The organism is Martelella mediterranea DSM 17316 (genome assembly GCF_002043005.1).
Lineage (GTDB): Bacteria > Pseudomonadota > Alphaproteobacteria > Rhizobiales > Rhizobiaceae > Martelella > Martelella mediterranea.
Window position 1 is genome coordinate 3,399,324 of record NZ_CP020330.1, and the last position, 57,671, is coordinate 3,456,994.

General features: G+C 63.2%; 49 protein-coding genes (2 of these 49 cut by a window edge). 14 read left to right on the forward strand and 35 right to left on the reverse strand.

Features of this window, described 5'->3' with window-relative positions:
* The 6 genes from Mame_RS15840 to Mame_RS15865 all read right to left on the reverse strand — a co-directional run.
* Positions 1-298: the 5' portion of a tripartite tricarboxylate transporter TctB family protein gene (locus Mame_RS15840; RefSeq protein WP_018064149.1), read on the reverse strand. Its footprint begins 203 nt before the window's first position; only the first 298 of its 501 coding nucleotides appear in the window; it begins with the start codon at positions 296-298; its stop codon lies beyond the left edge, outside the window.
* A 317-nt stretch (positions 299-615) separates the two neighbouring features.
* Positions 616-1,626 (reverse strand): tripartite tricarboxylate transporter substrate binding protein, encoded by a 1,011-nt coding sequence (locus Mame_RS15845; RefSeq protein ID WP_018064150.1) that lies wholly within the window; start codon positions 1,624-1,626, stop codon positions 616-618.
* Between the two features lie 160 nt (positions 1,627-1,786).
* On the reverse strand, positions 1,787-2,614 hold the full coding sequence (locus Mame_RS15850) for a sugar phosphate isomerase/epimerase family protein (protein ID WP_018064151.1): 828 nt from the start codon (positions 2,612-2,614) through the stop codon (positions 1,787-1,789).
* Between the two features lie 4 nt (positions 2,615-2,618).
* Positions 2,619-3,776 (reverse strand): dihydrodipicolinate synthase family protein, encoded by a 1,158-nt coding sequence (locus tag Mame_RS15855; RefSeq protein ID WP_018064152.1) that lies wholly within the window; start codon positions 3,774-3,776, stop codon positions 2,619-2,621.
* A gap of 2 nt (positions 3,777-3,778) precedes the next feature.
* Positions 3,779-4,933, reverse strand: coding sequence for a Gfo/Idh/MocA family protein (locus Mame_RS15860; RefSeq protein WP_018064153.1), 1,155 nt, complete (start codon positions 4,931-4,933; stop codon positions 3,779-3,781).
* 218 nt (positions 4,934-5,151) lie between these two features.
* Positions 5,152-6,318 carry a nucleotide sugar dehydrogenase gene (locus tag Mame_RS15865; RefSeq protein ID WP_018064155.1) on the reverse strand — a complete coding sequence of 389 codons (1,167 nt, stop codon included), beginning with the start codon at positions 6,316-6,318 and terminating at the stop codon, positions 5,152-5,154.
* Between the two features lie 285 nt (positions 6,319-6,603).
* On the opposite strand from Mame_RS15865, the gene lexA reads away from it, so the two are divergent.
* On the forward strand, positions 6,604-7,311 hold the full coding sequence (lexA, locus tag Mame_RS15870) for a transcriptional repressor LexA (RefSeq protein WP_026173363.1): 708 nt from the start codon (positions 6,604-6,606) through the stop codon (positions 7,309-7,311).
* Here the strand turns inward: lexA and Mame_RS15875 are convergent.
* On the reverse strand, positions 7,265-9,865 hold the full coding sequence (locus tag Mame_RS15875) for a ComEC/Rec2 family competence protein (RefSeq protein ID WP_079920857.1): 2,601 nt from the start codon (positions 9,863-9,865) through the stop codon (positions 7,265-7,267). The genes lexA and Mame_RS15875 overlap by 47 nt on opposite strands.
* 241 nt (positions 9,866-10,106) lie before the next feature.
* Between Mame_RS15875 and gltA the strand changes: the two genes are divergently transcribed.
* Positions 10,107-11,393 carry a citrate synthase gene (gene gltA / locus Mame_RS15880; protein WP_018064158.1) on the forward strand — a complete coding sequence of 429 codons (1,287 nt, stop codon included), beginning with the start codon at positions 10,107-10,109 and terminating at the stop codon, positions 11,391-11,393.
* 82 nt (positions 11,394-11,475) lie between these two features.
* Here gltA and lpxB read toward each other — a convergent pair whose 3' ends face one another.
* The 14 genes from lpxB to Mame_RS15950 form a co-directional block, all read right to left on the reverse strand.
* Complete coding sequence (gene lpxB / locus Mame_RS15885; RefSeq protein ID WP_026173364.1) at positions 11,476-12,630, reverse strand: lipid-A-disaccharide synthase; 1,155 nt, start codon at positions 12,628-12,630, stop codon at positions 11,476-11,478.
* Positions 12,631-12,647: 17 nt separating this feature from the next.
* Complete coding sequence (locus Mame_RS15890) at positions 12,648-13,517, reverse strand: LpxI family protein (RefSeq protein WP_018064160.1); 870 nt, start codon at positions 13,515-13,517, stop codon at positions 12,648-12,650.
* On the reverse strand, positions 13,514-14,344 hold the full coding sequence (gene lpxA, locus Mame_RS15895; protein WP_018064161.1) for an acyl-ACP--UDP-N-acetylglucosamine O-acyltransferase: 831 nt from the start codon (positions 14,342-14,344) through the stop codon (positions 13,514-13,516). The genes Mame_RS15890 and lpxA overlap by 4 nt, the downstream gene beginning before the upstream one ends.
* Positions 14,341-14,775, reverse strand: coding sequence for a 3-hydroxyacyl-ACP dehydratase FabZ (gene fabZ / locus Mame_RS15900; protein ID WP_018064162.1), 435 nt, complete (start codon positions 14,773-14,775; stop codon positions 14,341-14,343). The genes lpxA and fabZ overlap by 4 nt, the downstream gene beginning before the upstream one ends.
* A 25-nt stretch (positions 14,776-14,800) precedes the next feature.
* Positions 14,801-15,853: a UDP-3-O-(3-hydroxymyristoyl)glucosamine N-acyltransferase gene (lpxD, locus tag Mame_RS15905; protein WP_018064163.1), complete on the reverse strand. Its 1,053-nt coding sequence runs from the start codon at positions 15,851-15,853 to the stop codon at positions 14,801-14,803.
* Between the two features lie 45 nt (positions 15,854-15,898).
* Positions 15,899-18,238 carry an outer membrane protein assembly factor BamA gene (gene bamA, locus Mame_RS15910; RefSeq protein WP_033409834.1) on the reverse strand — a complete coding sequence of 780 codons (2,340 nt, stop codon included), beginning with the start codon at positions 18,236-18,238 and terminating at the stop codon, positions 15,899-15,901.
* A gap of 328 nt (positions 18,239-18,566) precedes the next feature.
* The gene (rseP, locus tag Mame_RS15915) at positions 18,567-19,661 is read right to left on the reverse strand and encodes an RIP metalloprotease RseP (RefSeq protein WP_026173366.1); all 1,095 of its coding nucleotides are present in this window, start codon (positions 19,659-19,661) and stop codon (positions 18,567-18,569) included.
* Between the two features lie 32 nt (positions 19,662-19,693).
* Positions 19,694-20,575 carry a phosphatidate cytidylyltransferase gene (locus Mame_RS15920; RefSeq protein WP_018064166.1) on the reverse strand — a complete coding sequence of 294 codons (882 nt, stop codon included), beginning with the start codon at positions 20,573-20,575 and terminating at the stop codon, positions 19,694-19,696.
* On the reverse strand, positions 20,575-21,321 hold the full coding sequence (locus Mame_RS15925; protein ID WP_018064167.1) for an isoprenyl transferase: 747 nt from the start codon (positions 21,319-21,321) through the stop codon (positions 20,575-20,577). The genes Mame_RS15920 and Mame_RS15925 overlap by 1 nt, the downstream gene beginning before the upstream one ends.
* A gap of 39 nt (positions 21,322-21,360) precedes the next feature.
* Complete coding sequence (gene frr / locus Mame_RS15930) at positions 21,361-21,921, reverse strand: ribosome recycling factor (protein ID WP_018064168.1); 561 nt, start codon at positions 21,919-21,921, stop codon at positions 21,361-21,363.
* 45 nt (positions 21,922-21,966) lie between these two features.
* Positions 21,967-22,632, reverse strand: coding sequence for a UMP kinase (pyrH, locus tag Mame_RS15935; RefSeq protein WP_051085095.1), 666 nt, complete (start codon positions 22,630-22,632; stop codon positions 21,967-21,969).
* A gap of 173 nt (positions 22,633-22,805) precedes the next feature.
* Positions 22,806-23,732 (reverse strand): translation elongation factor Ts, encoded by a 927-nt coding sequence (gene tsf / locus Mame_RS15940; protein ID WP_026173367.1) that lies wholly within the window; start codon positions 23,730-23,732, stop codon positions 22,806-22,808.
* Positions 23,733-23,983: 251 nt separating this feature from the next.
* Positions 23,984-24,793, reverse strand: a complete 810-nt coding sequence (rpsB, locus tag Mame_RS15945) for a 30S ribosomal protein S2 (RefSeq protein WP_051085092.1) — start codon at positions 24,791-24,793, stop codon at positions 23,984-23,986.
* Positions 24,794-25,005: 212 nt separating this feature from the next.
* Positions 25,006-25,818, reverse strand: coding sequence for an EipB family protein (locus Mame_RS15950; protein WP_157624531.1), 813 nt, complete (start codon positions 25,816-25,818; stop codon positions 25,006-25,008).
* Between the two features lie 85 nt (positions 25,819-25,903).
* Here Mame_RS15950 and Mame_RS15955 point away from each other — a divergent pair, with 85 nt between their 5' ends.
* From Mame_RS15955 to Mame_RS15975, 5 genes are all read left to right on the forward strand, one after another.
* Positions 25,904-26,371, forward strand: a complete 468-nt coding sequence (locus tag Mame_RS15955; protein ID WP_018064173.1) for a RidA family protein — start codon at positions 25,904-25,906, stop codon at positions 26,369-26,371.
* A complete protein-coding gene (locus Mame_RS15960) occupies positions 26,371-27,090 on the forward strand; it encodes a glycerophosphodiester phosphodiesterase (protein WP_018064174.1) in 720 nt (239 codons plus the stop codon). The genes Mame_RS15955 and Mame_RS15960 overlap by 1 nt, the downstream gene beginning before the upstream one ends.
* Before the next feature lie 61 nt (positions 27,091-27,151).
* Entirely contained in the window at positions 27,152-28,351 is a 1,200-nt protein-coding gene (locus tag Mame_RS15965) for a GNAT family N-acetyltransferase (protein WP_018064175.1), read from the forward strand.
* A gap of 3 nt (positions 28,352-28,354) precedes the next feature.
* The gene (locus Mame_RS15970; protein WP_018064176.1) at positions 28,355-28,786 is read left to right on the forward strand and encodes an HIT family protein; all 432 of its coding nucleotides are present in this window, start codon (positions 28,355-28,357) and stop codon (positions 28,784-28,786) included.
* Positions 28,783-29,295 (forward strand): MgtC/SapB family protein, encoded by a 513-nt coding sequence (locus Mame_RS15975; protein ID WP_018064177.1) that lies wholly within the window; start codon positions 28,783-28,785, stop codon positions 29,293-29,295. Before Mame_RS15970 ends, Mame_RS15975 begins: the two co-directional genes overlap by 4 nt.
* A gap of 2 nt (positions 29,296-29,297) precedes the next feature.
* Here Mame_RS15975 and Mame_RS15980 read toward each other — a convergent pair whose 3' ends face one another.
* Together Mame_RS15980 and Mame_RS15985 are read right to left on the reverse strand one after the other, a co-directional pair.
* Complete coding sequence (locus Mame_RS15980; RefSeq protein ID WP_018064178.1) at positions 29,298-32,726, reverse strand: ATP-binding protein; 3,429 nt, start codon at positions 32,724-32,726, stop codon at positions 29,298-29,300.
* 3 nt (positions 32,727-32,729) lie between these two features.
* The gene (locus Mame_RS15985; RefSeq protein ID WP_018064179.1) at positions 32,730-33,962 is read right to left on the reverse strand and encodes a metallophosphoesterase family protein; all 1,233 of its coding nucleotides are present in this window, start codon (positions 33,960-33,962) and stop codon (positions 32,730-32,732) included.
* 128 nt (positions 33,963-34,090) lie between these two features.
* Here Mame_RS15985 and Mame_RS15990 point away from each other — a divergent pair, with 128 nt between their 5' ends.
* On the forward strand, positions 34,091-35,077 hold the full coding sequence (locus Mame_RS15990) for an aldo/keto reductase (RefSeq protein ID WP_018064180.1): 987 nt from the start codon (positions 34,091-34,093) through the stop codon (positions 35,075-35,077).
* Between the two features lie 78 nt (positions 35,078-35,155).
* Here the strand turns inward: Mame_RS15990 and Mame_RS15995 are convergent, their stop codons facing one another.
* From Mame_RS15995 to Mame_RS16005, 3 genes are all read right to left on the reverse strand, one after another.
* Positions 35,156-37,351, reverse strand: coding sequence for an esterase-like activity of phytase family protein (locus Mame_RS15995; protein ID WP_018064181.1), 2,196 nt, complete (start codon positions 37,349-37,351; stop codon positions 35,156-35,158).
* Positions 37,352-37,445: 94 nt separating this feature from the next.
* Entirely contained in the window at positions 37,446-38,327 is an 882-nt protein-coding gene (locus tag Mame_RS16000; protein WP_018064182.1) for a DMT family transporter, read from the reverse strand.
* Between the two features lie 90 nt (positions 38,328-38,417).
* A complete protein-coding gene (locus Mame_RS16005; protein ID WP_018064183.1) occupies positions 38,418-39,317 on the reverse strand; it encodes a LysR family transcriptional regulator in 900 nt (299 codons plus the stop codon).
* A gap of 129 nt (positions 39,318-39,446) precedes the next feature.
* On the opposite strand from Mame_RS16005, the gene Mame_RS16010 reads away from it, so the two are divergent.
* On the forward strand, positions 39,447-40,379 hold the full coding sequence (locus tag Mame_RS16010; protein ID WP_018064184.1) for a ring-cleaving dioxygenase: 933 nt from the start codon (positions 39,447-39,449) through the stop codon (positions 40,377-40,379).
* A 106-nt stretch (positions 40,380-40,485) separates the two neighbouring features.
* Positions 40,486-41,091 (forward strand): alpha/beta hydrolase, encoded by a 606-nt coding sequence (locus tag Mame_RS16015; RefSeq protein WP_018064185.1) that lies wholly within the window; start codon positions 40,486-40,488, stop codon positions 41,089-41,091.
* A gap of 47 nt (positions 41,092-41,138) precedes the next feature.
* On the opposite strand, the gene Mame_RS16020 is transcribed toward Mame_RS16015, so the two are convergent.
* Genes Mame_RS16020 through murQ form a run of 7 tightly spaced genes read right to left on the reverse strand, consistent with a single transcriptional unit; the run spans position 41,139 to position 49,323 of the window.
* Positions 41,139-42,266 carry an anhydro-N-acetylmuramic acid kinase gene (locus Mame_RS16020; RefSeq protein ID WP_018064186.1) on the reverse strand — a complete coding sequence of 376 codons (1,128 nt, stop codon included), beginning with the start codon at positions 42,264-42,266 and terminating at the stop codon, positions 41,139-41,141.
* Positions 42,266-43,270: a serine hydrolase domain-containing protein gene (locus Mame_RS16025; protein WP_018064187.1), complete on the reverse strand. Its 1,005-nt coding sequence runs from the start codon at positions 43,268-43,270 to the stop codon at positions 42,266-42,268. Before Mame_RS16025 ends, Mame_RS16020 begins: the two co-directional genes overlap by 1 nt.
* Positions 43,267-45,006, reverse strand: a complete 1,740-nt coding sequence (locus Mame_RS16030) for an ABC transporter ATP-binding protein (RefSeq protein WP_018064188.1) — start codon at positions 45,004-45,006, stop codon at positions 43,267-43,269. Before Mame_RS16030 ends, Mame_RS16025 begins: the two co-directional genes overlap by 4 nt.
* Positions 45,003-45,842, reverse strand: a complete 840-nt coding sequence (locus Mame_RS16035; RefSeq protein ID WP_018064189.1) for an ABC transporter permease — start codon at positions 45,840-45,842, stop codon at positions 45,003-45,005. Before Mame_RS16035 ends, Mame_RS16030 begins: the two co-directional genes overlap by 4 nt.
* Positions 45,842-46,801: an ABC transporter permease gene (locus Mame_RS16040; RefSeq protein WP_018064190.1), complete on the reverse strand. Its 960-nt coding sequence runs from the start codon at positions 46,799-46,801 to the stop codon at positions 45,842-45,844. The genes Mame_RS16035 and Mame_RS16040 overlap by 1 nt, the downstream gene beginning before the upstream one ends.
* 24 nt (positions 46,802-46,825) lie before the next feature.
* Complete coding sequence (locus Mame_RS16045; RefSeq protein ID WP_018064191.1) at positions 46,826-48,337, reverse strand: ABC transporter substrate-binding protein; 1,512 nt, start codon at positions 48,335-48,337, stop codon at positions 46,826-46,828.
* 53 nt (positions 48,338-48,390) lie between these two features.
* Entirely contained in the window at positions 48,391-49,323 is a 933-nt protein-coding gene (gene murQ / locus Mame_RS16050) for an N-acetylmuramic acid 6-phosphate etherase (RefSeq protein WP_018064192.1), read from the reverse strand.
* Between the two features lie 230 nt (positions 49,324-49,553).
* Here murQ and Mame_RS16055 point away from each other — a divergent pair, with 230 nt between their 5' ends.
* Entirely contained in the window at positions 49,554-50,408 is an 855-nt protein-coding gene (locus Mame_RS16055) for a MurR/RpiR family transcriptional regulator (RefSeq protein ID WP_018064193.1), read from the forward strand.
* Positions 50,409-50,414: 6 nt separating this feature from the next.
* On the opposite strand, the gene Mame_RS16060 is transcribed toward Mame_RS16055, so the two are convergent.
* Positions 50,415-51,269 carry an AraC family transcriptional regulator gene (locus Mame_RS16060; protein WP_018064194.1) on the reverse strand — a complete coding sequence of 285 codons (855 nt, stop codon included), beginning with the start codon at positions 51,267-51,269 and terminating at the stop codon, positions 50,415-50,417.
* 123 nt (positions 51,270-51,392) lie between these two features.
* Here Mame_RS16060 and Mame_RS16065 point away from each other — a divergent pair, with 123 nt between their 5' ends.
* The 3 genes from Mame_RS16065 to alaS all read left to right on the forward strand — a co-directional run bounded on the left by Mame_RS16065 (position 51,393) and on the right by alaS (position 57,115).
* Positions 51,393-53,042, forward strand: a complete 1,650-nt coding sequence (locus Mame_RS16065; RefSeq protein WP_018064195.1) for a SulP family inorganic anion transporter — start codon at positions 51,393-51,395, stop codon at positions 53,040-53,042.
* A gap of 198 nt (positions 53,043-53,240) precedes the next feature.
* Positions 53,241-54,326 (forward strand): recombinase RecA, encoded by a 1,086-nt coding sequence (gene recA / locus Mame_RS16070; protein WP_018064196.1) that lies wholly within the window; start codon positions 53,241-53,243, stop codon positions 54,324-54,326.
* 134 nt (positions 54,327-54,460) lie between these two features.
* On the forward strand, positions 54,461-57,115 hold the full coding sequence (alaS, locus tag Mame_RS16075; RefSeq protein ID WP_018064197.1) for an alanine--tRNA ligase: 2,655 nt from the start codon (positions 54,461-54,463) through the stop codon (positions 57,113-57,115).
* 83 nt (positions 57,116-57,198) lie between these two features.
* On the opposite strand, the gene dusA is transcribed toward alaS, so the two are convergent.
* Positions 57,199-57,671: the 3' portion of a tRNA dihydrouridine(20/20a) synthase DusA gene (gene dusA / locus Mame_RS16080; RefSeq protein ID WP_018064198.1), read on the reverse strand. 478 nt of this gene lie beyond the right edge of the window; only the last 473 of its 951 coding nucleotides appear in the window; the start codon falls outside the window, past its right edge; the stop codon is at positions 57,199-57,201.

Genomic DNA, 57,671 nt, shown 5'->3' on the forward strand with positions numbered 1-57,671 from the left:
CGTAAATCGCGCAAAGGGCAATGAGCCCGGAAAGCCGCACCAGTTCCTCGCGGGTCACCATGCCGCTCGCCCGGCGTTCGTCGTCGCCATCCCGGCTGCGCAGGAGGCCGATGAGCTGAAGACCGGCCACGATGGTCATGGCGATGCCAAGCACGATCGGCAACAGGCCCGGGAAGCTTGCCGGCGGAATGTGCCGGACTTCCAGCCGGTCCATGGTGTAGCCACCAATAAGCTGGGCGATCCCGACGGCGAGCAGGATGGTCGAGACGGCAATGTCGACGGAGCGGATTTTCAGCATGAAGCCTCCGAGGAAACGGGATGAGGCGGCGGCACCGCCGCCCCGGTTTGTTTTGACGTTTCGCGAGGCCGGATTGCTCCCTCCGCACAGCCCCCCAATCTTCTCGCCCCGGAGGGGAGAGATGTCGCGAAAGCGACAGTGAGGGGGGAACTTATCCTTACGGACGCCCTCACGAACGGAAATGCTGCATCACCCTCGCTGCCCCTTTCGGGGCATCTCTCCCGCAAGCGGGAGAGAATATTGGGAGCGAGACCGAAGGCCATCTGCGATTGCTCTCCCCCTCAAGGGGAAGATCGGGTATTGCTCCTAAGCCACCCTTATTCCGGGCAGGTCAGGCCGACTTCGGACGGGTCCTTGACCGCCTCGCCGCGGGCCTTCAAGGCACAGGCCTCGTTGGTCGCAACCGGAATGGCGCGGGCGCGGGCCTCGTCGCCATAGCTCGGCGCAAAGCTCGCGCCGCGCTCATTGGCATATTTCTTCAACGCCTCGGAGTTCATTACCTTGTCGGCCCAGACCTGGTCGACCGTGTCATAGACCTCCTGCGGCGCGCCCTTCGGGATGAAGACGCCGAAATAGTCCGGGGCGACATCGATATCGAGCCATTCGGTGACCGGCGGAACCGGGTCGATGCCTTCGATTTCGAGCGGCGTGTCGGAGAGCACGGCGAGCGGGCGCAGGCGGCCGGCCTTGATCATTTCGGTCTGCTCCACGGCAAGCTGGGTCGTCATGTCGACCTCGCCGGAAGCCGCGGCGATAACGGCCGGATTGCCGCCGTCATAGGCGACCATGCGGGCAGACAAGTTGCCGCCCATCGCATCCTGTAGCGTGGCAAAGGCCGTACCGCCGGACGAGGTGACGCCGGCGGTCCCGACGGTCACATCGCCGGTTTTCATCGCCTCCATCAGTTCGGCGAAATCCTTGTAGGGCGCATCGGCGTTCACCGAGATCAGCGGCGCATTGGCGACGTGGAGGTAGATCCGGTAATCGTCGATGTTGGACTCTTCGAGCAGGCCGGAAACGGCATAGGTGGCGTTGTTGGCGATCGCGTTCGCGGTCCAGGTATAACCGTCACGCGGGGCGTCCATCGCCGCCTTGGTGCCGATCGATCCGGATGCGCCCGGCTGGTTGACCACAACGACTTCCGTGCCGAGCGCTTCGGCAAGGATCGGAGCAACGACGCGGGTGACTTGGTCGGTCGAACCGCCCGCCGACCACGGCACGATGATGTTGATCGGCCGGTCGGGCTGCCAGGTTTGGGCGGTGGCCGCGCCGGCGGCGAACATGGCGATTGCGGCTGCGGAAACAGCCAGTTTCGAAAGCATGGACATGATAGTCTCCTCCCTTGACTACTGGATAGTAGGTTACGGGCACCTGACCTCATGTCAAGTGACCGGGCTCCGCAGTTTCCGGCCGATCCGCCAGGGAAGCGCTCCTCTCGCTCTTCCCTGGCCTACCGGCCGCCTGCCTGCGCAAGCAGGTAATTCAAACTCAGCAGCAGCCGGCTGCGCGTTCGATGATGACCTGCATCACCGCGTCCGGATCGCGCTTCCACCAGTTCTCCGCTGAAAAAATCTCAACCTCGTTCAATCCGGAAAAGCCCTCGGCCTCCACGGCTGCGCGAAGGTCCGGGATATCGATGACGCCATCGCCCATCATGCCGCGGTCGTTCAGCATGTCGGTGGTCGGCACCAGCCAGTCGCAAAGGTGAAACGCCATCAGCCGCGCCTTCCCCGCGCGGGCGATCTGGGCTTTCACCTCGGGGTCCCACCAGATGTGGTAGACGTCGGCGGCAACGCCGATGCCGTCACCGAGCCGGTCACAGATGTCGAGCGCCTGCGCCATGGTGTTCACCGCTGCCCGGTCGGCCGCATACATCGGATGCAGCGGCTCGATGGCGATCTTCACCCCGACAGTGCGGGCATAGTCGAGCGTTTTGGCCAGCCCTTCCTCGATCATGGCGCGGGCGCCGTCGAGATCGCGGCTTCCCTTGGGCAGACCTCCGACCACCATGACGAGGCATTCGGCGCCGATGGTGGCGGCCTCGTCCACGGCAAGGCGATTGTCCTCCAGAACGGCGTCCGTCAGCGCGCCTTCGGCCGTATACCATCCGCCGCGGCAAAGGCCGGAAACGGCAAGCCCGGCATCGCGGATCTGGCGGGCGGCCTTCTCCGCACCGAGCGCCTGCAGCTGATCGCGCCATGGCGACAGGCCGCCGAACCCGTGGCGGGCGCAGCCTTCGATCGCCTGATCGAGCTTCCATTGCGCCCGCGTGGTCGCTGTGTTCAGCGAAAGCCTTTCGGGGGTGATCACCGCCATGCCGTCAGACCCCGATGCCGTGGGTGGCCATCACCCGCGCGGTGCGGGCTGCGGCCATCTCGGTATCCGCGATCAACCCCGCCGCATCGGCAAGGCGCACGATCTCGGCCAGGTGCTGCGCCGAGCGGGCGCTCTGCTGGCCGCCGAGCATGGTGAAATGGTCCTGATGGCCCATCAGATAGGCGAGGAAGACGACGCCGGTCTTGTAGTAGCGCGTCGGCGCCTTGAAGATGTGGCGCGACAGCGGCACGGTCGGCTCCATCACCGCGCCCCAGCGCTGCATGTCACCTTTCGCCAACGCCGCAAGCCCGGTCGCGGCAACCGGCGCGATCGGATCGAAGATGCCAAGCAAAGCATGGCTATAGCCGTGATCGTCGCCGGCGATCAGCTCCGGATAGTTGAAGTCGTCGCCGGTATACATTTTCACACCATCCGGCAGGCGGCGGCGCATGGCGATTTCCTTTTCGGCCGAAAGCAGCGAAATCTTGATGCCGTCGACCTTGTCGGCATTGTCCTCGATGATCTTGAGGCAGGTATCCATCGCCGCCATGTGGTCGGCGCTCGCCCAGTAGCCTTGAAGCGCCGGGTCGAACATCTCGCCGAGCCAGTGCAGCACGGCCGGCTGCTTCAGGCCGGAAAGGATGCGGCCATAGACGCGGGCGTAATCGTCAGCGCTGTTCGCGACCTTGCAGAGCGCGCGCGACGCCATCAGGATCACCTGACCGCCGGTGGCCTCCACCGCCTCGCACTGCATTTCGTAAGCCGCGATCACGTCGTCGATGGTCTTGGCATCCGCCGGATCAAGGTGGTCGGTGCCCGCGCCGCAAGCAATCGAATGACCGCCGGCTTTCGCTTCCTTCACGGAACGCTGGATCAGCTCCAGAGAGGTCGGCCAGTCCATGCCCATGCCGCGCTGGGCGGTGTCCATGGCTTCCGCCACGCCAAAGCCGAGCGACCAGAGATGGCGGCGAAATGCCATCGTCTTGTCCCAGTCGACATTGCAGTCCGACCACGGATTGTTGTCGGCGAGCGGATCGACCACGACATGGGCGGCGGCGAACACCTTGCGGTTCCACGGGCCCCTGTCCGGCGTCACGCCGGCGCCGGAAAAGGAGAAGGTCTCGATGCCGCCGGAAGCGGTCGGAAGCTTGATAGCGCTCATGATCAGATTCCCAGATCTTCGAGGTCGACCCAACGGCGTTCGCGGGCGCTTTTATATCCGGCCTCCGCAAGCTGCACGCCCTTGGCGCCCTCGGTCAGCGTATAGGCCCAGGGACCGTCTTCCAGGACATGGCGCAGGAACTGCTCCCACTGCACCTTGAAGCCGTTGTCGAAGACGGTGTTGTCCGGCACGTCCTGCCAGTCCTCGAAGAAGTTCATCTTCTGCGGTTCGTCGGGGTTCCACACCGGCTTCGGCGTATTGGCGCGGTGCTGACTGTAGCACTTGTGCAACCCGGCAACGGCGGAGCCGTGGGTGCCGTCGATCTGGAAGGTTACGAGATCGTCGCGGCGAACGCGGGTGCACCAGCTTGAATTGATATGCGCGACGATATCGCCTTCCAGCATGAAGGTCGCATAGGCAGCGTCATCGGCGGTTGCCTTGTATTCCCTGCCCTGTTCATCAATGCGGGCCGGGATATGGGTCGCGGTGGTGCAGGAGACCGACTTGACCGGGGCGACGACATTATCCAGCACGTAGCGCCAATGGCAGAGCATGTCGGAAACCATGCCGCCGCCATCCTCGGCGCGGTAGTTCCAGCTCGGACGCTGCGCCGGCTGGTCCTCGCCGGTAAACACCCAGTAGCCGAATTCGCCCTTCACCGACAGGATCTTGCCGAAGAAGCCATTGTCGCGCAGGCGCTTCAGCTTGACGAGGCCCGGCAGATCGAGCTTGTCGTGAACGATGCCGTTCTTGACGCCCTTTTCCTTGGCATAGCGCGCGATCTCGACGGCCTCTTCCAGACCCTCGGAGACCGGCTTTTCGGAATAGACATGCTTGCCGGCATCGATCGCCTTTTTCAGCAACGTCGGGCGCAGCTTGGTGGAGGCGGCATCGAAGAAGATGACATTGTAAGGGTCGGCAAGCGCCGCATCGAGATCGGTGGTGACGCGCTCAACGCCGTGGCGCTTCGCCAGTTCCTCGATCTTGGCGGCATTGCGGCCGACGATGATCGGGTCCGGCATCACAAGCGAGCCGTCACTCAAACGCAGACCGCCCTGATCACGGATCGCGAGCACCGAGCGGATAAGATGCTGGTTCATTCCCATGCGGCCGGTGACGCCGTGCATGATGATCCCGATACGATTGGTATCAGCCATAGAATTCCTCCCTGAACTTGCTCATTACCTACCAGTTAGTAATAAACGCGTCAACACGGCAGACTGACAAAAATTGATAGCGCGGAAGCGGTAGACATGTGGATGCTCTTGCGAGCGAAACCGGACAGGAAAACGCCGGCGGCGATGTTACGTCGGCGCCGGAGAGCCGCAGATTGATGGTCGCCGGTTCGGGTTTCTCGTGACGCGGTTGCGGCCGATCAGTCGGCGCCGAAAAGGTCGCGGGTGAAGACCTTTTCGGCGACATCGCGGATTTCATCGGTCATTCTGTTCGCAACGATCAGGTCGGCATTGTTCTTGAAAGCGTCCAGATCCCTGCTCACAGGCGAATTGAAGAAGGAAGCGTCCTTCAGCGCCGGTTCGTAGACGGTGACCGGTATGCCCTTGGCCTTGATCCGCTTCATGATGCCCTGAACGGAGGATTGGCGGAAATTGTCGGAACCCGCCTTCATCACCAGCCGGTAGATGCCGACCGACTTCGGCTTCAGCGCGATGATGCGTTCGGCGATGAAGTCCTTGCGGGTGGTATTGGCGTCGACGATGGCGCGAATCAGGTTCTGCGGCACCTCCGAATAATTGGCCAGAAGCTGCCTTGTGTCCTTGGGAAGGCAGTAGCCGCCATAGCCGAAGGATGGGTTGTTGTAATGGTCGCCGATGCGCGGATCGAGGCCGATGCCCTCGATGATCTGCCGCGAATCCATGCCGTGGGTGACGGCATAGCTGTCGAGTTCGTTGAAATAGGCGACGCGCATGGCGAGATAGGTGTTGGCGAACAGCTTGATCGCCTCGGCCTCCGACTCCCCGGTGTAGAGCACCGGAACATCCTTCTTCAGCGCGCCCTCGACCAGAAGGCCGACAAAGGTCTCCGCCCGGGCGGAACGCTCGCCGATGACGATGCGCGAAGGATTGAGGTTGTCGAAAAGCGCCCGCCCCTCGCGCAGGAATTCCGGGGAGAAGATGATGCGGTCGCTTTGAAAGGCAAGCCGCGTGCGGTCGGTAAAGCCCACCGGCACGGTGGATTTGATGATGATCGTCGCGGCGCTGCCCGAGGCCAGCACATCACTTATAACCCTGGTCACCGACGAGGTGTCGAAGTGATTGGTCTCGGGATCGTAATTGGTCGGCGTGGCGACGATCACGAAATCGGCATCGCGATAGGCGGCCGCCGCTTCGGTCGTCGCCTTCAGCCGCAGCGGCTTTTCCGCCAGATAGCGTTCGATCTCACTGTCAACGATCGGACTCCTGCCGGCATTCAGCCCATCCACCCGCCCCGGATCGATATCGATCGCCACCACCTCGTGGTTCTGCGCCAGCAGGACCGCGTTCGAAAGCCCGACATAGCCGATACCGGCAACCGCGATTTTCATGTTTCACTCCAGATCGATCCAGTGGCCCGGTCACGCTCGCCGGTTTATCGCCCACGACACATGAATTGGCAAGCCGCCCGGCACGCGCTCAGGCTGCCAACTGGACGGCTTTCGGCATGGAATGGCTTTTGAGACGAGACTGGCCTGCCGGTTTGTCGATTCGGCGCCCGACCCGCATCGGCGGTGCGAAACCCCTTGATTGCCGGGCCTGGGGGCGGACTTGCGGAACACAGTGAGAACATGTATATTCGTTCTGGATTTGTTTCGAAGGGCCAGGGGCAGGAAATGCTGACACGCAAACAACAGGAATTGCTGTATTTCATTCACGAACGGATGAAAGAGACCGGTATTCCGCCATCCTTCGACGAAATGAAGGAAGCGCTGGACCTCGCGTCGAAATCCGGCATTCACCGGTTGATCACCGCGCTGGAGGAACGCGGCTTCATCCGCCGGCTCCCCAACCGCGCGCGGGCGCTTGAAATCCTGCGCATGCCGGACAGCGTCATCGGCCAGCAGCCGCGCCGGGGCTTTTCGCCAAGCGTGATCGAGGGCTCGCTCGGCAAGAAACAGGAAGAGCCAAAGGCGCCGGCCAGCGCCAATGACGGCGGCTCGACCGGTATTCCGGTCATGGGTCGGATTGCCGCCGGCGTGCCGATTTCGGCGATCCAGGAAAACACCCATCAGATCATCGTGCCGGCGGAAATGCTGGGCGCGGGCGAACATTACGCGCTGGAGGTGCAAGGCGATTCGATGATCGAGGCCGGGATTTTCGACGGCGACACCGTGATCATCCGCAATATCTCCACCGCCTCGCCCGGCGATATCGTCGTGGCGCTCGTCAATGACGAGGAGGCGACGCTGAAGCGGTTCCGCCGCAAGGGCGCGTCGATCGCGCTGGAAGCGGCCAACCCCGCTTACGAGACCCGCATTTTCGCCGCCAACCAGGTCAAGGTGCAGGGCAAGCTGGTCGGCCTGATCCGCCGTTACCACTGAAGGTCAGGGTCTCAGGAACCGCGATGACCGGCAGGTATTCGCCGGAGCGCCAGTCATAGAGCCGGTGCCTGTTCCACGGGCGCGTGAGCGCTCTGACCGACGTGCTGATTGAGAGTGTCATGGGGCCGCAGGGCGATTGTGATGGCGTGGACGGCGGAGCTGCGGCGTCCGCTTTGCCTACTCTCAGCGGATTGGCATTGCTTGCTTGCTGAACGATTGCCTCACCCCTGTCCGGCTCCGCAACCGAGCGCCGTATGTCGCCATCGTCCCTAGTTCGACTGGCAGTCGGCGGCAGCGTGAATTGGAAGGCGCCGTGCTGGCGGCGCATCGCCGGCGTGACGAGGTATGCGCCGGAGCGGCAGATCTGGAAACCGGGGCGGTAGCGGCTAACGACGATATCGGCATTGTCGCAGGCAAGGCCGGCAAAGGCCGGCCGGTCGACCGTCATGAGCCTGAGTTCCATGAAGAGCCCGTAGCACCATGCATCCTTCTTGCAGTGGAAGATGCCGGGCGTTCGACCTGCTTCGGTGATCGTATCGCGGAGCGCCCGCGCGGCGCTCGCCATATCCGCTGCTTCCAGCCGCGCGAAGCGATCCTCCTCATCCAGCACCAGCGCGCTTTCTTCCACAGGCGGCAGCGTCTCTGCGAGCGCAAGCGCCGTTTCCCATTGCTCGAACACGAAGGATGGTGGCCGCTTCGTTGTGAGCGCCGCGACATCGCCGGTGACGAATGCGACGAGGTTGCCATCATCCGCCACCAGGATTTGCGACGGCGAAGGCTCGCGCGGCCATGAAATCAGTGCAACGGAAACCGCCATTGGGATCACGCCGAGAAGCCGCAGCCGCGTGCGCAACAGCACGAGCGGCAGGAAGCCGGCCAGGAACAACAGCAGAAATCCCTCCGGAGCGCGACCAGTGGTAAACGCGCCGCCGAGGCCGTCGACCCATGTCGCCGCCCGCATCACCCAATCAAGCCCCCAGCCCATGACGAACAGAAACGGCGCGTGAAGGTTGAGCGGCATGGCGATGAGCGACAACAAGCCCGCCGGCATGACGATGAAGGTGACGACCGGCATGGCGAGCAGATTGCCGAGGAGCCCGTAGCCGGCAATACGCGAAAAGTGATGGATAGCGAAGGGCGTCGTCGACAATCCGCCGATCAGCGCGGTGAGGACGATGCCGGAGGCCGCGATCCAGAGCCAGCGGAGCGGTCCCCGGCTTTGGCGAAAGCCTTCAGCGGGCCGGCGCTGCCATGCGCCATAGCCCGCGATCAGCGCGAGCGTGGCGGCAAAGGACATCTGCATGCCCGGCCCCACCACTTCGGCGGGCGTCACGATCAGGATCACGAGCGCGGCAAGCGCCACATTGCGCAGGCTGATCGCCGGCCGGTCGAAGATCGCCGCCGCCAGCATGACGGCCAGCATGATGAAGGCCCGTTCGGCGGACACCTGCATGCCCGAGATCAGCAGATAGAACAGCGCCGCCGCGATCGCCGCCGCCGCTGCGATCTTCTTCGTCGAAACCGCCTCGGCGGCGCGCGGCGACAGCGCCAGCAACAGCCTGAGGCTGGAGAAGAAAATGCCGGCGGCCAGCGCCATATGCAGGCCGGAAATGGCAATGATGTGGGCAAGGCCGGCGTTGCGCAGCGCATCGAGCATGTCGTCGCTCAGCGCCCGGCGCTCGCCGGTGATGATCGCATTGGCAAAGGCGCCGGTGTCGCCCGCAAGCACCGCACGAGTGCGCCCGGCAATGCCGTCGCGTATCCGCTCGATCGCAAAACCCGCCCGCGCATTGAGGCCCGGCGCGGGCGCGACGCCGATATCCGCCGGCGGCCCATAGAAGAAACCCACCGCGCCAATGCCGTCGAAATAGGACAGGAACCCGAAATCAACCAGGCCGGGCATGACCGGCGCGGAAGGCGGCAGCAACCGGCCAAGCCCCTGAATGGCGTGCCCGATGCCAACAGGCGGCAAATTGCCGCGGGCGACAAGCGTGACGCGTTCGGGCGGGCGATGGATCACGGGGTCGTCCGTCGCCGTCACCTGCACCAAGTAGCGCCAGCCGGTTTCCGTCGGCTCGCGGCTCTCAACGACGCCGGTGATATGGGTGGTCACGGCCGAATCGAGCATCACAGTTGCGCGCCGCGCCGTCTCCAGCTCCGCAAGCAGCGCGCCGCAGAGGAACAGCGCGATGCAGGCGCTGGCAACGGGCAGCAAGCCTCTGCCGTTGCGCAGCAAGACGGCCGCGAACACCGCCAGACCGCCATAGATTCCAAGGCCCAGCGAAGACGGGCTCTCGGCGAGCGAAAACCACCAGCCTATTCCCGCTGCCAGCGCCACCGGCACCATGAGGAACGGACGACCGAATGCCTGCTCCTCGCGCCACAGTGCGGCTATATCGAACCGCCCGGCCCGGCCCGCGTCACGCTGATAAAAATCGGCCTCGCGCTCGCCTTTCGGTTGGCGCTTTCTGAAGGCCGCCCGAAACCGGGCGGGCACCGCGCGTCGGCTCTCCGCACCGTCTATCTCGCTCGTGCCTGCCCCGCTCCCGCGCATCCGCAATCACCGCCCCACAACTTTTACATGTTGTGGCCAATGCTAATCGATTGCAATGCAAGCGCTGGCGGCAGAAGCAAAATTTTCCTTTTCTAAACCCCGTAAAACTTGCTAAACGCAGATATTACTCATCACCCGCCGCGCGGCTTCGTCGGCTTGGCAACACCCTGCCAATCCTATAGCTAATGAAAATCCCGATTGGCTTCGACAGCGTATTCGCGCCGGAAATTTGGAGGATAGGATGACGGAAACTGGAAAACTAAAACTCGACGGTCAGGAATTCGAACTGTCGGTGGAAGAAGGCACGTTCGGCCCCAAGGTCATCGACATCGCGTCGCTCTACAAGCAGTCGGGCATGTTCACCTACGACCCGGGTTTCACCTCGACGGCCTCGTGCAAATCCAAGATCACCTATATCGACGGCGACAACGGCATTCTGCTGCACCGCGGCTATCCGATCGACCAGCTCGCCGAAAACGCCGACTTCCTGGAGGTTTGCTATCTGCTGCTGTTCGGCGAACTGCCGACGGCCACGCAGAAGAAGGATTTCGATTTCCGCGTGACCCATCACACGATGATTCACGATCAACTCACGAGGCTCTTTACCGGTTTCCGCCGTGATGCCCATCCCATGGCCATCATCTGCGGCGCCGTTGGAGCCATGTCTGCCTTCTACCACGACTCGATCGACATCTCCGATCCCTACAAGCGCGAGATCGCCAGCATCCGCATGATCGCCAAGATCCCGACGATCGCGGCCATGGCCTACAAATACCACGTCGGCGAGCCCTTCGTGTATCCGCGCAACGACCTCGGCTATGCCGCCAACTTCCTGCACATGTGCTTCGCCACGCCGTGCGAGGAATACAAGGTCAATCCGATTCTTTCGCGCGCGCTCGACCGCATCTTCATCCTTCATGCCGATCACGAGCAGAACGCCTCGACCTCGACCGTGCGGCTTGCCGGTTCCTCGGGCGCCAATCCGTTCGCCTGCATCGCGGCCGGCATCGCCTGCCTGTGGGGTCCGGCTCATGGCGGCGCCAACGAGGCTGCGCTCAACATGCTGCAGGAAATCGGCTCGGTCGAGCGCATCCCGGAATATATCAACCGCGCCAAGGACCGCGATGATCCCTTCCGCCTGATGGGCTTCGGTCACCGCGTCTACAAGAACTACGATCCGCGCGCCAAGATCATGCAGACCACCTGCCATGAAGTTCTCAAGGAACTCGGCATCAAGGACGATCCGCTGCTGGACGTTGCGATGGAACTGGAAAAGATCGCGCTTACGGACGAGTACTTCATCGAGAAGAAGCTCTACCCGAATATCGACTTCTATTCCGGTATCACGCTGAAGGCGCTGGGCTTCCCCACCACCATGTTCACCGTGCTGTTCGCGCTCGCGCGCACCGTCGGCTGGATCGCGCAGTGGGCGGAAATGATCGAGGATCCGGAACAGCGCATCGGTCGTCCGCGCCAGCTCTACACCGGCGCTCCCGAACGCGATTTCGTGGAAATTTCCAAGCGCTGATAGACGCTTGGCGAGATGATAAAGGCCGGTCCAGCGACCGGCCTTTTTTGTGTCTTGTGGGGAACAACCGCAGGCGGGCGGCCTACTTCACAGCGCCCTTTTCCGCCAGCACATCGAGAACGATGGCCGCGGCGCGCTCGCCGGGCGGGATGTCGGTTTGCATCAGCGCGATAACGCGCTCGAAGCCTTCGATCATGCCGCGTCGCTGGAAACTGTCCTTTGTCAGAAGCTCCATCCAGCGCGCCAGCGCGCCGGCGCGAATCGTGTCGTTGAAGTATTCCGGCACCAGCGGCGCATCGGCGATCAGGTTCGGCAGCGATGCCGACCAGACTGTGATCTTGTTCAGCATGAAGCGACCGATAAAATCCGCCTTGTAGGCGGAGACGGCGGGAATGCCCGAAAGCGCCAACTCCAGCACAACCGTGCCAGAGGCGGCGACCGCGGCATCGGCCATGGCGAAGGCCTTCCACTTGGCCTCCTCGCCGACGAAAAGCTCCGGCTGCACCGGCCAGTCTGCAATTGCCGCGCGCACCTGCTGCTCCCTGCGCGTCACCGTCGGCAGGATAATGCGGCACCCGTCATTGCGCGCCGCGAACGTCGCCGCGACATCGCGGAACACCGGCGCGAGCGCGTTGATCTCGGATTTGCGCGAACCCGGCAGCAGCATGATGGTCGGCTTCGTCTGCGACCGTTCAAGCCGGTTCTGGCGGCGGGCCGCAAGCACGCCCGGCTCCTCGGTCAGCCGGTGGCCGACAAAGGTGGTCGGCGGCCCGCCGAGCCGCTCCATCGCCGCCGGCTCGAAGGGCAGCACCGCCAGCACGTGGTCGACATAGGCCAGCATGTCGCGGGCGCGATATTCCTTCCACGCCCACACGCTGGGGCAGACATAATCGACGATCGGGATATCGGGTGCTGCGGCGCGCACGCGCCTCGCCACGCGGTGTGTGAAATCCGGGCTGTCGATGATGACGATGATATCCGGTTTCGCCGCGATCAGCGCGTCAGCTGTCTGGCGGATGCGGCGCAGCAATTGCGGCAGGCGGGCGATCACCTGGGTAAACCCCATGATCGACAACTCGCTGTAGTCGAACAGCGAGTTCAGCCCCTCCCCGGCAAGGCCGTCGCCGCCAACGCCGACAAGTTCCACCGACCCGCCATGCGCCATCTTGAGCGCGGCGACGAGGTTCGCGCCCAGAAGGTCGCCCGAAACCTCGCCGGCCACAATCCCGATTTTCAAAGCCACATCCCGCTCCCTTATGATCGAAGGTCAGGCTCCAGCCCGTAGACGAACAGACCGGCTGTGTCGGCCGCCCGCAGCGTCTCTTCGCGCCCGAGCACAAGCGACCGCCCGGCCTCCACCGCAATGCCGGAGAGCCCCGCTGCCGCCGCCAATCGCACCGTATTGGCGCCGATCGATGGCAGATCGGCGCGCAGATCCTGCTGCGGCTTGCACACCTTCACCAGCACGCCGCGACGCCGGGCGCTGATGCGGCCGGACTTGCGCAGCGCCGCCACGCGCTGCAGCATCTGGTCGGTGCCTTCCGCGCTCTCGAGCGCCACCACCCGACCGCCGACGCTGACGGCACCCTGTCCGATATCCATCGCGCCGATCGTGCGCGCGGCATTCGCGGCGGCTTCGATATCGCCCTCGGCCTCTCGATCCGGCGCGTGCCGGCCAAGCGCGCCGGCCTCCGCCAGCAGATCGCCCGCGATCGACTGCGCGGCCACCACCTCGAAGCCGTGCTTTTCGAACAGCGCAATCACCATGCGCAGGACCTTGTCATCCCCGCCGCTGCGCAGCTTGGCGAGAATCGCGGGAATGGAGGCGAGCACCGAAAGCGTGGGGCGCAGGCTCAAGAGTTCAGGCCGGCTGTTCACGCCGCCCGACAAAACGATCTTCTCTATGCGGCGTTTGCGCAGCGCCATCACCACCGGCCGGAAGCCGCCGATATCGGCTTCCATCTGCTCGAAGCCCGACCAGTCGTTTCCGCCCTCGCCGCGCAGTTGTACGATGAAGGGCCGGTGGCCGGCATCGCGCGCCGCCTTCGCCACATAAAAGGGCAAAAGCCCGTTGCCCGCGATGATCGCGATCGGCTCCTTTTCGGAGACCGCCGCGGAATTCACGCCGCGCCCTTGCGCCGCCTGGATCCCGGCGTCGTTAGCGAGCGTTCGGCCTCGCGTTCGAGTATGAAACGCAGCATCTCGTCCACGGCATGGCTCTTTCCGCCGAATTCAGCGCGCGCCAGTTCGGCGTTTTCCAGAATCAGGCCCGAAGAGAAAATCGTCTTGTAAGCCTTGCGGACGAGATGAATCTCCTCACGCTCGATGCCGGCGCGCTGCATGCCGACGACATTCAGCCCGCCCATCATCGCCGGATTATCGACGATCATCGCATAGGGGATGACATCGTTGACCACGCCGGCCAGCCCGCCCACGAAGGCCTGTCGCCCAATCTGGACGAACTGGTGGATCGCGGCGCCGCCGCTGAGGATCACCTTGTCATGCACGACAACGTGGCCGCCGATCATGACATTGTTGGACAGAATGACGCCATTGCCGATCCGGCAATCATGACCGACATGGGAATTGGCCAGAAACAGGTTGTCGTCGCCAACGACCGTGATGCCGCCGCCATGCGACGAACCGGTGTTGATCGTGACGCCCTCGCGGAAGATGCAATTCCGGCCGACCTCGAGCCGGGTCTGGCTGGCATCGTGGCGCACGCTCTGCGGCGCGCCGCCGATTACCGCCATGGGAAACACCTGGCAGCCCGGCCCAAGCCGGGTCGCGCCCTCCACGGTGGCGTGATGCATCAGTTGGACGCCGTCGCCCAGCACAACATCCGCACCGACATAGGACAACGGTCCTATGATGGCGTTCTCACCGATAACGGCCCCGTCCTCCACGACCGCTTTCGGGTCGATCCGGGCGGAGCTGGCAATTCTGGTCATTCTTCATCCTTGCGCACCATCATGGCGCCGATGTCAGCTTCCGCGACGAGTTGTCCGTCGACCGTCGCCTCGCAGTGAAATTTCCACACCCGACGGCGCTGCTTGTGCTTGACGACCTTGTAGCGCAACTGGTCGCCCGGCACCACCGGCTTGCGAAAGCGCGCATTGTCGATGGTCATGAAGTAGACCAGATTGTCGACCTCGTTGGCCTTGCGCGCACAGATCGCGCCCGCCGTCTGGGCCATGCCCTCGACAATAAGCACGCCGGGCATGATCGGCATGGACGGGAAATGTCCCGTGAAATGGGGTTCATTCGCCGTTACGTTTTTGACGCCGACCGCGCTGTCGTCGCCTTCGATCTCGATAATCCTGTCGACCAGCAGAAACGGATAGCGATGCGGCAGGAACTTCATAATCTCCAGAAGTTCCATGTGCTCCAAAGTCTTAGTCACAGCCTCATTCACCTTGCTCGTCCCCCCCTGTCTGAGCCCGTCTGCTCAGTTCCGCAAGTTCGCGCAGATAGAGTTTCATCGGACGCGCCGGAATGCCGCCGACGCGCGATCCAGGCTCGATCGACGAGAGAACGCCACTTCTCGCGGCAATCTGCACGCCGCTGCCGATCTCGAGATGACCATTGACCCCTGCCTGTCCGCCGATCATCACGCCATCGCCGATCTTCACGCTGCCGGCGATACCCACCTGGCTGACAATACCGCAATGACGACCGATCTGCACATTATGGCCGATCTGAACCAGATTATCGATCTTGGTCCCCTCGCCGATCACGGTATCGTCCATCGCGCCGCGGTCGATCGTGGTATTGGCGCCGATCTCGACATCGTCCTGAATGATCACGCGTCCGACCTGCGGCAGCTTGACCATGCCCGTCGGGCTTCCGGCATAGCCGAAGCCATCCTGGCCGATCCTCGCGCCGGTATGGATGATGACATTGTTGCCGATGAGCGCGTTGGTGATGCTGACATGGGCGCCGATCGTCGCATTGCGCCCGATCTTCACATCCGCACCGATGACGGCGCCGCTCAGGATTCGGGTCCCCGCGCCGATTTCCGCGCGCGCGCCGATCACGGCGAATGGGGATACCTCGACCCCCGCTTCAAGCGCGGCCGTCGAATCCACCGAAGCCTGCGGCGAAACCTCGCCATCGCCCACAAGCGACTGCGGCCGCATCGCGGCAGGATACAACAGCGCCGAAGCGCGGGCAAAAGCAAGCTGCGGATTGTTGGACACAAGCGCCGTCAGCCCGTCCGGCAGAAGCGAAACCAACGCCTCGGGGCAGATGATCGCGGCCGCCCGGCAGGTCTTCAGATAATCCGCCGAACTCCTTGATTGTATATAACAGATGTCTTTGGGCCCGGCGCGGGAGATCGGCGCGACTGATTCCACCAGACGATCACTCGCCGTGGCTTGCGACAGTAAAGCGCCGATTCGGCCGGCAAGCTCACCCAGAGGGATCGCCTGCCGTGCGCCGAAAAACTGGTTCTGATCCATATCCGTTCTCCAGAACAGTTAAGCTTTGAGTTCTGGAAACAGATATCAGAACGTGTTGGCGATGCCGAAACGGAAACGCTGGGTTTCGTCGAAATCTTCCTTGGCGAACGGAACCGCGTAATCGAACCGGAGATCACCAAAGGGCGAATTCCAGATCAGACCTACACCCGCCGAAGCGCGGATCGAGAAATCGGTGCCCTCGATCTGAGTCCCGGTGACTTCCACGGCGTTACCCCAAGCCGACCCGGCGTCAACATAGGCCGCGCCGCGAAGATTGATGTCTTCCGGAATACCCGGCAACGGGAAGTTGGTCTCCGCCGAAAGCGTGGCGTAGTACTGTGAACCAAGCGCATCATTGGTGCCCACGGTACGCGGACCGATACCGTTCTGCTTGAAGCCGCGGATCTGCTGGCCACCGATCGTGAACTGGTCGAAGACATTCAGATTGTCGTCGAACGGCGTGACGAAACCGCCGCGCGCCGTCAGCGAGCCGATGATATCGGCCTGATCGGAGATCATCTGATACCAGCGCGCCTTGCCGTCCAGCTTGTAGTAATGCGAATCGCCGCCAAGACCGGCAAATGTGTTGTTCAGCGTGGCCAGCACGCCTTCGCGCGGCATCTGCCGGTTATCGACAGTCGAGAAGTTGAAGGACTGCTGCAGCGACGACACCACCCACGGGCTGCCGTTGATCAGGTCCTGATAGACCTGCGAAACATTGTTCAGGTTCTGCCAGTCGCCGCGACCGTCATATTCGAACTGCTGGTAGGAATACCTGACCGTCGAATAGAGATTGTCGGTCAGCGGCGCGGTCAGGCGGATAGCGCCCGCCGTTTCGGCATAGTTATAGTATTCCTGGGTCGAGGACGATGCGCGATAGATATCGAAACCGGCAGCCAGTCGATAGCCGAGGAAGAAGGGTTCGGTAAAGCTGAAGTTGTAGATCTGCGAGTCGTCATCGCCGAGACCGGCGGAGGCGCGGATATACTGGCCGCGACCGAGGAAGTTGCGCTCCTCGACCGAGAGTTCCAGAACCAACGAATCGCCTTCGGCGTCATAACCGGCGCCGATCGAGAACGAGCCGGTGGGCTCATCCACGACATCGACCTCGAGAACCACGCGATCGGGCGCGCTGCCCGGCAGCGTCTTGATCTCGACCGAGCTGAAATAGCCCAGCGCCTCGAGCCGGCGCTTGGTGCGCGCGATCATCTCGCGGTTATAGGCATCGCCTTCGGCCAGATCGAACTCGCGGCGAATGACGTAGTCGCGGGTACGGGTGTTGCCGACGATATCGATCCGCTCGATATAGGCCTTCATGCCCTGATCGATCTCGTAGTTCACCGAATAGGTATCATTGGTGAAGCTGCGGTCGCCGCGCGGATTGACCTGCGCGAATGGATAGCCCTGGGAGGATACCGAGGCGGCAATCGATTCCGACGTCTTCTGGATGTCGTCGGCGTCATAGATCTTGCCGGTCCTGGTCTTGATATCGCCCTTCAGGTTCGAGATGTCGACGCCCTCGACCGTGGTCTCGACGCCGATATCCCCGAATTTGTAGCGATCGCCCTCCGAAATATTGAAGGTGATCGAATAGGAATTGTCGGTTTCGTCATAGTCGACGTCGGTCGACAGAAGACGATAGTCCGGGAAGCCGTGATTGTTGTAGAAATCGCGCAGCAGCTTTTCATCCTGGCGCAGCTTGTCGGGATTGTAGATATCCTTGCGCGTCAGGAACGACAGCGGCGTCGAGCGCTTGGTCAGGATGACCGAGGCGAGCCGCGCATCGCCGAAGGTGTTGTTGCCTTCGAAATTGATCTTCCGGGTCTTGGTGCGTCCGCCCTCATCGATGACGAAGGCGACGTTGATGCGGTTGTCCTGAACGGTCGCCGTCTGGATCGTGACCTCGACATCGGAACGACCGATGGAGGCGTAGGCGTCCTTGATGTTCTGGATGTCAACCTGCGCCTGGGCCTGGTTATACGGACCGAGCGAATGAAGCTGCACAACGCCTTCGAGCTTCTTGTCGGAAACCTTGCGATTGCCGTTGAAGACGACCTGGTTGATGAGCTGGTTCTCGGTGACGTTCACGACCAGCGTCGAGCCAGAAACCGAAATCTTGACGTCGGAGAAATAGCCGGAGCTGTAGAGATTGCGGATCGACTGATTGATGTCGGCATCGGTGAAGCTCTGGCCGGGCTTGATCGTCAGTTTTGACTTTATCGCGTCGGAGCCGGCCTGACCGGTTCCGTTGACGGTGATGTTCCTGACGACGGCGGCATATGCGTCTGCAGGCACAGCAACGGCGGCAACGACCCCCCCGGAAACGGCGACCGCAAACGAAAGCGCCGCACCTGAAACTGTGTTCAAAAATCTTGAACCGGCCATGCTACTATCTACCCTTTATAATCGCTCGGTATAAGCGGTTTTCGGCAACGTGGTCTAAAGTTCTAAAGACTTCGCGTCCCCACGCAATAGAAAGCCGCCCCTCAGACGCAACTTCCGCCCCGAGCGTGACCAAATCGCCACGTTCTTTTGCGTTTATGGTAAACCGAACGCTACGGAATACGTAAACAGCACGACGGAGATGCTCCCTCGGGGGTTTCCTATCATCTCCGACGCCAAAGGCAAGGCCACATTTGCACAAGAAACCGTTTGCGGCAAGATGAGAGCGCGCGCACGGTTAACCAAATAGTGTCAAGGGGTTAAATTCACCCTACCCCATCCGCCCGATCGTGTCGTTCCAGGTGGCGAACACCATCAGCGCCAGCACCAGGAAAAGACCGATCCGGAAGGCGAATTCCTGCACGCGTGCCGAAAGCGGCCGCCCCCGCACGGCCTCGATCGCGTAGAACATCAAATGCCCGCCATCGAGCATGGGAACCGGCAGCAGATTGAACAAGCCGACCGAAACCGAAAGAATTGCTGCAAAATTAGCAAATGCGACAATACCAAGCGAGGCCATCTGGCCCGCCATCGTCGCCACCCGCACCGGCCCGCCGATCTGGTCGGCCTTCATCCGGCCGGCGAAGACATTGACGATATAATCATAGGTGCTGACCACGATATGCCAGCTCTGCAGCGCACCCTGGCCGATGGCGGCAACCGGGCCGTAGCGCTCGACGCGGAAATTACCCGAATCACGCGTACCGACGACGCCGATGCGACCGAGCTCCATCTCATTGCCGAATCGATCCTCGGTCTCCACCCGCTCCGGCACCACCGTCAGTTCGACAGGTGCGCCGTTCCGCTCCACAGTCAACACCACCGGCACGCCCGGTCGCACGCTGATATAGCGCACCACCGCATCGAAGGTGTCGATGGGCTGGCCGTCGAGCGCCGCCATGACGTCGCCGGGCTGAACGCCGGCCGCCGCGGCGGGGCTGTCGGGTGTCACCTCGCCCACCACCGGATCGGAAACCGCACGGCCATAGACCATGAAGATCACGGCGAAGATCGCGATCGCCAGCAGGAAGTTTGCGATCGGCCCGGCCGCCACGGTGGCGGCGCGCTTCCACAGCGCCGCGCCGTTCAGCGTGCGGGCGCGCTCCTCTTCCGGCAGCGTTTCCAGGCCCTTGAAATCCGAACGGCTTGCGACATCCTCATCGCCGTAAAACCGGACATAGCCGCCAAGCGGAATGGCGCACAGCTTCCAGCGCGTGCCGTGGCGATCGGTGCGACCGACGATCTCCGGCCCGAAGCCGAGGGAGAACGCCAGAATGCGGATGCCGCACCAGCGCCCGACCAGGTAGTGCCCGAGTTCGTGAAAGAACACGAGAAAGGAGATCGCCACGATAAAGGCGACGATCATTCCCGGGGCATTGGTAAAGGCGAACTGCAAGGTCAGGCTCCATTCATCGGAGCGGCAAGACCGCTCCAGTTCATCAGCATGTCGCCCGCAAAACCCTCATGGCCGGCAAGCGCCACCAGAACGACGACAACATACATCGCAAATGCCGCGGCGACGAGCCCGTCCACGCGATCCATCACGCCGCCATGACCAGGAATGAGATGGCTGGAATCCTTGGCCCCGCAGCGCCGCTTCAGGGCCGATTCGAACAGGTCGCCGACCTGGCTGCAAACGGACAGGAAAAGCGCGAGAAGGCCGATCGCGATCGTCGGAGAGCCGCCATAGGACCAGCACAGCGCAAAGGCCGCGGCAACGGCGAAGACCGCCCCGCCAATTGCGCCCGACCACGTTTTGCCCGGCGATATCGATGGCGCAAGCTTGGGGCCGCCGAGGGCGCGGCCCACGAAATAGGCCATGATATCGGTGCTCCAGACCACGGCGAACAGAAACAGGATTGCGAAAAGCCCCGCCTCCCCGCCATTCCTGAGCGCCGCAAGCGCGATCATGCTGCCCGCGGCATAGATCACCGAACCCGCAAACCAGAACGGCATGGCCGCGCGGCGCCCCAGGAACCAGAACGCCGCCGCGCCGAAACAGGCGAGCGCCAGCGCCAATCCGAAAAGTTCGAGAAACACCAGAATGGCCACGGCGATCATGACCGCGATGCCGCCAAGCACCGGCGTGCTCCACCGGCCGATCGAAGGCCGATCCCGAGCATCGCGCGCCCGGCTCATCTCCAGCCATTCATGGAAAACCAGAAACCCGATCGCGACCGCAAGCAGATTGAAGAGACCGCCGCCGGCCCAGGTGATCAGCAGAACCACCGCCGCCAGCACGGCTCCCGAAACGATGCGCAGCCTCAGTTCCTGGGTCATCAGGTATCCGTCAACGCCGCCTGCGGCGCGGAAAGCGCGCCGAAGCGTCTGTTTCTCCGGGCATATTCCGAAAGCGCTTCGAAAAACATCTCCCGGCTGAAATCCGGCCAGTTGCACGGCAGGAACACCAGTTCCGAATAGGCCGTCTGCCAGAGCAGGAAGTTGGAAAGCCGCTGTTCCCCGCTGGTGCGGATGACCAGGTCGGGATCGGGCAGACCGGCGGTATCGAGATGCTCGCCGATGGCGGCCTCATCGATATCATCCGGGTTGAGCCGGCCCTCCGCCACTTTTTTCGCAAGCGCGCGCGCCGCACCGGCAATCTCCGCGCGCGAACCGTAATTGACGGCGACGACCACGTGAAGACCGGTATTATTGCGGGTCCGCTCCTCGGCGACCTCGAGGGCCCTCAGGATTTTAGCCGACAGGCCGCTGCGCTCGCCGATCATCTGGAAGCGCATGTTCTGACGATGGTAATTGTCGAGTTCGCGATGGATGAAGGTCGCAATGAGCTCCATGATGCCATCGACCTCATCGGCAGGCCGCTTCCAGTTTTCGGAAGAGAAGGCAAACAGCGTCAGATAGCTGATCCCGCTCTCGCGCGCCGCATCGACCGTGCGGCGAACGGCCTCGACGCCCTTGCGATGACCGAACAACCGCCCGAGCCCGCGCCCGAGAGCCCAGCGTCCATTGCCATCCATGATGATTGCGACATGGCGCGGAATGGCTGGGTCTATAATTTTGTTCATAAGGGCGACCGAGTCTTTTTCAAAAGAACAGAGTGGTAACTAAACCTGCATGATTTCTTTTTCTTTGTCGGCGAGCAAGTCATCAATGCGAGAAATGGACTCGTCGGTCAATTTTTGTACGTCCTCGGAAAGCGACCGGCTGTCGTCCTGACTGATGTCGCCATCCTTTTCCGCCTTCTTCAATCCGTCCATGCCGTCGCGACGCACGTGACGGATCGCCACCCTCGCCTTTTCAGCATATTCATGGGCAACCTTGACCAGAGAACGGCGACGTTCCTCATTCAGTTCCGGAAGCGGAATGCGCAGCGTCTGCCCGTCCATGATCGGGTTGAGGCCAAGATGCGATTCGCGGATCGCGCGATCGACGGCGTTGACCATCGACTTGTCCCAGATATTCACCGAAAGCATCCGCGATTCCGGCACGGTGATGTTGGCGACCTGATTGAGCGGCACTTTCGAGCCATAAGCGTCAACCTGCACCGGATCGAGAATATTGGCGGACGCCCGCCCGGTGCGCAGCGAGGTGATATCGCCGATATAGGCGTTGATCGCGCCTTCCATGCGGCGCTTCAGATCGTTCAGGTCGGTTGGATCGCTCATCATCTGTCTCCCGTCACGCATGTGCCCGAAGCGGGCAAGACGTGATCATTCTTCAGTTACGATTGTCTTGCGGCCGCCGCCGGCCATGATCTGGCCGAAACCGCCGCGTTCGTGAATGGAAAAAACGATAATCGGTATGCTGTTTTCACGGGCGACCGCCACAGCGGCAACATCCATCACCTGCAGCCCGCGTTCAAGCACCTGCCGATGGGTCAGGGCGTCGAAACGGGTGGCGTCCGGATCCTTTTTCGGGTCGGCGGAATAGATGCCGTCGACCTGCGTGCCCTTGAAGATCGCCTCCGCGCCGATTTCGGCTGCACGGAGCGCTGCCGCGGAATCGGTGGTGAAGAACGGGTTGCCGGTGCCTCCGGCAAAGATCACCACCCTGCCCGCTTCCATATGGCTGCGGGTCGCGCGCTGGGAAAACGACTGACAGATCTCCGGCATCGCGATCGCCGAAAGAACCACGGTGTCGACCTGCATCTTGCGCAGCGAGGTGGCGAGCGCCAGCGCGTTGATGACGGTGCCCAGCATGCCCATGTGGTCGCCGGTAACGCGCTCGCCGCCCTTGGAGGCCACGGCCACGCCCCGGAAAATATTGCCGCCGCCGACGACGATGCCGATTTCCACGCCCATGGAGCGAACCTGGGCAATATCGGAAGCGATGCGGTCCGCGACGTTGACATCGATGCCGAAGCCCTGGTCGCCCATCAGCGCCTCACCGGAAACCTTCAGCAAAACACGGTTGAAAATCGGTTTCGTCAACGCCGCAAACTCCCTTACAAAGCAATGCCATCCCGATACACGAAGGGCGCCGCAATGTCACGCGGCGCCCCGGGGATTTCAACGGCTGATCCTGAAATGAACCAGACGGACGGAAGGGCTCAGCCCTTGGCCGTGGCGGCGACTTCCGCCGCAAAGTCGGATTCTTCCTTCTCGACGCCTTCGCCAAGCGCCAGACGGGCGATGGCGACAACCTTGATCGGCGCGCCGGCGTCCTTTTCCGCTTCCTTGACAGCCTGTTCGACGGTCAGGTCAGGGTTGATGACGAACTGCTGGGAAAGCAGCGCCACTTCCTGGAAGAACTTGCGCATGCGGCCTTCCACCATCTTTTCGGCGATGGCGGCGGGTTTGCCGGATTCCTTGGCCTGCTCCAGGAACACCGAACGCTCGCGATCGGCGATTTCGGCGTCAACTTCTTCCGGGCGCACGGCGAGCGGGTTGGTGGCGGCGACATGCATGGCGACCTGGCGGCCGATCGCGTTCAGCGCGTCCTTGTCGCCAGTCGATTCGAGCGCAACCAGAACGCCGAGCTTGCCGAGACCATCGCCGACGGCATTGTGCATGTAGGTCGCGACAACGCCCGAGCCGACCGAAAGCTTGGTCGCGCGACGCAGCGTCATGTTTTCGCCGATCGTGCCGATCGCGTCCTTGATGGTGTCGGCAACCGACTTGCCCGACTTCGGATAGGTCGCCGCGGCGATGGCGTCGACGGAGCCGTCGGTGCCAAGCGCCACTTCGGCAATGCCGGAAACGAGTTGCTGGAAGGCGTCGTTGCGGGCAACGAAGTCGGTCTCGGAGTTGACCTCGACGACGACGGCTTCCGCGTCGCCGGCGGCAATGCCGATCAGACCTTCGGCGGCCGTGCGGCCGGACTTCTTGTCAGCCTTGGAGATCCCTTTGGCGCGCAGCCAGTCGATGGCTGCTTCCATGTCGCCGCCGGTCTCGGCGAGCGCCTTCTTGCAATCCATCATGCCTGCGCCGCTCTTTTCGCGCAGTTCCTTCACCATTGCTGCCGTAATCGTGCTCATAACTTGCCTCTCGTCCATTCGCTGGGCGGCGCTGTCGGGCGCGCCGGTCGGGAGTGTACCCGTGTCTGTGACAGGGTGATGAAGCTCATCCCCTGACGGCCATGCCGTTTTCGCGGCTGGCGCGATGAAAATATGCATCGGACGGCCCTTTTTGAAGGCCGTCCTCATTCCTGAAACCCAATGGCGGCGCCGTTAACGCCGCCATAGAAAGGTCCCGTCGCGTCAGGCACGCGGGCCTGATGCCGTTCGCCTTACTCGGCGGGCTTTTCAGCAGCCGATTCGTCGACGACGGCTTCCTCGGCGGGCGCCTCTTCAAGCGCCGGCTCGACCGGTGCTTCGGCGGCAGCGCCGAGATCCATGCCCGAAGCGCCCTGCTGACGGGCAATGCCGTCGATGGCGGCGCGCGAGATCAGGTCGCAGTAAAGCGCGATGGCACGCGACGCATCGTCGTTGCCGGGGATCGGATAATCGACTTCGTCCGGATCGCAGTTCGAATCGACGATCGCCACAACCGGAATGCCGAGACGCTTGGCTTCCTCGATCGCGATCTTTTCCTTGTTGGTGTCGATGATCACGATCAGGTCCGGCACGCCGCCCATGTCGCGAATACCGCCAAGGGCGCGGTCGAGCTTTTCACGCTCGCGGTCGAGGTTCAGGCGCTCTTTCTTGGTGAAACCCTGCGCTTCGTTGGCGAGGATTTCGTCGAGCTTGCGCAGGCGCTGGATCGAGTTCGAAATCGTGCGCCAGTTGGTCAGCATGCCGCCGAGCCAGCGGGCGTTGACGTAGTACTGCGCCGAACGCTGGGCGCTGTCGGCAACGATTTCCGAAGCCTGACGCTTGGTGCCGACCATCAGCACGCGGCCGTTGCGGGCGACGGTGTCGGACACGACCTGAAGGGCGCGCTGCAGCATCGGCACGGTCTGTGCGAGGTCGATGATGTGGATGTTGTTGCGGTCGCCAAAGATGTAGGGCTTCATCTTCGGGTTCCAGCGGTGGGTCTGGTGACCAAAATGGACGCCTGCCTCAAGCAGCTGGCGCATGGTAAAGTCGGGCAATGCCATTGCCTTGTCTCCTTTTCCGGTTGAACCTCCGCAGACCTGAGAACGGACGGAAACCCGTCCGGCACCGGCGGAGCGCACCGGATTTCTCCCGGAACACCCCATGGCCTGCGTGTGGAATGCGGGCGCGATAGCCTGTTTTGAGACGGATTGCAAGTGCCGCGGCGATTTACGCCGTGACGACAAGCGCGCCTGGGAGCCCCTGCCGGGCGCGCTCAGCGCTGCGAGGCGGCCGTCGTCGGCAGGCCTTCACAAGCGGCGGGGTCAAGCATTTCGAGCTTGTCGAGGTGACCGGCCATCTTGAAGTTGCCGAAATCCATCAGCAGGTCACGGCTGACGCCGTTTGCCGCCAGCGTCATGGAGACGGTATAATCCGGCGTCTGGTCACCGTCCTGCGATGCGATCGGAAAATAGGCGGTGGTGACCGGCCACTGGTCGGGCCCGCTGCCGACGCCCTTCTCGCGATCGCCGATCAGCGTGACCGCGCGCATCACCTCCTCGCCAGAGCCATCGAAGGAGGCTGCCTCGTAAACGTGTTTGCCGGCGGCGGCCGCATCCAGAACATTAGCGAGATATTCCGTCGGGAACTGCGCCTTGCCGATATCGAACGGGTTCTGGTCGCCAAGCTTTACCGCGATCATGTGATCGGCGGCGCGGTTGGCCTCGCCCGCGGTCTCCGATTGCAGGCTGTAATCGGAAAACATCTTGCTGGAAAAGCTGAAGGCGCCCTTTTCCAGATCCTCGAAGGATGAGGATGTCTGGTCGGTGACCATCGCGCCGTGCTCGCGGGCGATATCCGTCACCATCCGCATTTCGGTGACATAACCCTCGCAGGGCGCGCCGGTGAAGGAATAGACGAAACGGCCATGCAGCCCCTCGATGCCGGACTGGCCGGACGCCCAGGCGAGCGTCAGGTCATAGACCGCGCGGTGGGGCTCGAGCGTCACCCCGGGTTGCGGCGGCATGCCGGCCGCAGCCGTCATTGCGAAGGTGGAGCAGAAAATTCCTGTAACGGCCAGTGTCCGCATCGACATTCCCCTTGGCTTTGAACACCGATGGTATAGAAAAGTCCCCGCTCTGCCAATCATCATCCCACCCTATCTGGAGCAGAAAATGTCCGACGCCATCGAAGACAGGCTCAAGGCGCTGTCGATCAAGTTGCCGGAGGCCGCCGCACCCGCCGCCAATTACGTCCCTTACGTCATTTCCGGGAACCTGCTTTATATATCCGGGCAGTTGCCGACCGAGGCCGGCCGGATGGTCGCAACCGGTCATCTCGGCGCGAATGTATCGCTGGAGGATGGCCAGAAGGCGGCGCGCGCCTGCGCCATCAACATCATCGCCCAGGCGAAAGCGGCGCTTGGCGGCGATCTCGGCCGGGTGACCCGTATCCTGCGCATCAACGGCTTCGTCGCCTCGACGCCGGATTTCACCGAGCAGCACCTCGTCATCAACGGCGCGTCCGGCCTTCTGGCCGAGGTCTTCGGGGAGGCAGGCAAACACAGCCGCGCGGCCGTCGGCATGGCAGCCTTGCCGCTGGGTGCGGCCGTCGAGATCGACGCCATTCTGGAAGTCGCCTGATGCGCACCTGGCTGACTGCCAATCCCATCGCCCATCGCGGCTATCACGACATGAACCGCGCGATCTGGGAGAATACCCTGCCTGCCTTCCAGCGCGCGATCGATGCCGGTTTCGCGATCGAATGCGATATCCACCTTTCCGCCGACGGCGTGCCGCTGGTGTTTCACGATGACGAGCTGCAACGGCTCTGTGGCCGCGACGGCGCGATCGAAGACCTCACGGCCGCCGAAGCGAAGACCATCGCTGTCGGGGGAACGGGGGCGACGATCCCGACGCTTACCGATCTTTTCGATGTCTGCGGCGGTCGGGTGCCGCTGGTCATCGAGTTGAAGGCAAGCCGCGCCGATCCGCAGGCCTTCGCCGAGGCCACGCTTGCCGCGCTCTCCGGCTATGACGGCCCGGTCGCGCTGATGAGCTTCGATGCCGCCCTCCTCTCAGCCCTCAAACAAGCTGGTGCGGCACAGCCGCTCGGTTTGACAGCCGAGGGCAAAAGCGAGGAAGCCCTGGCGGCCCATCGGAAAGCCTTTGCAATCGGCCTTGATTTCGTCTCCTATTATTACGATCATCTGCCCAACGAATTCGTTGCCGGGCTTCGGGCGAAGAGCGTGCCGGTGATCACATGGACCGTGCGCGACGAAGACGCCCGCAGACGCACGTTTCTAAACGCCGACCAGATGACCTTCGAAGGTTTCGACCCCCGCCAGAGCGCTCCGCTCTGAACACACGGGATTTGAGACCGGGCAGGACAGACAGTTCCAAGACTGCAATCCGAGAGATTTCTTGAGCGAAAACCTGCAGATCCGTATCGAAAACAGCTTCGCGAATATCGATCGCGCGGCCTGGGACAGCCTTGCCGCGACCACGCCCTCGCTCACCGGCGACGGATTCTACAGCCCGTTCCTGTCGCATGCCTACCTGTCGGCGCTGGAAGAATCGGGCTCGGCGACCGCCGACACCGGCTGGCTCGGCCATCACCTTCTGCTGGAAACCGAAGAGGGTCGCCTGATCGGCGCGGTGCCCTGCTACCTGAAGAACCACAGCCAGGGCGAATATGTCTTCGACCATGGCTGGGCCGATGCCTTCGAACGCGCCGGCGGGCGCTATTATCCGAAGCTCCAGGCCTCGCTCCCGTTCACGCCGGCGACCGCGCCGCATCTTCTGGTGCGCGACGGCTATGATCACGCGACCGTCGCCAAGGTGCTCGCAGAGGGGTTGCAGGCCGTCAACGACAGGCTTGACGTCTCCTCCACCCATGTCACCTTCGTGCCGGAAGACGAGATTGGCATATTCGAGCAGGCAGGCTTCCTGCATCGCACCGACCAGCAATTCCACTTCCTCAACCCGGGCTATGACAGCTACGACGCCTTCCTCGACACGCTTGCCTCGCGCAAGCGCAAGGCGCTGAAGAAGGAGCGCCGCACCGCACTCGAAGCCGGCATCGAGATCGACTGGCTGACCGGTTCCGATCTCACCGAGGAGATCTGGGACCAGTTCTACACCTTCTACATGGATACCGGCAGCCGCAAATGGGGCCGGCCCTACCTGACGCGGGACTTCTATTCGCTGATCGGCGAGCGCATGGCGAAGGACATCCTGCTGGTGATGGCGAAGCGCGAGGGCCGCTATATCGCCGGCGCGATCAATTTCATCGGCTCCGACGCGCTCTACGGGCGCCACTGGGGCTGCATCGAGGATCATCGCTTCCTGCACTTCGAGGTCTGCTACCACCAGGCGATCGACTATGCGATCGTCCATGGCCTGCAGCGCGTTGAGGCCGGTGCCCAGGGCGAGCACAAGCTGGCGCGCGGATACCTCCCTGTCACGACCCATTCCGCGCACTATATCGCCCATGAGGGGCTGAGGCGCGCGGTTGCCGATTTCCTCGCGCATGAGCGCGAGGATGTCGCCCGTTTCAATGATATTCTCGTCGACCACGGACCCTACAAGAAAGCTGGCGGCGAACGCATCGAGGAGGACTGAACCATGGCCGAGTACGACAACGACAATATCTTCGCCAAGCTGCTGCGCGGCGAAATCCCCGCCATCCGGCTTTACGAGGACGAACACGCGGTGGCGATCATGGATGTGATGCCGCAGGCGCCGGGGCATGTTCTGGTGATCCCGCGCGCGCCGTCACGCAACCTGCTCGACGCCGATCCCGACGTGCTGGCAAAGACGATCCCCGTGGTCCAGAAGCTTGCTCGCGCCGTCAAGGCGGCCTTCGATGCCGATGGCGTGTTTGTCGGCCAGTTCAACGAGGCGGCCGCCGGCCAGACCGTCTATCACCTGCATTTCCACGTCGTTCCGCGCCATGAGGGCATCGAGATGAAGCGCCACAGCGACGGCATGGAAGACATGGAGGTGCTGAAGGCCAATGCGGAAAAGATCCTGACGGCCCTGAAGGCGTCGCCATGACGCAATTTCTGGCCGAAGAGTTCAAAAACGCCTTTTCCGCCGATCACATCATCATGTTTGTGCGGCTGATCGGGGCCGCGATCTTCGGCGGGCTGATCGGCTTCGAACGCGAGATCCATCGCCATCCGGCGGGGCTCAGAACCCATATCCTGGTGAGCATGGCGGCGGCCCTGTTCGTGCTTGTCGCCATCGAGGTGCCGGAGATCATGCGCAGCGACCGCGACGTGCTGCGCGTCGATCCCACCCGCGTGGTGCAGTCGATCACCGAGGGCGTGGCCTTCCTCGCCGCCGGCATCGTGTTCTTGCAGAAAGGCACGGTGAAGGGGCTGACGACCGGGGCCGGGCTCTGGTTTTCCGGCGCGATCGGGCTGACGATCGGCCTTGGCCTCTGGAGCCTCGGCATATTCGCCTCGATGCTGGGACTTGTGGTCCTGTTCGTGCTCAGGCGTCTGGAAATCAACACAAATCTAAGCAAACGCAAGAGCTTGTCCGACGAGGCTCAGGAATAAGTTCAGCTCCGCTCCAGCGTTATGATGTCGGCCGACTCGCCCAATTCCCTGCGGGCGATCTCCACCATGCTCGACTCGTGGGTAAAGAGGATGGTTTGCAACCCCGCAAGACCGGCGAGCGCATTAAGGCCGGCCGCGCTGCGGGCGTCGTCGAAGGTCTGGAAGATATCGTCGACGATCAGCGGCGCGGGCTCGTTGCGGCTGGCGTAATCCTCCAGAAAGGCAAGCCGGAGCGCGAGATAGAGCTGGTCGCGGGTGCCGTCGCTCAACCCCTCGACCCGGATCGCATCGCCGCCGGTACGCACGGCTGAAAGCACCAGCGCATCTTGCTCGCCATACGCCTGTGACAGGCCCTCGAAACCGTTACGGGTCAGCGTGCGGAAATGCCGTCCCGCCGCCGCCAAAATCGGATCGGACCGGCTTTCCCGGTAGCGCTCCAGCGCGCCATCCAGCAACCGGCCGGCCAGCTTCAGCACCACCCACTCACGGGCAAGCGCCTGCGCCTCTGCCTCTGCCGAAGCGCGATCGAAGGCGGCGGTCTCGCTTCCCGGCCCGGTCTCCAGCGCCTGCTTGCGATGACGCAGCGCCATGCGCCGCTCCCGCAACGCCTCGATCTCGGCCGCATCCTCTCCGGCATCGGCCTTCAGATGCGCGAGCTCCTGACGGCAATCGACCTCGTCCAGCGTTTCGGCGAGCGTCCGGATCTCCTCCACCGAGGCTCCGTCGCTGATGCCGGAAAACCGCTGCCGCGCTTCGGCCAGCGCCTGCCGCGATGCCGCCCGCTGCCGCAACCGCGCCGAAAGACCGTCGATCGCGACGCCTTCCGGCAAGGTGGCGGCGATGGCTGCCATCCGGCCGTCGATCTCTTCCCGCGCGCCCGTGTCGGTCGCAAGTTCGGTGCGAAGCCGCTCGGCGCTTTCCGTAAGCGTTGCCCGCTGCGCCGCGCGCGTTGCATGATCGGCGGCGCGCTCGGCAAGTGCGTGGACGATCCGCGATGCCGGTTCGCCAGCGATATCCGCCGCCACGGCTTCCGCCAGTTGCAGAGCGGCGGCGTCGAACGCGGCGACGCGCTTGCTGTCGGCCTCTGCCTCCTGCACCAGCCGCGTCCGGTCCGCGAAAAGCGATGGCAGGTCCGCCCAAAGCGCCAGCGCCGCCTCCGCGCCGGCCAGGCCGGTTTCGCCCGGCAGGCCGACACTTTCGAGACTCGCGGCAAAACGCTCGCCCAAGGCTTTCTCCCCGACCCGCAACCGATCAAGCTGCTCCGCGCCCTTTTCGGCTGCCTGCCGCGCTGCCTTGAGCGCGCCCGCATGCTCCCGCGCCTCCGTCCAGCGTTCGCCAAGGCGGTCGAGCGCCGTGCCGACATCGCGCGCAAGGGCGCCAAGCGGCAGTGATGCGTCCGTGCCGAGATCGTTCGCAAGCCTTTCCAGCGCCCCACGCAGCGCCGCGTTGTTTCGATCGAGGACCGTTTTCCTGTCTTTCAGCGCATGGAGCGCGGTCCGCGCCTCGAGCAGCGCTTCCACGCGCCGGCGCCATTCGATCATCGCCCCGGGGGCGACGGGCGTGAAATCGAGCCCTGCAAAAAGCGCCTCGAAATCCGCCTGCGCTTTCTGCAGCGACAGAAGCGCCGCTTCGCGTTTTTCCGCGCCCTGCTGTCTTTGGGCGATCTCCCGGTCCAGCCGGCGAAGATTGTCGGCATGGCGGGCCACCCGCTCGGCATCGTCGAGCGCGTTGTCGGCCAAGCGGTCGGCGGCGCGCACGGCATCGCGATAAGCGCTATCCTCTCCGTCAAGCGCCTCGAACAACCGGTCGCGCTCCGCCCGCGCCGCATCGATCGCCGCACGGGTCGGAACCGGCCCGGCCTCGCGATCCTCGGCGAGCAATCCTTCCAGGCGCGCGCATTCCTCCTCGGCCTTCGCCAACGCGCTGTCGCACGCGGCCAGCGCCGATTCTGCCGATGCGATATCGTCGCACGCGGTCTTCAGCGCGGCCTCGGCAGGCAGATCGCCCGCCTGCAGGCCAAGAATATCATTCACCGCGGGACGCAGGCCGGCCGCCTGCTCCAACAGCACGCGCTCCTTGCCGGTGATCTCCGTTTCAAGCGTTTCCGCCTCTTTTATGCCGGTAAGGTCCTCGCGCAGCGCCTCATAGCTTTTGCGCAGCGGCGCGGGATCGCGCAGATGGGTCTCGCCATGCTGCTGTTCCAGCCGCGCAAGGGTTTCTCGATTTTCCGAAAGGGCGTTTTCGGCGGAACGGATGGCGCGGTCCTGCTCTTTCGACTGCTCCACAATCGCTTGAAACTCGGATCGCAACAGACTGTTCGGAAAACTCTTTTCCATACTTTCAAGAGAATCAAACCCAAGCTGAACGGCAGCGCTCCGCAACCGCGCCTCGACATCGCGCAGTTCATGCCGCCGGCGCGGCAGGCTCTCCAGCGCCTGTTCGTAAAGCCCGCTTTCGCGCTGCAGCCAGGCGATTTCGGCATGGCGCGCCAGAAGCGCATCGTCGACGACAAGCGCCTCCAGTTCCCGCTGTCCGGCCGCCTGCCGCGTCTCCTTGGCCTCTATCTGTTCAGCGAGCCGCGCGCGGCGGGCCTCAAGCTCACCAAGCTCCTCGCCGATACGGTCCTCGATCGCCTCGATATCGGCGAATTCGGCCAGCGCCGCGCTGTGCCCATCGATCTCGCCAAGCAGGCCGCGCAGCCGCTGCAGCCGCTCGAGCTCGCCGATCCGCCGCGCCCGCTGCAATTGCCGCTGCTCGACCATGGCGAAGTCCTGGGCGATCTCGCGCTCTTCCTTCAGGAGCGCGGTCCAGTCGCTGGCATTGAGCTGGCTGTCGCGCTCGGCCTTACGGGCTTCGTCATAGCGCTCCAGCGCCTGATAGAAGCTGCGGGTCTGCGACTTGCGGGGTGCGTAGATGCCGTCGGCTTCCGCTGCCAGCGCCTCGCTCGCCGCTCGCAACCCGGTCAGGCCGGAGGCCGCGGAAAACAGCATCTGGCCGATCTCCCCGCCATCGGCCAGCATCTCGTCCGCCCCTGCCCTGAGTCTCGCCGAATCGAGCCCGAAGGCGCGCTCGAACACCGCCCGGTCGAGGCTGCCGACAAAGCCGGCGAGCGCGTCATCGTTCAGTGCGGCTTCGGTTTCGGCATCGAGCAGCGTATTGCTGCGGCCCTTGCGCCGGCGGAAGGCGAGTTCGGTTCCGCCATGCGCGCGGAGCGTCGCGCCAAGGCGCAGGTCGCGCGCGGGATGCAGGAAATCATAGCCGACATTGCGGTCGGGAAATCCGAACAGAAGGTCGGAGAAGGCGGCGAGCGCCGAGGACTTGCCGGCCTCGTTCGGGCCATAGACGATATGAAGCGCGGCGTCGGGCCGGAACGTGACGGTCCGGTCGGTGAAATGGCCGTAGCGGATGAGATCGAGCGAGAGAAACCGCATAAATCACCCCTCCAGCCGCGCGCCGAGAATCGCGCGCGCTTCCATCAGGATATCCGCATGCGACCCCGAAAAGGCTTCATCTCTGGCGCCGACGCCGCCGGGCAGCTTCACCGCGATTTCATCGATCAGAGCCTCGATTTCGGCGTCCAGCCCCTCATTGTCGGCCAGCGCGTCGATCATAGCCTCGATATCGAGGTCACTATCCGACAGAAGCCGGCGGGAGGTCATCGGCGCTTCAAGCGCGATAACCAGTTTCTCAAGCCACAGATCGGCGTGCACCCGCTGGCAGGCGGCCTGGAGATCGTCGTGCCATTCGCCATGGGCCGCGATCATCCGATGGGCATCGCCATGGCGGCCTTCAAGCGTCAGGCGCAGGGCGACGGGCCGCGCGTTGGCCGCTTCCGCAAGCGCTGCCAGCGCGGTTTCCACCACCTGCAGGATATCGCTTTCCCTCATGTCGGGCGTGATTGCCACGGTAACGGCCTCGAACCGGGCGCGGTCGAGAATGATGCGTTCATAGCGCGGCCTGCCGTCCTCGACCGTCACCAGCACCGCGCCCTTGTCTCCGGTTTCGCGGATGTTGCGCCCCTGAAGATTGCCGGGATAGAGCGTCAGCGGATCGGCGGACACTTCCTCGAAGGCGTGGACATGGCCGAGCGCCCAGTAATCATAGCCGCGCGAGGCGAGATCCGCCGGCGTGCACGGCGCATAGACGGCATGCGGCGGCCGCCCCGAAAGCGAGGTGTGCAACACGCCGATGTTGAAATGGCCCGGCACCGCCGGGGGATAGGCAAGTGCCAGATTGTCGCCGGCCACACGATCGGCAAAGCCCTGGCCGTGCAGCGCCACTTTCAGCGGTTCGATGGTGAAGGTCTCGGGCTGGCGCGTCGAGAATTCGTGGACGCCGTCGGGCATCGCGATCGTGCGGGTGACGATGCTTTCGGCATCATGATTGCCGCGCAGGAAATAGACCGGGATTTCAGCGCGCGAAAGCCGGGCGATCTCGCGGTTGAAGAACAGGCCGACGCTGTTGTCGCGCCAGGCCCCGTCATAGACATCGCCGGCGATTACCATGAAATCCACCGACATCTCGATCGCGCAATCGATCAGCGCCGCGAAGGCATCGCGGCCGGCGGCGGCAAAGCGCTCGGCAATCTGCCGGTCCTTCAGCGCAAGTCCCGAGAGCGGGCTCCCAAGATGCAGGTCGGCGGCGTGGATAAAACGGAAACCGGTCAAACTTGCCTCATTTGTCTTCTTGTCTCGAAGGGGTAAAAGAGTTCGCGACGACACTTCAACCCCAAAGCGCCGGCGTCGCGCTTTATCCCACCCGCATTTTCGCGGGCTGACCATCACCGGAGGACATCATGCACTATCACAATTTCGGCCGCACCGGGCGACCCGTTTCCAATATCGGCTTCGGCGCCTGGCAGATCGGCGGAAGCTGGGGCTCCGTCAGCGAGGAGGATGGCCGCGCCGCGCTGCACGCAGCGCTTGATTCGGGCATCAACTTCGTCGATACGGCCGATGTCTATGGCGACGGCCGCTCGGAGAAGATCATCGCCGATGTGCTCGCCGATCGCGGCGGCCAGAAGCCGTTCGTCGCCACCAAGGCCGGCCGCAGACTGAACCCGCATACCGCCGATGGATACAATCTGGAAAACCTGGAGGCCTTCGTCGACCGCAGCCTGAAGAACCTCAGGATGGAGCGGCTCGACCTCGTGCAACTGCACTGCCCGCCGACCGAGGCGTTTTATCGACCGGAGGTGTTCGAGGCGCTTGATGCGCTGAAAGCCAAGGGCAAGATCGCCAATTACGGCGTCAGCGTCGAAAAGGTCGAGGAAGCGCTGAAGGCGATCGAGTTTCCGGGCGTCGCCAGCGTTCAGATCATCTACAATATCTTCCGCCAGCGCCCGGCCTCGCTGTTCTTCCCGGAAGCAAAGCGCAGGAACATCGCCGTCATCGTTCGGGTGCCGCTGGCGAGCGGGCTTTTGTCGGGCAAGATCACCCGCGAGACCGTTTTCGACAAAGAAGACCACCGCAATTTCAACCGCAAGGGTGACGCCTTCGATGTCGGCGAGACCTTTGCCGGCGTGCCGTTCGAGATCGCGCTCGATGCCGTCGAGGAAGTCCGCAAGCACGTGCCGCGCGGCACCGGCATGGCCGCCTTCGCGCTGCGCTGGATCCTGATGAACGAGGCGGTCACCGTCGCCATACCCGGCGCGCGCAACGCCGAACAGGCCAAGGCAAACGCCTCCGCCTCCGACCTGCCGGTGATCGGCGCCGATGTGATGGCGGCGATGGAGGAAATCTACCGCACCCGCATCGCGCCGCATGTGCATCAGCGCTGGTAGGGGGCAACGCCCATCGAGCAGAAACGCAAAGAGGCCGGGCTTTGACGCCCGGCCTCTCTTTTTTGTAACGCGAAACGATCAGTTCAGCGAAACCGTGAAGAACAGCGTCTCGCCGGAGGAGTCGTCGACGCCGTCATTGTCGGTGACGGCGTAGGCGGTGCCGTCGGCGGCGATGGTGAAGCCTTCGATCTTGTCGACGACGAAGCCGTTGGAGGCCGACTTCATCAGCGGCAGCAGATCGGCGACTTCCTGTTTTTCGACAACCGGCAGTTCGGAGCCGATCGGCGCCGGCTGCATGTCGGAAAGGGCGACCTTGTAGAGCTTCTTCAGCGTTGCGGCCTCGCCGATCTGGTTGTCACGCTCGACGATGTAGACGCTGTCGCCGTTCGCCGTGATCTCGGAAAGACCGATCCAGCCCTTTTCCGGGGTCTCCAGCGGATAGGCGACTGCGCCCCATTCCTGGGTGGCGGGCTTGTAGGCGAGCAGCTTGACGAAGCCCTTCTCGTCATCGGCCCATTCGCGCTGCACCGCCATCCACAGCGTCAGATCATCGCCCTCGCCAACCGTGGTGATGCCTTCCATGCCGAAGCGGGTCTGGTTGGCGAGCAGAGCCTCCGGCAGGTCGATCGTCTCGGTGATCGCGCCGGTGCCATCGACATGATAGACCGCATGCGGCACGTCCTTGTCGGGATTGCCTTCCGAGGCGAGCCAGAAGCCGCCCTGGCCATCGACCGCAACGCCCTCGAGGTCGAGCTTCTCGGCCGGGGCGCCATCGCGGGTCACGCGGATGACATCGGTGATCATCGCCGGCTTCTGCGAGGCATCGATGATGAAGATAGACGGCTGGGCGGAATAGAAGCTGTCATTGACGGCATAGAGCCTGGAAGCATCGCTCGGATCGGCAGTCAGGCCCGAGAGCGCGCCGAAGCCGATCAGTTCATCACGCGAGACATCGGAGAGGATCTGCGGGTAGTTCGGCTCGGCATCCTCATAGGCGTAGAGCATGACGTGCGCGCGCACGCCGCCATCGGGGCCGAGATCGGTCTCGTTGGCGGTGACCAGCAGGTTGCGGGCGGGAATGGCGACACCGCTTTCCGGCGAAAGACCAGACGGCAGAAGCTGGACGAGCTCGGGCGCGTCGGCCGCGCTGTCGTCGTAGACGCCGACGACGGAGGCGCGCTCGGAGAGCACGAACAGATAGTTGGTGTCGCCGAAGGTGCCCTTGATCATGCCTTCGGGCTCGACGCCCTTCTTGCCGGCGCGCTTGTCCGGGAAATGGCCGATCGAGGCCACGGCCCGCTCGAACGAATTGCCTGAATCATAAAGCAGTTCCCCGGCATCGGAGAAGATCGAGAAGCCGCGCGAGCCGCCCTTGTAATCGCCCTCATTGGCGATGGCGAAGCGGTCATTGTCGAGCCATTTAACGGTGTCGGGCTCGCGGGCGATACCGGACAGCGAACCGGTGAAATCGAGCTTGCCGTCCTTTTCGATGTCGACGCCGCTGATATCGACGGAGCCTGCGGAGAAGTGGTTCTTCACCTCACCGGTATTGCCGTCGATGATCGCGATGCCGTTGTTTTCCTGCAGCGTCACGACGATTTCATTGTCGTCGTTGATATCGACGAATTCCGGTTCCGGATCGGTGGGGGCGACCATTTCGGAAAAGCCGGTCATGGTGACATGCTTGATCGTGGCGCAATCGGCAACGCCGTCATTGAGCGAAATGATCACCAGATCGCCGGCCGGCATCTGCGGGATTTCGCCGTCGTTCAGCTCTTCGTCGCGCTCGTTCTCGATGGCGATGGCAACGATCGAGCCATCCGGAGACACGGCCACGGAATCAGGCTGGCCGCCGAGATCGCACTGGCTTTCCAGCGTGCGCGAGGCGATATCGACAACGCCGAGGAAGCCCGACGGATCGGTATAGCTTTCCGACGTGTTGACGCCGACCAGCGCCTTGGGGCCGGAAACGGCAACCGAGGTCGGCTCGCCGTCGAGCTTGGTGATGCCGAGCGCTGCCGGAGCCTTCATGTCGGTGATGTCGACGAAGCCGAGGGCGCCGAGCGGGCTGTCGGAATAGATCAGCGTGTTGCCGTCTTCGCTCGCCGCGATGATTTCGGCCGAGGTCTCGGTCGCGGGATCCATGTCGGCGGGCAGGTTGCCGGCGACGCTGAAGACCGCGATGCGGTTGAAGACGGGTTCGGCGGCGGCGGGGAAAGCGGCGGAAGCCAGAAGCGCAGCGCTCAGGGCCGCGCCGGTGAGACGGAATCGCATGGATATACCCTCCAAGGTAAAGATGACTGGAGGTTTCTGAGCGCGCGGTGTGACAGCAGGATTACACGGCGATGACAGGACGATGACAACCCGTCTACTTCTCCCTTCGGCGCTCGATCAGCATGATCGAAAGCGAGGCGCAGAGGATCATCACGCCGCCGATCCAGAACAGCGTATCCGGCGCATAGCCGAACACCAGCCAGCCACCGAGCACGTTGAGCGGCAGTTTCAGGTCGTCGAAGGGCTGGACATAGGCCGCGTCCGCGCTCGAATAGGCAAGCGTCAGGAAATACTGCGCCAGCGCCGTCAACAGGCCGAGCGCCAGCATGATCCAGATGATATCGCCGGTCGGGACGGCGAAGCCGCCGCCGATGGCGACCAGCGCGTTGATCGGCGTCAGCAGCATCAGGAGCCATACGGTGATCGATTCGGGCCGTTCATGGGCCGTCAGCCGCTTGGTGATCAGCGAGGTTCCGCCCCAAAGAAGCGCGGATGCAATCGGCAACAGCGCCGCCCAGGTGAAGCTTTCCGACCAGGGCTGAAGGATCAGCAACGCGCCGGTGAAGCCCACCGCCGTCGCGATCCAGCGCGAGGGGCCGACCGTCTCGCCCAGAAACAGTTTCGCCCCGACGATGATGAAGAAGGGCGAGGTCATGACCAGCGCGATCGCCTGGCTGATCGGAACCGAGGCAAGGCCGATTGCCCAGGCCTGCACGCCGAGCGCGGAAAGCGCCACCCGGAAGACATGTTGCCAGGGATGACTGGTCCGCATCACCGAAAGCCCGGTGCGCCAGAGATACGGCACGGCAAACACCAAGGCGATGCCATATTGCCAGAAGGCGACCGACGAGGCGGCGAACCCCATATTCATCGTCACCTGCTGGATCGCGACATTGCCGGCCGCGTAAACCACGCCGGCCATCACCATCCAGAAGGCCCCGGTCAGAGCCGGAGAGCGATAGATTGCCTTAGCCATATGTACGACAGACCTTTCAGCACGAGCGTGAAACGATGTCAGAGGTAAAGAAGTTGCGCCTTTCGGGCAAGCGCGTTTGCGCGCCGCGCGTCACAGCGGCCGGACGCGTGTGACATAAGCCTCGAAGAAATCCGAAAACCGGGCGACCCGGATCGGCAGGCGGTCATAGGGCGGATAGTAAAGCGTCAGCCAGAGTTCCGGCGGCGACCAGTCGGAAAGCACCTGCGTCAGCCGTCCCTCTCCCAGCGCTTCCTCAACGATGAAATGCGGCAGCAGCGCCACGCCCTCGCCATTCTCGGCAAGCCGCGCCAGCAATTCGCCGTTGTTGCCGGCAAGATTCGTCCCCGCCCTCACCCGCCGCTTTTTCCCGGCGCTCGTCAGCTCCCAGGTTTCAGCCGTCGCCTCGGCGTCGAAGGCGAGGCAGGCGGTGGCGGCGAGATCGTCGGGCGTTCGCGGCGTTCCGTTTGCGGCCAGAAAGCCGGGCGATGCCACCAGCACCCGCCGGACCGGGCACAGCTTGCGCCAGATCGTCGACTTGTCATCCGGCGGGCCGGAAATACGGATCGCCAGATCGAACGGCGCGCCAACGATATCGACGAAGCTGTCCTCAAGCGTCACCGAAAGGCTGATCGCGGGATGCTCCGAACGGAAGCCCGAAAGCACGTCCGGCAATATCTGTTGGCCAAGCGACAGCGGGGCGTTCAGCCGGATATGGCCGCTGACGGCGCTTTCCCGCTCGCGCACCTCCTCGCTGGCATCGTCGAAGGCCTTCAGCAGCGGCCGCATCCGCGCCGCATAGATCGCCCCCGCCGCGGTGAGCGAGACCTGGCGCGTGGTGCGCACGAAAAGCTGCACGCCGAGCCGCTGCTCCAGCGCGCCGACAGCCCGCGTCACGCTCGGCGCGGTCATCGCAAGCGTCCGCGCCGCTGCGGCGAAACTGCCCAGCTCGGCAACGCTCAGGAAAACCCGGATGTCATTCAGATCCTTCATCAGTCTATTATTACGTTTATTGCAATAATAATGTCAATTTTATTGCACTATACGCGGTGAGCCAGAATCGCCATCTTATGGCCAGAAGCGAGGCGCGGCAGACGCGCCCGTACAGCAAGGAACAGTTCGATGTTACAGCAGATCAAGGGCCTGCATCACATCACCTCGATGGCGGCGGATGCCCAGGCCAATAACGACTTCTTCACCGGCGCGCTCGGGCTAAGACGCGTCAAGAAGACCGTGAACTTCGACGCGCCCGATGTCTATCACCTCTATTACGGCGACGAAATCGGCACGCCCGGCTCGGTGATGACCTACTTTCCCTTCCCGCACATAGCGGCGGCAAGGCCCGGAACGGGCGAGGTCGGCGAGACGCTGTTTGCGGTCCCGCGCGGCGCGCTCGGCTTCTGGAAGGAGCGTCTCGGCAAGCTTGGCGTCGGAAACATCACGGAGAGCGAAGTCTTCGGCGAAAAGCGGCTGCATTTCGCAGGCCCGGACCGGGATGCCTTCGCGCTGGTCGAGGTGGACCATGATCACCGCGCCGGCTGGCTCAAGGGCGATATCGCCGAGGCCGAGGCTATCCGGGGCTTCCATGGCGCAAGCCTGCGGCTCGCTGACAGCGGCGCGACGGGGGAATTGCTCGGTTTCATGGGCTATGAAAAGGTCGACGGCAAGGATGACTGGACCCGTTTTGCGATCGGCAACGGCAATGGCGCCGATGTCATCGACATCCAGACCCTGCCGTCGGCCAACGCCGCCCGTCAGGGCGCAGGCTCCGTCCATCACATCGCGTTCGCGGTGGAAGATCGCGCCGCCCAGCTCGAAGTCCGCAAGGCGCTGATGGATACCGGCTACCAGGTGACCCCGGTGATCGACCGGAACTATTTCTGGGCGATCTATTTCCGCACGCCCGGCGGCGTGCTGTTCGAGATCGCCACCAACGAACCGGGCTTTGACGCCGACGAGGACACCGCCCATCTCGGCGAGGCGCTGAAACTGCCGCCGCAATATGAGCAGCATCGCGCGCAGATCGAGCAAATCCTGACGCCGATCAAAGATTGACATTGCCAAGGCGCCTGTCCTGTTTTGGACGGGCGCTGCCTCCCTTTTCCCGGCCCGCGAGCCCGATTGACGAGCGCCATCGCGCGCCGGTTGGAGAACCACAAGCATGACAAACGATACATACAATGCGTTCACCCGCGCCGGCGCGGCTGGCGAACCGCTGGTTTTCAGCTTTCACGGCACGGGCGGCAACGAGCATCAGTTCGTGCCTCTCGTCGACCAGATTCTGCCAAACGCGGCCATCGTTTCACCGCGCGGCGACGTTTCGGAATATGGCGCGCTGCGCTTCTTCCGGCGCACCGGCGAAGGCGTCTACGACATGGAAGACCTCGCCCTTCGCACCGCCAGGATGAGCCGCTTCATCGCCGAACACCGCAAGGCCAATCCCGGTCGCGCGGTCTATGGCATCGGCTATTCCAACGGCGCCAACATTCTCGCCTCGGTGCTGTTCGGACAACCCGACCTCTTCGATCGCGCCGTGCTCATGCATCCGCTGATCCCGTGGACGCCGCAGGACAATGCCGGTCTCGCGGGCAAACGAATCCTCATCACGGCGGGCGAACGCGACCCGATCTGCCCGCCTGAAGGAACCCATGCCCTGATCAATTATTTCGAAGCACAAAAGGCCGATCTTGCCACGCTGTTCCACCCCGGCGGCCATGAAATCCGCCCACAGGAAATCGAGGCCGTCGCCGCGTTCCTGACAAGCTGACAGGCCTCATACCTTCTCGGCGTTTGAGAGCAGGGACGGCGAAAAACTCAGCCCGCGACCTTTCCGCCAGCCATCGGCACGGGAACGCCGGTGGTTGTCGGGAAGCTGATCGGAAGACCGCGCAGCGTCCGCACCGCAAGAAACGCAAAACACTCCGCCTCGATCGCATCGCCGCGCCAGCCGACCGTTTCGGCTGGGACAGCCTCGACGCCGGCGCGCGTTCCGAGCATCGCCATGATCGCCGGGTTGCGCCGCCCGCCGCCACAGACGATCAGGCGTTTCGGACGCACCGGCAAAAGGTCGAGCGCCTTGCCGACGGCGGCGGCCGTAAAGGCGGTCAGGGTTGCCGCGCCCGTGGCTGGATCGAGGCCATCGGCCATGGCGGCAGTGAAGTCGAACCGGTCGAGGGATTTGGGATAAGGCGCTGAAAGATAGGGATGTTCGAGGAGGCGCTCAAGCCGCTCCTCGTTGACCGTGCCGGAAAGCGCCAGCTTGCCGTCGCGGTCCATCTCGCCGAGGCCGTTTGCCTTGATGAAATCGTTGAGGGGCGCATTGGCGGGACCGGTGTCGAAGGCGATCAGGCGGTCTCTACCATCCCATGCGGTGACATTGGCGACGCCGCCGAGATTGAGCACAGCCGTCTCGCCCGTCATGTCGAGGCCGCGCAGCAGGGCCTGGTGGTAGCCGGCGGAGAGTGGCGCGCCCTGCCCGCCGGCGCGGATATCGGCGGTGCGGAAATCATAGGCGACCTTGCAGCCGAGCAGGTCGTGCATCAGCGCGCCATCGCCAAGCTGGCGGGTATCGCCGATGCGCGCCTTCGTCGGCGCGCGGTGCAACACCGACTGGCCGTGGAAGCCGACAACGCCGATATCGGCCATGGTCAGGCCTTCGGCTTCGACCAGCGCCTTCACGGCGGCGGACTGGGCGCGGGTCAGAATTTCTTCGGCCTTCGCGAAAATTTCGGGCTCCGGGCCTTCGAAATTCCACTTGCGGGCGATGGCAAGCGTTTCCTCCAGCAGATCGCGGGTCGATTGCGGATAGGGCGCCAACGTATAGGCGCCGAATTGCTCGACGCTGACGCCATCGGTCTTCAGCATCGCGACATCGATATTACCGTCGAGCACGGTGCCCGTCATCAGGCCCACGGCCCAGACCGGTTTGAAATCCTCGGCCATTAGTCCGCTCCGTTCATGAAATCGCTGACGGCGCGACGCAGCGCCATGATGCCGCTGTCGAAATGGCGGCTGGGGTGAACGCGGTTGGTGAGCAGCGTCCAGGCATGGCCGCGCTCGAAATCCACGCACAGCGAGGTGCCGGTGAAGCCGGTGTGGCCGATGGTCGCGGGTGAGCACAGCGCGCCGCCGTGCCAGTTCTCATAAGGGCGTTCCCAACCATGGGTGCGGCGTTCGGACAATGGCTCCCGCATCAGGCTGACCGTCGCGTCTCCGTTGCTGTCGCGCTCCAGCAGATCGCGGGCGAAATCCAGAACGGCGTCGACCTGCCCGAACAGCCCGGCATGGCCGGAGCCCTGAAGGGCGTGGCAATTCTCGTCATGCACCTCGCCCGCCATCACCCGGCCGCGCCATGTGCAGCGCTCTGTGGCGGCCGTTTCCGTAGGATCAGCGGACCAGGCGAAACCCGGACCGGGATCAAGATCACGGATCGTCTTTCTGGAAAGCCGCTCCAGCGCGATGCCGAGCAGGATGTAGTTGATGTCGGAATAGACCGGCGTCTCCACCCGCTTCCATTCCCGCTGCAGCACGAAGGCCCTCAGCCGGTCGGGATCGCCGCCATAGGTGTAGATCGGTTCGACCGCGGGGAAAGGCGTCTGGTGTCCGAGGCACTGGCGGAAGGTCACCTGCCGCTCCCAGCAGTTGGGATCATATTGCCGGAAATCAGGAATAACGGCGGTCAGAGGCGCATCGAGGTCGATGTCTCCGGCTTCTGCGCGCGCCAGAATGCGCGACGTGGTGAAGATCACCTTGGTGAGCGAGGCGAGATCGAACCATGTGTCGATCGTCATCGGGCGCTCTTCCGGCAAGATCGCGGCCCTGCCGACGGCGCGCGTCAGCCGGTTGCCGTCGCGGTCTACGAGGCCCAGCACGCCGCCGGGAATACGCCCGTTGGCAACGGATTGCTCAAGTGCTGCAAACGCCTTGTCGAAACCGGTCTCGCTCATGCTTCGGCCCTCGCCAGATGATCATCGCCATAGGATATCCAATCCGCCTGCGGCGGCTCGTAGCCCGCCGGGCGCACCAGCGACGGGACATCGGTGGTGTCGAGCCGGTAATCCTGGTGGCGGCGGTCGATGCTCGGCACCGCCGAGATCAGCCGTTTGGTATAGGAATGCCGCGGATCGGCAAGCACCGACCTTGCATCGCCGATCTCGACGATCTGACCAGCATAGACCACCGCGATGCGGTGGGCGATGCGCTCGACCACGGCCATGTCGTGGGTGACGAACACGTAGGAGAGGTTCATGTCGCGCTGAAGCTCGGTCAGGAGTTCCAGAACCATCGCCTGCACGGAGACGTCGAGTGCGGACACCGCCTCGTCCAGTACCACGACGGAGGGCTTCAGCATCAGCGCGCGGGCGATGCAGAGCCGTTGGCGCTGGCCGCCGGAGAATTCGTGGGGATAGCGTGTCAGCGCGTTTTCAGGCAAGTCGACGCGTTTCAGCAATTCGGCCATGCGGGCGCGGCTCTCGGCATTCAGCCTTCCGCCGGTGGCGATCACCGGTTCGGCGAGAATGCTGTCGACGCGAAGGCGCGGATTGAGCGAGGCGTAGGGGTTCTGGAACACCATCTGGATCGGATCGCCATGGGCGGCGACCGAACCGCCCTCACCGAGCGAGAAATTGCCGCGCGTGGGCTTGGTGAGCCCCATTATGGCGCGCGCCGTGGTCGACTTGCCGGAGCCGCTTTCGCCGACAATGCCCAGCGTCTCGCCCGGCATCAGGTCGAAATCAATGCCATCGACGGCATGGACGGCGCCCGTCCGTCTGTTGAAGAAACCGGAGGCGACGGGAAAACGCACGGTCAGGTTTTCAACCGACAACACCGGTCTGGCTTCGGACTTGCGTGTGAAGTCGCGGCGCACCGCCCGTCCCTCGGCAAAATGCGGCACCGCCTTCAGGAGATGCTGCGTATATGGATGTTCCGGGTTATCGAGAACCGCATCGGTCTCGCCCTGCTCCACCACCTCGCCGGCCTGCATCACCATCACCTTGTCGGCGATGCCGGCGACGAGGCCGATATCGTGGGTGATGAAGATCAGGCCCATCTCGCTTTCGCGCTTCAATTCGGAAAGCAGCGCCAGGATCTGCGCCTGCACCGTCACGTCGAGCGCGGTCGTCGGCTCGTCCGCGATCAGCAGGCGCGGATTGCATGACAGCGCGGTGGCAATCATCACCCGTTGCAGCATGCCGCCGGAAAGCTGATGCGGATGGTATTTCAGCCGCCTTGCGGCATCCGGGATACGGACGCGCTCAAGCGCTTCCTTCGCGGCATTCATCGCCTGCTTGCCTGTGAGGCCGTGATGCAGGCGGAAGCTTTCCGCAATCTGCTCGCCGATGGTGTGGACCGGGTTCAGCGAGGTCATCGGCTCCTGAAAGATCATACCGATCTCCCGGCCACGAATGCCGGTCAGGCGTTTTTCCGGAAGGCTCGCGAGGTCGACGGTTTTGCCGTCCGACAGCGTATAGTCGATGCGACCACCGGTGATCTTGCCGCCGCCGAAATCGACAAGTCGGTTGAGGCAGAGCGAGGTCACCGATTTGCCCGAACCGCTCTCACCGACAATCGCAAGCGTCTCGCCGGCATCGAGATCGAAGCTGACGCCACGCACGACTTCATTCTGTTCCGGCCGCTTGCCGAAGCCGACACGGAGATCGGAGACGGAAACAAGTCTGCTCATGCCTCTGCCCTCCTGGAACGGGGATCGAGAATGTCGCGCAGCGCATCGCCCAGCAGGTTGAAGCCGAGAATGCCGAGCATGATCGCGAGTGCGGGGAAGATCAGCAGCCAGGGCGCCATCTCCATCAGGTTGCGCGCCTCGCTCAGCATCAGGCCGAGGGAGGCCTGCGGCGGCTGGGTGCCGAGGCCGAGGAAGGAAAGCCCCGCCTCCGTCAGCAGCGCCCAGGCGAGCGCCAGGGTCACCTGCACGGTGAGCGGCGCGACCAGATTGAGCAGCATGTGCCGCGACAGGATGTAGGAACGCGATGAGCCGAAGGTGCGGGCGGCATCCACGAATTCGCGGGTTTTCAGCGACAGCGCCGGGCCGCGCACGACGCGGGTGAAGATCGGCGTGTAGACGAAGGCGATCGCCATCACGCTGGTCCAGGTGCCGGGGCCGACAATGGTGATGATCAGGAGCGCCAGCAGGATCGCCGGAAACGCCAGCAGCACATCCATAAGCCGCATGATCGCGCCATCCCAGTTGCCGCCGAACCATGCCGCCGCAAGGCCGAGCACGATGCCGGCGATCGTTGCCAGCGCCACGGAGGAAAAGGAAACGATGAAGGATTGCGCGATGCCGATCATCAGCCGGCTCGCGACATCGCGGCCGAGCAGATCGGTGCCCATCCAATAGGTCGCGGACGGCGCATGCAGGCGATCAAGACGGAACTGCGCCAGCGGGTCATGCGGGGTGATGCCGATCAGACCCAGGATCGCGATCACGATATAGAGCCCGACGATCGCGCCGCCGATGCGGCCGCTCGGATGGGAGAAGATTGAACGCAGGAGAGCCATCACTGCGCTCCCAGCCGGATACGCGGATCGAGCGCCGCATAGGCGAGATCGACCAGCAGATTGACGATCATGAAGTTGAGCGCGATGAACAGCACGCTGCCCTGCACAAGCGCATAATCGCGCTGCAGAATGGCGTCGAGCACCGTGCGCCCGAGGCCCGGCAGCGCGAACACCTGTTCCACGATCACCGCGCCGCCCAGCAGATAGCCGAACTCGACGCCGGAGACGGTGACGACCGGGATCAGCGCATTGGGCAGCGCGTGATGCCAGATCACCTTGCGCTGCGGCACGCCCTTGGCGCGGGCGGTGCGGACATAGTCGTCGGAGAGAATATCGAGCATGGCGGAGCGGGAAATGCGGGTGACGGCGGCGGCGAAGGCGAAACCCAGCGTGAGGGCCGGCAGGATCATCTGCGCGAGGTTCTTCAGCGGATCTTCGAACAGGGGCGTGAATGTGCCCATGGCGGGCAGCACGCCGAACCAGACGGACAGCGCGTAAATCGCGAGCAGCGCGACCACGAAGCTCGGCGTCGACTGACCGATCATCGCGACGACGCGAACGATGAGGTCGGACGGCTTTTCGGCGTGGGTGGCGGCGTAAATGCCGGCCGGCAGGCCAATGGCGAGCGCCACGATCATCGACAGCAATGCCAGTTCCAGCGTCAGCGGAAACACCCGCAGAATGACGTCCAGCACCGGCTTGCCATAGGTCACCGAAATGCCGAGGTCGCCATGCAGCGCTCCGCCGAGCCAGTGCCAGTATTGGCCAAACCAGCTCTGGTCCATGCCGAAATAGGTTTCAAGTGCTGCCCGCTGGGCCGGCGTCAGCAGGCCGGCCTCGGTCCCCAGCATCGCCGTGATGGCGTCGCCGGGAACCAGCCTGATCGAGATGAACACGAGGACCGACACCCCGAGCATGACCAGAGGAAAGGTCACCAGTCTTCGGGTCAGATAGTTCATGGAGCGTTGACCTCGTGTCTTTTCTTATTCGCCGATGGTGACGGCGGTGAGGCCGAAGAGCGAGCCGGTCGGCGTCGCCTCGAAACCCTTCACCTTGTCGGTGCTGGCGGTGTAGCTGTAGCCGGTATAGAGCCAGACCCAGGGCGAAACCTCGGTGATGTGCTTTGAGAATTCGGCGAAGATTTCCTTGCGCCTGGCCGGATCGGTTTCCACGCGGCCTTCATTCATCAGCGTATCGAGTTCGTCATCGATATAGTGAGCGACGTGATTGAGGTTGCCGTCCTTGGTCCAGTAGCGGTTATACATGGTGTAGGGATCGGTACGACCGCCGTTCAGCGCCACGGCCATATCGAAATCGCCCTTCAGCCAGCGGTCGATATAGACGTTCAGTTCCATCATCTCGATCTCGAGATCGATGCCGATTTCGGCAAGCTGCGACTGGATGACCTGTGCCTCTGCCGCTGCCGTCGGCGGCTCGCCGGTTGCGGCCATCACCTTGGCGGAGAAGCCGTCCGCATAGTCGGCCTCCTCCATCAAAGCCTTGGCCTTGTCGAGGTCCTGCGTGTAGCAGAACAGTTCGGAGGGGTCGGTGGCGAAGGCCGGCATGGTCAGCGGACCGGTCACCTTGCCCTCGCCGAGAAGGGCGGCATCCAGCACATCCTGCCGGTCGATCGCGCAGGAGATTGCCTGACGGACCTTCAGCTCCTTCATCGCGCCTTCCTCGGCATTGAGCTGAAGCACGTGATAGGACAGCACCGGCTCGCGATCGAGCGTCAGGCCGGGATTGGACGGCACCAGCGTGGCGACCAGCGGATCGTTGATCAGCGCGAAATCGACCTGGCCGGTGCGCAGCGATGCCAGAATGGCGGTCTCATCCGGCAGGACCGAAATATCGAGCCCGTCGATAGCGAGTTCGCCGCCGGCCCAGTTTTCATTGGCCGTCAGCGTCTCGCTGGAATTGGGCTCCCAGTTGTCCAGCACGAACGGGCCGGAGCCGATGGTCTCGGTGCCAAGCGTGCCGGCCTCGATCGCAGAGGCGGGAACGATCGCCGCGTTGATCGACGACATCGCCGTCAGCAGCGGAACGTCCGGCTGCGACAGATTGAAGACAACGGTCTCGTCATCCGGCGTATCGATGGTTTCGATCGACAGGAAGTTGGAGCGGGCCGCCGCACTGGTGGCCTCATCCAAAATGCGCTCGAACGATGCCTTTACATCCACCGGCATCACCTTGTCGCCATTGGAGAATTTTGCATTCGGATCAAGTTTGAATGTCAGCGTCTTGCCGTCCTCGGAAAACTCCCAGGAACTGGCGATAGCCGGCACCACGTTCAGTTCGGCATCAGTGCGCACCAGCGGCTCGTAGACCAATTCCAGCAGGCGGATCGACGCGAAAGCGGTCTGCTTGTGCGGGTCGAGGCCGGTCGCATCCTGCGACCATGCCATTTTCAGTGTCTCCGCCGAAGCCGGCGCCGCCGCGAGCGCGGCGGCAATCGCTAGCGCTGATGCAATCGTCTTGATTTGAACTCTTCCCATGATCAATTCCCTCGAGATGATGATTGTTGCCGGTCGTTGCGACCGGAGCGACTTCAGTCTTCGCGGCCTGGCGCCGTCTTCTGGTTGATAGCCTTGCGCAGATAGCCGCCCGATTTCGAAAGAAGATCGCGGCCTTCCTGCAATTCCATATCGGTCAACGCCAGCAATATGGCGAGCTTGACATCATTTCCGGTCTTCTCCAGCAGCGCCGTCGCCTCTTCAGCGCCAACGCCGGAGGCCTCCATGACGATGCGCACCGCACGGGCGTAGAGCTTGGCGTTGCTGACCGTCACATCGACCATCAGGTTCTGGTAGACCTTGCCGATCCGGATCATGCTGGCCGTGCTCAGCATGTTGAGCACGAGCTTCTGCGCCGTCCCGGATTTCAGGCGGGTGGAGCCGGTCAGAACCTCGGGCCCAACGACGGGCGCAATCGAGATTTCAGCGATTTCCGCGATCGCGGAGGCGGGGTTACACGAAAGCGCAACGGTTCCTGCCCCAACTTCGCGGGCATATTCCAACGCGCCGATCACATAGGGCGTGCGCCCGCTGACGGCGATTCCGACCACGACATCGCGCTTCGAAAGATTGACGGCCTCAAGATCGGCGCGCCCCAAAGCAGGGTCATCCTCCGCGCCCTCGACGGCGGTGGTGAGCGCCGTATTCCCGCCGGCGATCAGGCCAACGACCATGCCCGGCGGAACCGAGAAGGTCGGCGGGCATTCGGAGGCATCGAGCACGCCGAGGCGGCCGCTGGTGCCGGCGCCGATATAGATCAGCCGTCCGCCGGCACTAAACGCGGCAACGATGCGCTCGACCGCCGCCGTAATCGGCGCGATCTCGCGGGCGACGGCCCCAGCCACCAGCCCATCCTCGGCGTTGATGGTCTCGAGTATTTCGCGCGTGCTCAGAAGATCCAGTTCGACGCTTTTCGGATTGCGCCCTTCGGAGACCAGTTTGTCGAGCTCGCCATTCAACAGATTCACGTTGGAATTCCCCTGCCCTTCAAGGCTTTCCGGCGGACGAATCCGCAGCGGCAGCCTCCCATTTCAAGCAGAGGCTATAATCACAAATTCCAACTGTCAAATAATTATACGAATAATTTATTCCAAACCGGACCAGACGCTCGGCGAAAACCAATTCGCAATAATTCCATTGTATTCCTGAATTCAGGAATTTATTATTCTTCGCATCGACCCACTCGGAAAGGCATTTCGTGTCCGTTCTCAGCATCATCGAAGCCCAGCTTGAAAGCCTTGCGCCGGCCGACCGGCAGATCGGCGATTTCATCCTCGCCCATCCGGACGAGGTGCTGCGGCTGTCTTCGGCCAGCCTTGCCGAAAAGACGGGGCGCAGCCAGTCGAGCGTGGTGAAATTTGCACAGAAGCTGGGTTTTTCCGGCTATCAGGACATGAAGTTCGCCGTCAGCAAGGCGAAGGCCAGTGAATGGCGCGCGCCCGGCGCGCTACATGCGACCATCGAGCTGGACGACAGCCACGCCACGATCGCGCAGAAACTGCTTGCCAGCAAGATGCACGCCATGCAGCAGACACTCGCCGCCAATGACGAGACCGCGATTTCCCGGGCGCTGGAGATCACCGACGCCGCGCAGCGCATTCATGTGGCCGGCGTCGGCGCGTCATCGCTGGTGGCGCGCGATTTCTGCTACAAACTGCAGAAACTCGGCCGCTATGCTCTGCATGATTCCGACAGTCACGTGCAGATGGCGAATGTCTCGGCCGCCAAATCCGGCGATGTGCTGTTCGCGCTCTCCTATTCCGGCGCGAGCATCGAGACCGTGCGGATCGCCGAGCTTGCCCGAAAACGCGCCGTCACCGTGATCTCGCTGACGGGCCCGAAACAGAACGCCATAGCCCGCGTCGCCGATGTCAATCTCTACACCATCGCCGACGAAGAAAAGGTGCGCTCCTCGGCAATCACCGCCCGCGATGCCCAACTGATGCTGACCGACTTCCTCTTCATCCTGCTGCTCCAGCGCCAGCAGGATGCAGGTGACTACATTGCCGATAGCGGCGATGCCGTGACCGCGCTGAAGCTCGGCGACAAGTGACGCCGCCTACCCTTTGATGGGAATGCAGATTTCCGTCAGCAGGTCCTGGGGTGCCGCTTCGCGCGGATTGTTGAGATAGACCTCGACAGGCGGCGCGTCCGCCGGCTCGTATCCATTGGCGGGCAGGTAGCTGCCGTAAAACCAGCCATAGGCCTTGTGAAGCTCGGCATAGGGGCCCTTGTGGCGCAGGACCGCATAGCGACCACCGGCGATCTCGCGCAGCGTCAACCCCGCGGGCGGGGTAAAGCCGGCGGTCACGACGAGGCCGGCGAAAGACTGCAGCTCTTCCTCAGCCACAAGGCCGGGATCGGAATAATAAATGCCGACCATCTGCATATCCGGCCGGAACAGGCCCGCCGCCGCCATCTTTCCGACGGCCTCGCCAAAGGCCTTGTCGACCTCCATGTAGGAGCCGGTATGCGGCACGCCGGCCACGGGTTTCGCATTCTCTGTCCTGAATTCGACATCGTACATCGCACCATTCTCCTCGGTGACGGGGTTATCGAAAATCGCGTGGCCGCCGCTCGCGCGATATGTCGCCGGCGCCATGCCGTAAGCGGATTTGAAACTTCGTGTGAAAGAAGCGACGCCTGAATAGCCGGCGCGGCAGGCAATGCTCTCTATGCCTGCCGCGTCGTTGACGAGTTCGCCGGCGGCCCGGTGGAGGCGCAGGCGCTTCACCGTGGCATGGATGGTTTCGCCATAGACGGCCCGGTAGATCCGGTGCCAGTGCCATGGCGACAGGCAGGCGATCTCGGCGAGTTTCGCGTAGTCGAGCGCGTCGTCCAGATGGGCGGCAATATAATCGCTGACCCGCTTCAGCCTTTGCTCATAGGTCCCGAACACGTCCATATCTTTCATCACAACCGTTCACTCCCGTTTGACACTGCCTTTCAAACACAGGTCGCATTGACAAATCTTGCGGAATCGTCCCCCGGGTGCCATGATCCGCCTGCCCATCCGTGGCGCTCAGGTGAAATGATCATGCCCACCCGTCTCGTTCCCAAAACCGTCAGCGTTCTGCGCGAAGGTTATTCCTTTTCCCGTCTCAAAGGCGACGCCATCTCCGGATTGACGGTCGCGATCGTCGCCCTGCCGCTGTCGATGGCGATCGCGATCGCCTCCGGCGTCTCGCCCGACCGGGGGCTTTACGCGGCCATTATAGGGGGTTTCTTCGTCTCGCTGCTGGGCGGAAGCCGCCACCAGATCGGCGGTCCGGCGGGGGCCTTCATCGTGCTGGTCGCAGCCTCGGTGGAACGCAACGGCATCGACGGGCTGATCATCGCCGTCATCCTCTCCGGCCTGATCATGATCGCGGCCGGTTACCTGAAACTCGGGGCCTATATCCGCTTCATACCCTATCCGGTGACCGTCGGCTTCACCGCCGGCATCGCCATCATCATCTTCGCCAGCCAGCTTTCCGCGATCTTCGGGCTGGACCTGCCCGGCAAGGAGCCCGGCCCCTTCGCCGAAAAGGTCGCCTATCTGGCGCAATATGTCGGCACCACCAATATTTCGGCCGTTGCCATCGCGGTGCTGACCATCGCCATCATCATAGCCGTGAAGCGCTTCCGGCCGGGCTGGCCGGGGATGCTGATCGCCGTTGCCGTGGCAACCCTCGCGGCCTTCGCGTTCAACCTGCCGGTGGAAACCATCGGCAGCCAGTTCGGCGGATTGCCGCGCGGGCTGCAGGCCCCGGCCCTGCCCGCGCTGTCGGTCCAGAAGGTCATCTCGGTGCTGCCCGATGCCTTCGCCTTTGCGCTGCTGGGCTCGATCGAATCGCTGCTTTCCGCCGTCGTCGCCGACGGCATGACCGGGCGCCGGCATCGCTCCAACATGGAACTGGTCGGCCAGGGCGTGGCCAATATCGCCTCCGGTCTGTTCGGCGGCATCTGCGTGACCGGCACCATCGCCCGCACCGCGACCAATGTACGCGCCGGCGCGACCAGCCCGTTTTCCGGCATGCTGCATTCGCTGTTCCTGCTCTTGTTCATGATCGTCGCAGCCCCGCTGGCCCGCTTCATTCCGCTTGCGACCCTCGCCGGCGTTCTGGCGGTCGTCGCCTGGACGATGGTGGAGAAGGCCGCGATCCGGACGCTTTTGCGCACCTCGCGCGGCGATGCGGTCATCCTGCTCGTGACGCTGTTGCTCGTGGTCTTCCGCGACCTGACGGAAGGCATTGTTGCCGGTTTCGCGCTCGGCGCCGTCATGTTCATCGACCGCATGGGCAAGAATGTCGCCGTAAACCCCTATTCCGACTACAACGCCAAGGCCGAATCGCCGATCGCCAATACCGATCCCGACACCGTGGTCTACCGCATTTCCGGTGCGTTCTTCTTCGGCGCGGCCGCCACCGTCGGCTCCGTGCTCGACCGGGTGGCCGGCGGCGCGCGCAATTTCGTGCTCGACCTTTCCGATGTCCCCTATGTCGATTCCTCCGCCGCCAACGTGCTGGAGGGCACGATCGGAAAGGCTGAACACCGCAAGGTTCGGGTTCTGCTCGCCGGCGCGACGCAGAATGTCCGGTCGATCCTCGAAAGCCACGGGATCTCCGAACCGCGCGTCGCCTATTGCGCCACCCTCGATGAGGCCGCCGCACGAATCGAAGCCGACAAAAACGAAACGACGGACTGAGACGCGCTCGGCCGGCGCATTCCTCCTCCCGCAACGTCGTACACAAGCTTTCCAGGGGAAATACAAAACCGGAACATATCCGGCATTCCATATCTAAAACAATAGCTTGTCAGGGGCTTGCAGGAACGGAACAAATAGAGTACAAATATGTAACTTCTGAAATCGTCTAGGCGGCAGCGGCAACAAGGGATAAGGTCCATGGCACAGAATTCACTAAAACTCGTCGAGGAAAAATCGGTGAACAAGAGCAAGGCGCTGGAAGCGGCACTTTCCCAGATCGAGCGCTCGTTCGGCAAGGGCTCGATCATGAAGCTCGGCGCCAATGACAGCATCGTTGAGATCGAGACGGTGTCGACCGGTTCCCTTGGCCTTGATATCGCGCTCGGCATTGGCGGCCTGCCCAAGGGACGCATTATCGAAATCTACGGCCCGGAAAGCTCCGGCAAGACCACGCTGGCGCTGCAGACCATCGCCGAGGCGCAGAAGAATGGCGGCATTTGCGGCTTCATCGATGCCGAACATGCGCTTGATCCTATCTATGCCCGCAAGCTCGGCGTCGACCTGCACGACCTCTTGATCTCCCAGCCCGACACCGGCGAGCAGGCGCTTGAAATCGCCGATACGCTGGTGCGCTCCGGCGCGCTCGACGTCATCGTGATCGACTCGGTTGCAGCCCTCACCCCGCGCGCGGAAATCGAGGGTGAGATGGGCGACAGCCTCCCCGGCCTGCAGGCGCGGCTGATGAGCCAGGCGCTGCGCAAGCTCACCGGCTCGATCTCCCGCTCCAATTGCATGGTTGTCTTCATCAACCAGATCCGCATGAAGATCGGCGTCATGTTCGGCTCGCCCGAAACCACGACCGGCGGCAACGCGCTGAAATTCTATGCCTCCGTCCGTCTGGACATTCGCCGGATCGGCGCGGTCAAGGATCGCGACGAAGTGGTCGGCAACCAGACCCGCGTGAAGGTGGTGAAGAACAAGATGGCGCCGCCCTTCAAGCAGGTCGAATTCGACATCATGTATGGCGAGGGCGTGTCCAAGACCGGCGAGCTGGTCGACCTCGGCGTCAAGGCCGGCATTGTCGAGAAGTCCGGCTCCTGGTTCTCCTATAACAGCGAGCGTCTCGGCCAGGGGCGTGAGAATGCCAAGCAGTTCCTGAAGGACAACCCGGTAATCGCCAACGAGATCGAGCTTGCGCTTCGCCAGAATGCCGGCCTGCTTTCCGAAGGTCTTCTCGATACGGGTGAAGACGATGGTGCTGCCACCGGGACCAACGACGAATAGGCTTCGTCGCACTTCGTGAATTGATTAAACAGCGGCTTTCCGGGGCCGCTGTTTTCTCTTGTCTGGACAGTATCTTCGGCTGTCGTTAAAAGCCGGGAAACGGACACACCAGAATTCAAAGGGACGTGCGCAGCATGAATGGCGTGAATGAAATCCGGTCGACCTTCCTCGACTACTTCCGGCAGAACGGGCATGAGGTCGTCGCGTCCAGTCCGCTGGTGCCGCATAACGACCCGACGCTGATGTTCACCAATGCCGGCATGGTGCCGTTCAAGAACGTATTTACCGGTCTGGAATCGCGGCCCTATTCCACCGCGACCACCGCGCAGAAATGCGTGCGTGCCGGCGGCAAGCACAACGACCTCGACAATGTCGGCTATACCGCGCGCCACCATACCTTCTTCGAGATGATGGGCAATTTCTCCTTCGGGGATTACTTCAAGGAACGTGCGATCTCGCTCGCCTGGAACCTGATCACCAAGGAATTCGCGCTTCCAAAGGACAAGCTGCTGGTCACCGTCTACCACGAGGACGACGAGGCCTTTGACCTCTGGAAGAAGATCGCCGGTCTTCCCGAGGAGCGGATCATCCGGATCGCGACCTCGGACAATTTCTGGTCGATGGGCGATACCGGCCCCTGCGGCCCCTGCTCCGAAATCTTCTTTGACCATGGCGACCATATATGGGGCGGCCCGCCCGGTTCGCCGGAAGAGGATGGCGACCGGTTCATCGAGATCTGGAACTTGGTGTTCATGCAGTATGAGCAGATTTCCGCCGACCGCCGCGAGAACCTGCCACGCCCCTCGATCGACACCGGCATGGGCCTGGAGCGGGTCGCAGCCGTGTTGCAGGGCAAGCACGACAATTACGACATTGACCTGTTTCGCAACCTGATCGCCGCGTCCGTTGACCTGACCGGGGTGAAGGCCGAGGGCGAGCACCGCGCCAGCCACCGCGTCATCGCCGATCACCTGCGCTCCTCCGCCTTCCTGATCGCCGATGGCGTCCTGCCGTCAAACGAAGGCCGCGGCTATGTGCTGCGCCGGATCATGCGCCGCGCCATGCGCCACGCCGAACTGCTCGGCGCGCGCGAGCCGGTGCTTTACAAGCTGCTTCCGGTTCTGGTCGGCGAGATGGGCCGCGCCTATCCCGAACTCCATCGCGCCGAGGCGCTGATTTCCGAGACGCTGAAGCTTGAGGAATCTCGCTTCCGCAAGACTCTCGACCGCGGCCTGACGCTGCTTGATGAAGCGAGCCGCGAGTTGGAGAAGGGTGACAGCCTGGACGGCGAAACCGCCTTCAAGCTCTACGACACCTATGGATTCCCGCTCGACCTCACCCAGGATGCCCTGCGCGCGCGCGGCATCCATGTCGACCTTTCCGGCTTTCAGGATGCCATGCACCGCCAGCGGGCCGAAGCGCGCGCCCATTGGCAGGGCTCCGGCGACAAGGCGACCGAGACGATCTGGTTCGAGCTCGGCGAAAAGCACGAGGCGACCGAGTTTCTCGGCTACGACACCGAAAAGGCCGAGGGCATCACCTTGGCGCTCGTCAAGGATGGCGCTTCGGTGGAGACCGCACGGGAGGGCGATACCGTTGCACTCGTCGTCAACCAGACGCCGTTTTACGGCGAATCCGGCGGCCAGATGGGCGATACCGGCACGATCCGGACCGACAAGGCGGTTCTGCGCGTGACCGACACGCAGAAGAAGGGTCGCGGCCTGTTCGTTCACCATGCCACCGTCGAGAAGGGCGAGATCGCGCGCGGCGAGCCGGTTTCGCTCGAAGTCGATCATGCCCGCCGCTCCCGGCTTCGCGCCAACCACTCGGCCACCCACCTCATCCATGAGGCGCTGCGCGAGCGGCTCGGCAATCACGTCGCCCAGAAGGGTTCTCTGGTCGCGCCCGAGCGGCTGCGCTTCGATATTTCGCACCCCAAACCCCTGAGCGCTGAGGAACTGGCCGAAGTCGAGGACATGGCCAACGAGATCGTGCTGCAGAACGCCCCGGTCTCCACGCGGCTGATGAGCGTCGACGACGCGATCGCCGAAGGCGCCATGGCGCTGTTCGGCGAGAAATACGGCGATGAGGTCCGTGTCGTGTCGATGGGAACGGCGACGTCGGGCGAGAAGGCCGGCAAGACCTATTCGCTGGAACTGTGCGGCGGCACCCATGTGCGCGCCACCGGCGATATCGGCCTGATCCGGATCGTCGGCGAGAGCGCGGTCGGCGCCGGCGTGCGGCGCATCGAGGCGCTGACCGGCATCGATGCGCGCCGCTATCTCACCAACCAGGATGAAAAGCTGAAGGCACTGGCGGCCAGCCTGAAGGTCCAGCCCGACGATGTCGGCAATCGCGTGGAATCTCTGCTGGATGAACGCCGCCGGCTGGAGCGCGAACTGACGGAAGCGCGCAAGCAGCTTGCGCTCGGCGGTGCGGGATCGGCCGATGAAGCTGAAAAGATCGGCGATATCAACCTGATCGCCAAGGTGCTGCAGGGTGTGGCGGCAAAGGACCTGAAGGGCATGGCCGATACCGCCAAGTCCAACCGCGATCACACCGTCGTCGCCTTCATCGCCGTGGCGGAAGACGGCAAGGCAAGCATCGTCGTGTCGCTGACCGAAGATCTGACGCAGAAATTTTCCGCGGTCGATCTGGTGCGCGCGGCTTCTGCCGCCGTCGGCGGCAAGGGCGGCGGCGGACGTCCGGACATGGCCCAGGCCGGCGGCCCCGATGGCGCGAACGCCGAGGCCGCGATTGATGCCGTGCGGGCAGCGCTCGCCGGCTGAGGCCGACGAGCGACCTCTTCCGTTCAGAAGAATGTATGACCGGCGACCGATCCCCGCTTGAGTGGCAACCCCAGGCGGCCGGATCAGGCCGCTTTTTCATCCAGCGCGACGGCATCGAAGGCGCGCGCGATCACCTCCGGCCCCGCCCCCGGCTTGGTCGCCTCGGTCGAAAGAATCTGGCGATAACGCCGCGCGCCGGCATAGCCGTTCATCAGGCCGACCATATGGCGCGTGATCTGCGAGAGCCGGGCGCCTGCGGCAAGTTCGCCATCCGCATAGACCATCATCTTATCGCGCAACCCTTCCCAGTCCAGGGCGCGCCGCGGTTCGCCGAACAATCGATGATCGACATCAGCCAGAAGCGCGGGCGTCTGGTAGGCCGCGCGACCGATCATCACGCCATCGACTTTTTCAAGGTGGGTTTCCGCCGCGTCCATGCTCAGGATGCCGCCATTGATGCCGATGAAGAAATCGGGATGGCGCTCCTTCATGGCATAGACAAGCGGATAGTCGAGCGGCGGAACCGAGCGGTTTTCCTTGGGGCTCAACCCCTTCA

Bases quoted from the DNA above. Each gene is read 5' to 3' on its own strand.
- Mame_RS16030 (WP_018064188.1), bottom strand. From the start codon at position 45,006: ATGAGCAGACTTGTTTCCGTCTCCGATCTCCGTGTCGGCTTCGGCAAG.
- Mame_RS16045 (WP_018064191.1), bottom strand. From the start codon at position 48,337: ATGGGAAGAGTTCAAATCAAGACGATTGCATCAGCGCTAGCGATTGCC.
- Mame_RS15950 (WP_157624531.1), bottom strand. From the start codon at position 25,818: ATGCGGACACTGGCCGTTACAGGAATTTTCTGCTCCACCTTCGCAATG.
- Mame_RS15850 (WP_018064151.1), bottom strand. From the start codon at position 2,614: ATGGCGGTGATCACCCCCGAAAGGCTTTCGCTGAACACAGCGACCACG.
- rseP (WP_026173366.1), bottom strand. From the start codon at position 19,661: ATGATCGTCGCCTTTATCGTGGCGATCTCCTTTCTCGTGTTCTTTCAC.
- Mame_RS16020 (WP_018064186.1), bottom strand. From the start codon at position 42,266: ATGGCCGAGGATTTCAAACCGGTCTGGGCCGTGGGCCTGATGACGGGC.
- gltA (WP_018064158.1), top strand. From the start codon at position 10,107: ATGACGGAAACTGGAAAACTAAAACTCGACGGTCAGGAATTCGAACTG.
- Mame_RS15995 (WP_018064181.1), bottom strand. From the start codon at position 37,351: ATGCGATTCCGTCTCACCGGCGCGGCCCTGAGCGCTGCGCTTCTGGCT.
- Mame_RS15925 (WP_018064167.1), bottom strand. From the start codon at position 21,321: ATGAACAAAATTATAGACCCAGCCATTCCGCGCCATGTCGCAATCATC.
- Mame_RS16060 (WP_018064194.1), bottom strand. From the start codon at position 51,269: ATGAAAGATATGGACGTGTTCGGGACCTATGAGCAAAGGCTGAAGCGG.
- alaS (WP_018064197.1), top strand. From the start codon at position 54,461: ATGAATGGCGTGAATGAAATCCGGTCGACCTTCCTCGACTACTTCCGG.
- lexA (WP_026173363.1), top strand. From the start codon at position 6,604: ATGCTGACACGCAAACAACAGGAATTGCTGTATTTCATTCACGAACGG.
- Mame_RS16010 (WP_018064184.1), top strand. From the start codon at position 39,447: ATGTTACAGCAGATCAAGGGCCTGCATCACATCACCTCGATGGCGGCG.
- Mame_RS15955 (WP_018064173.1), top strand. From the start codon at position 25,904: ATGTCCGACGCCATCGAAGACAGGCTCAAGGCGCTGTCGATCAAGTTG.
- lpxA (WP_018064161.1), bottom strand. From the start codon at position 14,344: ATGACCAGAATTGCCAGCTCCGCCCGGATCGACCCGAAAGCGGTCGTG.
- Mame_RS15975 (WP_018064177.1), top strand. From the start codon at position 28,783: ATGACGCAATTTCTGGCCGAAGAGTTCAAAAACGCCTTTTCCGCCGAT.
- rpsB (WP_051085092.1), bottom strand. From the start codon at position 24,793: ATGGCATTGCCCGACTTTACCATGCGCCAGCTGCTTGAGGCAGGCGTC.
- Mame_RS15960 (WP_018064174.1), top strand. From the start codon at position 26,371: ATGCGCACCTGGCTGACTGCCAATCCCATCGCCCATCGCGGCTATCAC.
- lpxD (WP_018064163.1), bottom strand. From the start codon at position 15,853: ATGGATCAGAACCAGTTTTTCGGCGCACGGCAGGCGATCCCTCTGGGT.
- Mame_RS15875 (WP_079920857.1), bottom strand. From the start codon at position 9,865: ATGCGCGGGAGCGGGGCAGGCACGAGCGAGATAGACGGTGCGGAGAGC.
- recA (WP_018064196.1), top strand. From the start codon at position 53,241: ATGGCACAGAATTCACTAAAACTCGTCGAGGAAAAATCGGTGAACAAG.
- Mame_RS16025 (WP_018064187.1), bottom strand. From the start codon at position 43,270: ATGAGCGAGACCGGTTTCGACAAGGCGTTTGCAGCACTTGAGCAATCC.
- Mame_RS15970 (WP_018064176.1), top strand. From the start codon at position 28,355: ATGGCCGAGTACGACAACGACAATATCTTCGCCAAGCTGCTGCGCGGC.
- Mame_RS16035 (WP_018064189.1), bottom strand. From the start codon at position 45,842: ATGGCTCTCCTGCGTTCAATCTTCTCCCATCCGAGCGGCCGCATCGGC.
- Mame_RS16000 (WP_018064182.1), bottom strand. From the start codon at position 38,327: ATGGCTAAGGCAATCTATCGCTCTCCGGCTCTGACCGGGGCCTTCTGG.
- bamA (WP_033409834.1), bottom strand. From the start codon at position 18,238: ATGGCCGGTTCAAGATTTTTGAACACAGTTTCAGGTGCGGCGCTTTCG.
- pyrH (WP_051085095.1), bottom strand. From the start codon at position 22,632: ATGGGCGACCAGGGCTTCGGCATCGATGTCAACGTCGCGGACCGCATC.
- fabZ (WP_018064162.1), bottom strand. From the start codon at position 14,775: ATGGAACTTCTGGAGATTATGAAGTTCCTGCCGCATCGCTATCCGTTT.
- tsf (WP_026173367.1), bottom strand. From the start codon at position 23,732: ATGAGCACGATTACGGCAGCAATGGTGAAGGAACTGCGCGAAAAGAGC.
- Mame_RS16015 (WP_018064185.1), top strand. From the start codon at position 40,486: ATGACAAACGATACATACAATGCGTTCACCCGCGCCGGCGCGGCTGGC.
- frr (WP_018064168.1), bottom strand. From the start codon at position 21,921: ATGAGCGATCCAACCGACCTGAACGATCTGAAGCGCCGCATGGAAGGC.
- Mame_RS16065 (WP_018064195.1), top strand. From the start codon at position 51,393: ATGCCCACCCGTCTCGTTCCCAAAACCGTCAGCGTTCTGCGCGAAGGT.
- Mame_RS15980 (WP_018064178.1), bottom strand. From the start codon at position 32,726: ATGCGGTTTCTCTCGCTCGATCTCATCCGCTACGGCCATTTCACCGAC.
- Mame_RS16040 (WP_018064190.1), bottom strand. From the start codon at position 46,801: ATGAACTATCTGACCCGAAGACTGGTGACCTTTCCTCTGGTCATGCTC.
- Mame_RS15860 (WP_018064153.1), bottom strand. From the start codon at position 4,933: ATGGCTGATACCAATCGTATCGGGATCATCATGCACGGCGTCACCGGC.
- Mame_RS15845 (WP_018064150.1), bottom strand. From the start codon at position 1,626: ATGTCCATGCTTTCGAAACTGGCTGTTTCCGCAGCCGCAATCGCCATG.
- Mame_RS16005 (WP_018064183.1), bottom strand. From the start codon at position 39,317: ATGAAGGATCTGAATGACATCCGGGTTTTCCTGAGCGTTGCCGAGCTG.
- Mame_RS15855 (WP_018064152.1), bottom strand. From the start codon at position 3,776: ATGAGCGCTATCAAGCTTCCGACCGCTTCCGGCGGCATCGAGACCTTC.
- Mame_RS15920 (WP_018064166.1), bottom strand. From the start codon at position 20,575: ATGACCCAGGAACTGAGGCTGCGCATCGTTTCGGGAGCCGTGCTGGCG.
- Mame_RS15990 (WP_018064180.1), top strand. From the start codon at position 34,091: ATGCACTATCACAATTTCGGCCGCACCGGGCGACCCGTTTCCAATATC.
- Mame_RS15865 (WP_018064155.1), bottom strand. From the start codon at position 6,318: ATGAAAATCGCGGTTGCCGGTATCGGCTATGTCGGGCTTTCGAACGCG.